General features: G+C 51.8%; 56 protein-coding genes, 1 pseudogene and 1 riboswitch (2 of these 58 only partly in view). Of the genes and pseudogenes, 24 read left to right on the plus strand and 33 right to left on the minus strand.

What is annotated here, in order from left to right; all coding sequences use genetic code 11:
• Positions 1-244, minus strand: the 5' portion of a protein-coding gene (locus JMF85_RS03920; RefSeq protein WP_201317785.1) for a MarR family winged helix-turn-helix transcriptional regulator. Its footprint begins 236 nt before the window's first position; only the first 244 of its 480 coding nucleotides appear in the window; the start codon lies at positions 242-244; the stop codon falls past the left edge of the window.
• 386 nt (positions 245-630) lie between these two features.
• Here JMF85_RS03920 and JMF85_RS03925 point away from each other — a divergent pair, with 386 nt between their 5' ends.
• The gene (locus JMF85_RS03925; protein ID WP_054797217.1) at positions 631-933 is read left to right on the plus strand and encodes a hypothetical protein; all 303 of its coding nucleotides are present in this window, start codon (positions 631-633) and stop codon (positions 931-933) included.
• A 50-nt stretch (positions 934-983) separates the two neighbouring features.
• Positions 984-1,646: an NAD(P)H-dependent oxidoreductase gene (locus JMF85_RS03930; protein ID WP_054797218.1), complete on the plus strand. Its 663-nt coding sequence runs from the start codon at positions 984-986 to the stop codon at positions 1,644-1,646.
• Positions 1,647-1,751: 105 nt separating this feature from the next.
• On the opposite strand, the gene JMF85_RS03935 is transcribed toward JMF85_RS03930, so the two are convergent.
• The 3 genes from JMF85_RS03935 to JMF85_RS03945 form a co-directional block, all read right to left on the minus strand.
• Positions 1,752-3,617, minus strand: coding sequence for an FMN-binding glutamate synthase family protein (locus JMF85_RS03935; RefSeq protein ID WP_127605187.1), 1,866 nt, complete (start codon positions 3,615-3,617; stop codon positions 1,752-1,754).
• 366 nt (positions 3,618-3,983) lie between these two features.
• On the minus strand, positions 3,984-4,196 hold the full coding sequence (locus tag JMF85_RS03940; RefSeq protein ID WP_201317786.1) for a cold-shock protein: 213 nt from the start codon (positions 4,194-4,196) through the stop codon (positions 3,984-3,986).
• 73 nt (positions 4,197-4,269) lie between these two features.
• Positions 4,270-4,473, minus strand: coding sequence for a cold-shock protein (locus JMF85_RS03945; protein ID WP_054799749.1), 204 nt, complete (start codon positions 4,471-4,473; stop codon positions 4,270-4,272).
• A 346-nt stretch (positions 4,474-4,819) separates the two neighbouring features.
• Between JMF85_RS03945 and JMF85_RS03950 the strand changes: the two genes are divergently transcribed.
• Positions 4,820-5,044, plus strand: coding sequence for a PspC domain-containing protein (locus JMF85_RS03950; RefSeq protein WP_054797222.1), 225 nt, complete (start codon positions 4,820-4,822; stop codon positions 5,042-5,044).
• A 208-nt stretch (positions 5,045-5,252) separates the two neighbouring features.
• Here JMF85_RS03950 and thiC read toward each other — a convergent pair whose 3' ends face one another.
• Complete coding sequence (thiC, locus tag JMF85_RS03955; protein ID WP_127605191.1) at positions 5,253-7,031, minus strand: phosphomethylpyrimidine synthase ThiC; 1,779 nt, start codon at positions 7,029-7,031, stop codon at positions 5,253-5,255.
• A gap of 393 nt (positions 7,032-7,424) precedes the next feature.
• Between thiC and JMF85_RS03960 the strand changes: the two genes are divergently transcribed.
• Together JMF85_RS03960 and JMF85_RS03965 are read left to right on the plus strand one after the other, a co-directional pair.
• Positions 7,425-8,126 carry a futalosine hydrolase gene (locus JMF85_RS03960; protein ID WP_141334873.1) on the plus strand — a complete coding sequence of 234 codons (702 nt, stop codon included), beginning with the start codon at positions 7,425-7,427 and terminating at the stop codon, positions 8,124-8,126.
• Complete coding sequence (locus tag JMF85_RS03965; RefSeq protein WP_127605384.1) at positions 8,126-8,977, plus strand: 1,4-dihydroxy-6-naphtoate synthase; 852 nt, start codon at positions 8,126-8,128, stop codon at positions 8,975-8,977. Before JMF85_RS03960 ends, JMF85_RS03965 begins: the two co-directional genes overlap by 1 nt.
• Before the next feature lie 31 nt (positions 8,978-9,008).
• Here the strand turns inward: JMF85_RS03965 and JMF85_RS03970 are convergent, their stop codons facing one another.
• From JMF85_RS03970 to JMF85_RS03985, 4 genes are all read right to left on the minus strand, one after another.
• Entirely contained in the window at positions 9,009-9,419 is a 411-nt protein-coding gene (locus tag JMF85_RS03970; protein WP_201317787.1) for a YitT family protein, read from the minus strand.
• An 82-nt stretch (positions 9,420-9,501) separates the two neighbouring features.
• Positions 9,502-10,716: a cation:proton antiporter gene (locus tag JMF85_RS03975; RefSeq protein WP_127605197.1), complete on the minus strand. Its 1,215-nt coding sequence runs from the start codon at positions 10,714-10,716 to the stop codon at positions 9,502-9,504.
• A gap of 3 nt (positions 10,717-10,719) precedes the next feature.
• On the minus strand, positions 10,720-11,211 hold the full coding sequence (locus JMF85_RS03980; RefSeq protein WP_127605199.1) for a cation:proton antiporter regulatory subunit: 492 nt from the start codon (positions 11,209-11,211) through the stop codon (positions 10,720-10,722).
• Positions 11,212-11,528: 317 nt separating this feature from the next.
• Positions 11,529-11,891: a hypothetical protein gene (locus JMF85_RS03985; protein WP_054799747.1), complete on the minus strand. Its 363-nt coding sequence runs from the start codon at positions 11,889-11,891 to the stop codon at positions 11,529-11,531.
• Positions 11,892-12,137: 246 nt separating this feature from the next.
• Between JMF85_RS03985 and JMF85_RS03990 the strand changes: the two genes are divergently transcribed.
• The 4 genes and pseudogenes from JMF85_RS03990 to JMF85_RS04005 form a co-directional block, all read left to right on the plus strand.
• Positions 12,138-13,565, plus strand: a complete 1,428-nt coding sequence (locus JMF85_RS03990) for a spore germination protein (RefSeq protein WP_236595727.1) — start codon at positions 12,138-12,140, stop codon at positions 13,563-13,565.
• Positions 13,562-14,677 (plus strand): GerAB/ArcD/ProY family transporter, encoded by a 1,116-nt coding sequence (locus tag JMF85_RS03995; RefSeq protein ID WP_201317789.1) that lies wholly within the window; start codon positions 13,562-13,564, stop codon positions 14,675-14,677. Before JMF85_RS03990 ends, JMF85_RS03995 begins: the two co-directional genes overlap by 4 nt.
• A 30-nt stretch (positions 14,678-14,707) precedes the next feature.
• Positions 14,708-15,766, plus strand: coding sequence for a Ger(x)C family spore germination protein (locus JMF85_RS04000; RefSeq protein WP_236595728.1), 1,059 nt, complete (start codon positions 14,708-14,710; stop codon positions 15,764-15,766).
• 64 nt (positions 15,767-15,830) lie between these two features.
• Positions 15,831-17,327, plus strand: a pseudogene (locus JMF85_RS04005) (catalase); the annotation flags it as partial.
• Positions 17,328-17,494: 167 nt separating this feature from the next.
• Here JMF85_RS04005 and JMF85_RS04010 read toward each other — a convergent pair.
• On the minus strand, positions 17,495-17,995 hold the full coding sequence (locus JMF85_RS04010) for a GNAT family N-acetyltransferase (protein WP_155614908.1): 501 nt from the start codon (positions 17,993-17,995) through the stop codon (positions 17,495-17,497).
• A 21-nt stretch (positions 17,996-18,016) separates the two neighbouring features.
• Positions 18,017-18,625 (minus strand): VC0807 family protein, encoded by a 609-nt coding sequence (locus JMF85_RS04015; RefSeq protein ID WP_054797226.1) that lies wholly within the window; start codon positions 18,623-18,625, stop codon positions 18,017-18,019.
• Between the two features lie 212 nt (positions 18,626-18,837).
• Between JMF85_RS04015 and JMF85_RS04020 the strand changes: the two genes are divergently transcribed.
• Entirely contained in the window at positions 18,838-20,355 is a 1,518-nt protein-coding gene (locus JMF85_RS04020) for a LysM peptidoglycan-binding domain-containing protein (protein WP_127605207.1), read from the plus strand.
• Positions 20,356-20,456: 101 nt separating this feature from the next.
• Positions 20,457-21,098, plus strand: a complete 642-nt coding sequence (gene bluB / locus JMF85_RS04025; RefSeq protein ID WP_127605209.1) for a 5,6-dimethylbenzimidazole synthase — start codon at positions 20,457-20,459, stop codon at positions 21,096-21,098.
• Between the two features lie 90 nt (positions 21,099-21,188).
• Here the strand turns inward: bluB and JMF85_RS04030 are convergent, their stop codons facing one another.
• The 3 genes from JMF85_RS04030 to JMF85_RS04040 all read right to left on the minus strand — a co-directional run bounded on the left by JMF85_RS04030 (position 21,189) and on the right by JMF85_RS04040 (position 23,355).
• The gene (locus tag JMF85_RS04030; RefSeq protein ID WP_054797227.1) at positions 21,189-21,722 is read right to left on the minus strand and encodes a YceI family protein; all 534 of its coding nucleotides are present in this window, start codon (positions 21,720-21,722) and stop codon (positions 21,189-21,191) included.
• Between the two features lie 197 nt (positions 21,723-21,919).
• Positions 21,920-22,693 carry a DODA-type extradiol aromatic ring-opening family dioxygenase gene (locus JMF85_RS04035; RefSeq protein WP_201317792.1) on the minus strand — a complete coding sequence of 258 codons (774 nt, stop codon included), beginning with the start codon at positions 22,691-22,693 and terminating at the stop codon, positions 21,920-21,922.
• A gap of 11 nt (positions 22,694-22,704) precedes the next feature.
• Positions 22,705-23,355, minus strand: coding sequence for an alpha/beta hydrolase (locus tag JMF85_RS04040; protein ID WP_201317793.1), 651 nt, complete (start codon positions 23,353-23,355; stop codon positions 22,705-22,707).
• 148 nt (positions 23,356-23,503) lie between these two features.
• Here JMF85_RS04040 and JMF85_RS04045 point away from each other — a divergent pair, with 148 nt between their 5' ends.
• From JMF85_RS04045 to JMF85_RS04065, 5 genes are all read left to right on the plus strand, one after another.
• Positions 23,504-24,046 (plus strand): helix-turn-helix domain-containing protein, encoded by a 543-nt coding sequence (locus JMF85_RS04045; protein WP_201317813.1) that lies wholly within the window; start codon positions 23,504-23,506, stop codon positions 24,044-24,046.
• A gap of 72 nt (positions 24,047-24,118) precedes the next feature.
• Positions 24,119-24,421, plus strand: coding sequence for an ArsR/SmtB family transcription factor (locus JMF85_RS04050; protein ID WP_201317794.1), 303 nt, complete (start codon positions 24,119-24,121; stop codon positions 24,419-24,421).
• Between the two features lie 139 nt (positions 24,422-24,560).
• On the plus strand, positions 24,561-25,538 hold the full coding sequence (locus JMF85_RS04055) for an LLM class oxidoreductase (RefSeq protein WP_201317795.1): 978 nt from the start codon (positions 24,561-24,563) through the stop codon (positions 25,536-25,538).
• Between the two features lie 13 nt (positions 25,539-25,551).
• Entirely contained in the window at positions 25,552-26,541 is a 990-nt protein-coding gene (locus JMF85_RS04060) for an LLM class flavin-dependent oxidoreductase (protein ID WP_054797229.1), read from the plus strand.
• Positions 26,542-26,656: 115 nt separating this feature from the next.
• Positions 26,657-27,813 (plus strand): IS3 family transposase gene (locus JMF85_RS04065; protein ID WP_155614240.1). Its coding sequence is split into 2 segments (ribosomal slippage): positions 26,657-26,924 and positions 26,924-27,813, totalling 1,158 coding nucleotides; the frame shifts between segments, so codons are not numbered across the junction.
• Between the two features lie 113 nt (positions 27,814-27,926).
• Here JMF85_RS04065 and JMF85_RS04070 read toward each other — a convergent pair.
• Positions 27,927-29,258 carry a purine/pyrimidine permease gene (locus tag JMF85_RS04070; RefSeq protein ID WP_201317796.1) on the minus strand — a complete coding sequence of 444 codons (1,332 nt, stop codon included), beginning with the start codon at positions 29,256-29,258 and terminating at the stop codon, positions 27,927-27,929.
• Between the two features lie 247 nt (positions 29,259-29,505).
• On the opposite strand from JMF85_RS04070, the gene JMF85_RS04075 reads away from it, so the two are divergent.
• A complete protein-coding gene (locus tag JMF85_RS04075; protein WP_201317797.1) occupies positions 29,506-29,832 on the plus strand; it encodes a hypothetical protein in 327 nt (108 codons plus the stop codon).
• A gap of 73 nt (positions 29,833-29,905) precedes the next feature.
• On the opposite strand, the gene JMF85_RS04080 is transcribed toward JMF85_RS04075, so the two are convergent.
• From JMF85_RS04080 to JMF85_RS04110, 7 genes are all read right to left on the minus strand, one after another.
• Entirely contained in the window at positions 29,906-31,489 is a 1,584-nt protein-coding gene (locus JMF85_RS04080; RefSeq protein ID WP_201317798.1) for a SagB family peptide dehydrogenase, read from the minus strand.
• Between the two features lie 19 nt (positions 31,490-31,508).
• Complete coding sequence (locus JMF85_RS04085; RefSeq protein ID WP_201317799.1) at positions 31,509-33,452, minus strand: TOMM precursor leader peptide-binding protein; 1,944 nt, start codon at positions 33,450-33,452, stop codon at positions 31,509-31,511.
• Positions 33,449-35,371 carry a putative thiazole-containing bacteriocin maturation protein gene (locus tag JMF85_RS04090; RefSeq protein WP_201317800.1) on the minus strand — a complete coding sequence of 641 codons (1,923 nt, stop codon included), beginning with the start codon at positions 35,369-35,371 and terminating at the stop codon, positions 33,449-33,451. Before JMF85_RS04090 ends, JMF85_RS04085 begins: the two co-directional genes overlap by 4 nt.
• A 54-nt stretch (positions 35,372-35,425) precedes the next feature.
• Positions 35,426-35,809, minus strand: a complete 384-nt coding sequence (locus tag JMF85_RS04095; RefSeq protein WP_201317801.1) for a hypothetical protein — start codon at positions 35,807-35,809, stop codon at positions 35,426-35,428.
• Positions 35,810-36,229: 420 nt separating this feature from the next.
• The gene (locus JMF85_RS04100; protein ID WP_127605228.1) at positions 36,230-36,826 is read right to left on the minus strand and encodes an MSMEG_1061 family FMN-dependent PPOX-type flavoprotein; all 597 of its coding nucleotides are present in this window, start codon (positions 36,824-36,826) and stop codon (positions 36,230-36,232) included.
• Between the two features lie 48 nt (positions 36,827-36,874).
• Positions 36,875-37,885: a FecCD family ABC transporter permease gene (locus tag JMF85_RS04105; RefSeq protein ID WP_127605230.1), complete on the minus strand. Its 1,011-nt coding sequence runs from the start codon at positions 37,883-37,885 to the stop codon at positions 36,875-36,877.
• Positions 37,882-38,919, minus strand: coding sequence for a FecCD family ABC transporter permease (locus JMF85_RS04110; RefSeq protein WP_236595729.1), 1,038 nt, complete (start codon positions 38,917-38,919; stop codon positions 37,882-37,884). The genes JMF85_RS04105 and JMF85_RS04110 overlap by 4 nt, the downstream gene beginning before the upstream one ends.
• A 184-nt stretch (positions 38,920-39,103) precedes the next feature.
• Between JMF85_RS04110 and JMF85_RS04115 the strand changes: the two genes are divergently transcribed.
• A complete protein-coding gene (locus JMF85_RS04115) occupies positions 39,104-40,063 on the plus strand; it encodes an ABC transporter substrate-binding protein (RefSeq protein ID WP_127605232.1) in 960 nt (319 codons plus the stop codon).
• Between the two features lie 104 nt (positions 40,064-40,167).
• Here the strand turns inward: JMF85_RS04115 and JMF85_RS04120 are convergent, their stop codons facing one another.
• On the minus strand, positions 40,168-40,953 hold the full coding sequence (locus JMF85_RS04120; protein WP_127605234.1) for a formate/nitrite transporter family protein: 786 nt from the start codon (positions 40,951-40,953) through the stop codon (positions 40,168-40,170).
• Between the two features lie 247 nt (positions 40,954-41,200).
• Here JMF85_RS04120 and gdhA point away from each other — a divergent pair, with 247 nt between their 5' ends.
• On the plus strand, positions 41,201-42,562 hold the full coding sequence (gene gdhA / locus JMF85_RS04125; protein WP_054799229.1) for an NADP-specific glutamate dehydrogenase: 1,362 nt from the start codon (positions 41,201-41,203) through the stop codon (positions 42,560-42,562).
• A 149-nt stretch (positions 42,563-42,711) separates the two neighbouring features.
• Positions 42,712-43,500, plus strand: a complete 789-nt coding sequence (locus JMF85_RS04130) for an MBL fold metallo-hydrolase (RefSeq protein WP_127605236.1) — start codon at positions 42,712-42,714, stop codon at positions 43,498-43,500.
• Positions 43,501-43,505: 5 nt separating this feature from the next.
• Here JMF85_RS04130 and JMF85_RS04135 read toward each other — a convergent pair whose 3' ends face one another.
• Positions 43,506-44,795, minus strand: a complete 1,290-nt coding sequence (locus tag JMF85_RS04135; protein WP_054799227.1) for a nucleobase:cation symporter-2 family protein — start codon at positions 44,793-44,795, stop codon at positions 43,506-43,508.
• Positions 44,789-45,409, minus strand: a complete 621-nt coding sequence (locus tag JMF85_RS04140; RefSeq protein WP_054796137.1) for a xanthine phosphoribosyltransferase — start codon at positions 45,407-45,409, stop codon at positions 44,789-44,791. Before JMF85_RS04140 ends, JMF85_RS04135 begins: the two co-directional genes overlap by 7 nt.
• A 167-nt stretch (positions 45,410-45,576) precedes the next feature.
• Positions 45,577-45,680, minus strand: a riboswitch (purine riboswitch).
• 182 nt (positions 45,681-45,862) lie between these two features.
• Here JMF85_RS04140 and JMF85_RS04145 point away from each other — a divergent pair.
• Entirely contained in the window at positions 45,863-46,621 is a 759-nt protein-coding gene (locus JMF85_RS04145) for a DeoR/GlpR family DNA-binding transcription regulator (RefSeq protein WP_054796143.1), read from the plus strand.
• Between the two features lie 39 nt (positions 46,622-46,660).
• On the opposite strand, the gene JMF85_RS04150 is transcribed toward JMF85_RS04145, so the two are convergent.
• The 7 genes from JMF85_RS04150 to JMF85_RS04180 form a co-directional block, all read right to left on the minus strand.
• Positions 46,661-47,950, minus strand: coding sequence for an MFS transporter (locus JMF85_RS04150; RefSeq protein ID WP_201317802.1), 1,290 nt, complete (start codon positions 47,948-47,950; stop codon positions 46,661-46,663).
• A gap of 46 nt (positions 47,951-47,996) precedes the next feature.
• On the minus strand, positions 47,997-48,836 hold the full coding sequence (locus JMF85_RS04155; protein WP_141334906.1) for a carbohydrate ABC transporter permease: 840 nt from the start codon (positions 48,834-48,836) through the stop codon (positions 47,997-47,999).
• 14 nt (positions 48,837-48,850) lie between these two features.
• The gene (locus JMF85_RS04160; protein ID WP_201317803.1) at positions 48,851-49,747 is read right to left on the minus strand and encodes a carbohydrate ABC transporter permease; all 897 of its coding nucleotides are present in this window, start codon (positions 49,745-49,747) and stop codon (positions 48,851-48,853) included.
• An 84-nt stretch (positions 49,748-49,831) separates the two neighbouring features.
• The gene (locus JMF85_RS04165; protein ID WP_164751726.1) at positions 49,832-51,151 is read right to left on the minus strand and encodes an ABC transporter substrate-binding protein; all 1,320 of its coding nucleotides are present in this window, start codon (positions 51,149-51,151) and stop codon (positions 49,832-49,834) included.
• 131 nt (positions 51,152-51,282) lie between these two features.
• Positions 51,283-51,741 (minus strand): ribose 5-phosphate isomerase B, encoded by a 459-nt coding sequence (rpiB, locus tag JMF85_RS04170; protein WP_054796132.1) that lies wholly within the window; start codon positions 51,739-51,741, stop codon positions 51,283-51,285.
• A 163-nt stretch (positions 51,742-51,904) separates the two neighbouring features.
• Entirely contained in the window at positions 51,905-52,966 is a 1,062-nt protein-coding gene (locus JMF85_RS04175; RefSeq protein WP_155614897.1) for a LacI family DNA-binding transcriptional regulator, read from the minus strand.
• Positions 52,967-53,107: 141 nt separating this feature from the next.
• A complete protein-coding gene (locus tag JMF85_RS04180; protein ID WP_201317804.1) occupies positions 53,108-54,151 on the minus strand; it encodes an oxidoreductase in 1,044 nt (347 codons plus the stop codon).
• Positions 54,152-54,401: 250 nt separating this feature from the next.
• Between JMF85_RS04180 and JMF85_RS04185 the strand changes: the two genes are divergently transcribed.
• Positions 54,402-54,974, plus strand: a complete 573-nt coding sequence (locus tag JMF85_RS04185) for a DeoR/GlpR family DNA-binding transcription regulator (RefSeq protein ID WP_201317814.1) — start codon at positions 54,402-54,404, stop codon at positions 54,972-54,974.
• An 84-nt stretch (positions 54,975-55,058) separates the two neighbouring features.
• Here JMF85_RS04185 and JMF85_RS04190 read toward each other — a convergent pair whose 3' ends face one another.
• Positions 55,059-55,472 (minus strand): winged helix-turn-helix transcriptional regulator, encoded by a 414-nt coding sequence (locus tag JMF85_RS04190; protein WP_201317805.1) that lies wholly within the window; start codon positions 55,470-55,472, stop codon positions 55,059-55,061.
• A gap of 157 nt (positions 55,473-55,629) precedes the next feature.
• On the opposite strand from JMF85_RS04190, the gene JMF85_RS04195 reads away from it, so the two are divergent.
• The gene (locus JMF85_RS04195; RefSeq protein WP_201317806.1) at positions 55,630-56,835 is read left to right on the plus strand and encodes an MFS transporter; all 1,206 of its coding nucleotides are present in this window, start codon (positions 55,630-55,632) and stop codon (positions 56,833-56,835) included.
• 112 nt (positions 56,836-56,947) lie between these two features.
• Positions 56,948-57,671 carry the 5' portion of an aldo/keto reductase gene (locus JMF85_RS04200; protein ID WP_397375661.1) on the plus strand. It continues 116 nt past the right edge of the window, so only the first 724 of its 840 coding nucleotides appear in the window; it begins with the start codon at positions 56,948-56,950; its stop codon lies off the right edge, out of view.

Consider the following 57,671-nt stretch of genomic DNA (forward strand, 5'->3'; position numbering starts at 1 on the left):
GCCCTCTGGCTACGAGCAAGTTAACCGTCTGTGTGACGGTCGGCAAAGAAACGCGCAGAATGCCGCTGATCTCCGACATCTTCAAGCCGGGCGAGCCGGCCGACATCCCCCGGCGAATGGCAAACAGCAGCATCGTTTCGCTTCGCGTACAGCCTTCGGCCGGTCGCCGGCCGCTCCAGTTCATATGCCGCAGCTGACGGAAGGCGCGGATGAGCTCATGGGAAGTGGTGTATTCAGTAGTCAATCGCAACAGCCTCTTTTCGCCTCTTAATAACCGAAATATTTAGTTAGATAACCTAATTATATAGATATTAATTATTTACTGTCAACGCAATTCCGCGATGGGCATCGGAAGCGGCAGGAAGCACGCCGGGCAGCATCCGATGCCGCTCCAAACCGCCGTACGGCCCCGGCGTCCGATACCGCGATCAGCAAGCAGTATGCGGCATGTCCGCATCCCTTGCCCGTTCCGCTCATTCTTCTGAATAGCCGTATTCCTGCTCTTCCCGCCATAAGGCACATCTTATTCCAGCTAACTTTATGTAAGCGAACCGCCGTGTTATACTCGAGAAAAGAATGAGTTCTCTCACCACACGCTTCAGGCGTATCCGAGAATGGAGGGCTGTTGATATGAACCAGATGTATATTCGACACACGGTAGGTAGCCGGCTGCTGTTGGATTCGGTGAAGCATAACGCCGATTTCGACATCCAGCCCGTTGACGGACAGTGGCAATTCGTCATCCGGCTTGCGGACGACAAGGTCGCTGAAGAAGTGCTTAAGTTCCGGGACGAGCTTAACCTGTTTGTCGTCGATGACGAGAAGCCGGACGTGAAGACCTGGTACTATTCCTCGGACGGACGGGTCGATTACGATAAGGCCGGACGCACCTTGACCATCATCGCCGACGCCAGACTCGATTATAACGTGTAGTCCGGTACGCAGCCGGACAAACGAAAAACAAAAAGGGAAGGTGATCCCGGATGAGCAAGGAGCGCATTATTGAAGCTTACCGTTTCAGACACGCCTGCAAGGAGTTTGACGCTTCCCGCCGGATCCGTGAGGAGGACTTTCACTTCATTCTGGAGACCGGACGCCTTTCGCCAAGCTCCTTCGGCTTCGAGCCTTGGTCGTTGGTCGTGCTGCAAAATCCGCAAATCCGCGCAAAGCTTCTCCCCGTCACATGGGGCGGGCAGAAGCAAATTCCGACAGCCAGTCACCTCGTCCTTCTGTTGGCGAGAAACGCCTCTAGCCTGAGGCCAGACGCTCCCTATATTACTTCCATGCTGGAAGACGTGCGTAAAATCCCGCCAGAGCTCGTAACCGGCGCCCGCGATCGCTACCGGAAGTTTCTGGACAGCGATTTCAAGCTGAGCGGCAACGATCGGGCGATGTTTGAATGGGCGTGCCGGCAGTCGTATATCGCATTAGGCAACATGATGACGGCTGCAGCCCAGATCGGCATCGATTCATGCCCGATCGAAGGCTTCGACAAGGAGGCGGTAGAGACGCTGCTTCGGGCGGAAGGCGTTGTGACGGGCGACGATTTCGGTCTCGCCTGCATGGCGGCCTTCGGCTATCGTATCCGCGAACCGCGCGACAAGACCAGACGCCCTTTGGACCAAGTGGTGCGCTGGGTTTTGTAACCCGCGCAGCTTAAAGAGGGGCCGGCCTTTGTTTGAGGGCGGCCCCTCTTGGGCATGCATATTTGGTGCGCTTTCCACAGGCGGCTCCCCGCCAGCATCCGGCCGCTACGAGGACTTCACGATCCGAACCGCCGGTTCGTTCGGCCCGGCCGTGTCCCCTTCCGGATCGGGAAACAGCCGATCCATCCGGATCGCCGCGGCGTTCCGGTCTTTGAACGTCACATGGCTCCGCTTAAACCCGGTCGGCGACTCCAGGCCGCAAGAAGCGGCAAGCATAAAGACGCCTTCGCGCACCGTCGCCAAATAGTTAGCCGTCCGAAACCGCTTCTCCTGCACAACAAGTCCCTGCTTGAGCTCCGGCTTATGGCTCGTCACCCCGGTCGGGCATTCGTTCGTATTGCACTTGAGCGCATTAATACAGCCGATCGTATTCATCGCCGCCCGCGCGACGTTGATCAAATCCGCGCCGAACGCGAGCGCGATAGCCATCTTGTCGGCGGAGGCCAGCATGCCGCTGGCGAAAATTTTCACCCGGCCGCGAACGCCGTATTTGCGCAGCGTACTGTCGACGATCAGCAGTGCCGAATACAGCGGGAGCCCCAAAGAATCGGCCATCTCCATATACGTAGCGCCCGTTCCGCCCTCACCGCCGTCCACGGTCAAGAAGTCGGGCGAGCGGCCCGTGCTCCGCATATAGTCGGCCAGCTCCTCCACCGCCAGCTCGCTGCCCGCCACCAGCTTCACGCCGACCGGCTTGCCGGACAACGCGCGCAGCTTCTCGATGAAATCGAACAATGTCGGGATATCATGGAAGTCGGTAAAACGGTTCGGCGACTCCACATCTTGATCCCAATCCATCGGGATCCCGCGGATTCGGCGGATCATCGGCGTCAGCTTGCTCTTCGGCAGCTTGCCGCCGCGCACCTTCGCCCCCTGCGCCAGCTTCACTTCGATCAGCTTGACTTCCGGCCGCCCGGCCGTCTGCAGGAAAGCTTGTTCGTCGAACGTTCCATCCGCATCGACCCGGGAGCCGTTCTTGGCCGAACCGATCTGATAGATCAGATCCGTCTCCTTACGCTGCAAATAGCCGCGATCCACAAGCCGCTCAGCCGCGAGCACGTACGGATTGCGTTCCATGTCGAACACATCCATGGCGTCGTGCTCGATACCGCTCAAGTCCTTCATAATCTCAAAGGTCGACACGAGCAGCTTCCTGCCTACCAAGTCGTACACCTGAAGCTCCTCCGGTTGCTCCGGCCGGGGCAGCTTTCGGTCCCGCATCTCGTACACTTTGGACAAGTGATACGGCGACAGCCCGCCCTCTCCCGTATTCATCCAGGTGCCGGTTGCAATGGCAGCGCCTTGCGCCAGCGCCATCACCGCATGGTCGGACAACGAGCCGAAGCTCATCGCCGAGATGCCGATAAACCCTTGCGTCCGGTAAGGCTGCCGAACGTCGTTGCAGCCGCCGATGACAACGGCATCGCGCGCGTCAAGCAGCCAAGGCTTCGCCGACGTGAGATACCTTGTCTCCTTCCGGGAGACAAGCCCTTCCTTCACGATTTGATACTTATACGTGATCGAGATCGGGGACGACTGATCGACCGCGAGCTCATCCCCATTTTTAGGGAACATCGCGTTGTTCAAATAAAAGCCTTCCTGCGAGAAATCTTTACGCGAACCGAACCCGATGACGGTGGATCCGTATTTGCCCGCTTTGGCAATATACCCCTGCGTGTCCCGGTCGATCGGTCTGCCCTCTTTATCGCCCCAGATGAAATATTGGCGAAGCTCCGGGCCCAGCATTTCGAACACATACCGGAATCGGCCGATCACCGGATGCGTCCTCAGAATCGAATGCTGCTTCTGAATATATTTGTCCCATACATAGACCCCCGCTACCGTCAGCGGGAGCGCCAGAACGACGACCTTCGTCACGATATCGAGAATCGCCCACCATACATCGAACATTGTACCGCCTCATTTCCGTCTAAGATGCAACCTCATCTTTGAATGAAAACGTATACAACTTCTTCTGTTTCTTTCATTGCCGACTCCTGACCAGGAGGTAGAGCATGATGGGGCGTTCGCCGACATGGGCTGCAGCGCCGCGCATTTCCACCCCTACCATCTTATTCCGGCATTCGAAAATTCGACTGGCGTTTCGCCCATTTCCCGGTATGAATCGCCCCGCGTCGGGAAGGAGAAGTCTGCGGCTGCCGTTCTTTGCGGCTCCACGGATCCGGCCTATCCCCCGGCCTCATCGCCAACAAAAAAACCGCGATCCCAAAGTTCGGACTGCGGTTATTATTCCAATATGAACTTTTCCTTCGCGTCTTATCGGAACGACTTGCGGTCCGCGTTCGAGTTGATAAGTGATGGGAGCATCCTGGTGTCGCTGACCATTGGAGATGCGCATAACGGGCAGCTCGGCTCGTGTTCGAACGCAAAGTTGTCCCGCATCCACCCCTTGCAGCCATCCAATGTACAAGACCAGATCGCGGTTTGCTCCGTAGGGATTTCCTCTAACGTCTTCTTACGAAAATTCATGAATACTCCCCCTTCTTATCCTTATCCGAAAAGAAAAACTGCTCTTAACAACCGTTAAGAGCAGCTAGGTTTCTTAGTAAACTTTAACGACGTTCTCAGCTTGCGGTCCGCGGTTGCCTTGAACCACATTGAATTGAACGCGTTGGCCTTCGTCCAAAGACTTGAAGCCTTCGCCTTGGATTGCGCTGAAGTGAACGAATACGTCGCTGCCGCCTTCAACTTCGATAAAGCCAAAACCTTTTTCTGCGTTAAACCATTTAACTGTACCTGTTTGCATTGTTTGTTGCCTCCAAAATTGTTTTTAACATGTTCATTTTTCCTATACGAAAAAAATTCACACATTGAAAAAAGTACCCTTCTAAACATGACACCTTTTTCAATATGCGAATTCCGGTTTCAAATTTTTCAATTACATACATCTTATCACAGCTGGAAGCAGAAAGCAAATACTATGATACTCCGTCCAAAGCAGAGGGATTCCCCGCCTGAAGGCTAGCTTCGAATACCGCCTTCGGTCCGTTTTCTCCTCGTCTTGCTTCCCCTAGAATAAAGACATGAACAACACCCGCGAAACCGGCCGCCGGCCGAATGAATCTTACCTGATCCCGAAAGGAGAACGAACCATGAATAGATTATACCGTTCCAGAACGGACAACAAAATGACGGGTCTTTGCGGAGGGATTGCCGATTGGCTCGGGCTTAACGCAACGCTCGTCCGGTTATTGGTCGTGATCGCCGCCTTCTGCAGCTTCGGAACGACGATGCTCCTATACTTTATCGTCAGCCTGGTAATCCCGAAAGCGCCATACGGCCCTAATCCTTACAACCAATCTTACACCACTTATTAAATTAAAGCGCGTCTGGACGAATATAACCGGCTGGCGGAGCAGTGCGAGAGGCAGGCGGTCGAGGCGTTGGCAGAAGAACGTACGGCGGAAGCCCGGCTGGCGCTGGAAACGCAGCTGCGCAGCGTACCGCCGACTCCCTAATAAAGACCGGACTGCCGGCCGGAACCTTGGCAAGCCCCCCTGCTTTGGCAGGGGGGCTTGCCTTGTTCTAGGAGTAGATGGCGCTGCCGCCTTCTTTAAACGCTTTGGCCTTCTCCTTCATCCCTTCTGCAACGGCCTGCTCATCCGTGAGCTTTTCTTGCTTGGCAAACTCGCGAATATCATGGGTGATCCTCATGCTGCAAAACTTCGGACCGCACATCGAGCAGAAATGGGCCGTCTTGGCCCCTTCGGCCGGTAACGTTTCATCGTGATATTCCATCGCTCTTTCCGGATCCAGCGACAGATGAAATTGATCTCTCCACCGGAACTCGAACCGGGCTTTGGATAAGGCGTTGTCCCTCTCCTGCGCGCCGGGATGGCCCTTGGCCAAATCCGCCGCATGCGCAGCGATTTTATAGGCGATGACCCCTTCGCGAACATCGTCCTTATTCGGAAGACCCAGATGCTCCTTCGGGGTCACGTAGCACAGCATCGCCGTACCGAACCAACCGATCATGGCCGCGCCGATAGCCGAAGTAATATGATCATAGCCGGGGGCGATGTCCGTCGTTAAAGGGCCTAAGGTGTAGAACGGGGCCTCCTTGCACACCTCCATCTGACGATCCACATTCTCCTTGATCTGATGCATCGGCACATGACCGGGCCCTTCCACCATCACCTGTACATCGTGCTTCCAGGCCAGCTGCGTTAACTCGCCTAGCGTCTCCAGCTCCGCAAACTGGGCCTCATCGTTCGCATCGGCAATGGACCCGGGACGCAGGCCGTCCCCGAGAGAAAAGGCTACATCATAAGCTTTCATAATTTCGCAAATCTCTTCAAAATGCGTATACAGGAAGTTTTCCTGGTGATGCGCCAGACACCACGCCGCCATGATGGAACCGCCGCGGGATACGATCCCGGTCACACGATTCGCGGTCATCGGTATATAACGCAGCAGCACGCCGGCATGAATCGTGAAATAGTCGACGCCCTGTTCCGCTTGCTCGATAAGCGTATCCCGGTAAATGTCCCAGCTTAAATCTTCCGCTTTGCCATGGACCTTCTCCAGCGCTTGATACAAGGGTACCGTTCCGACAGGCACGGGGGAGTTGCGGATAATCCATTCGCGGGTCGTATGTATTTGCTTGCCCGTCGACAAATCCATGATCGTGTCCGCCCCCCAACGGGTAGCCCACCGCATCTTCTCCACTTCCTCCTCGATCGAAGAAGCAACCGCCGAGTTCCCGATGTTCGCATTGATTTTCACCAAGAAGTTGCGGCCGATAATCATCGGCTCGCTTTCCGGATGGTTAATATTCGACGGAATAATCGCCCGGCCGCAAGCGACCTCGCTGCGGACGAATTCCGGCGATACGTTCTCCCGAATCGCGATGTATTCCATTTCCGGCGTAACGATCCCTTGTCTGGCATAATGCATTTGGGTTACGTTGGCGCCCGGCTTCGCTCTTAACGGTTGGCGTTCCAGGCCTGGGAACCGCTCCGGACTGTCCGGCTGTCCCTGCTTGTAGCCGTTGTCTTCGGGCTTGACGGCGCGGCCTGCATAAGCTTCCGCATCGCCGCGCTGCAAGATCCAGTTCAACCGGTTCCGGGGCAAGCCCTTGCGGACGTCCGCGCTGTACGAGCTGTCCGTGTAGGGGCCGCTGCTATCATACACACGAACGGGGGGATTCTCCTGCTCGGTACCGCCGACGGCCGTCGGCGTTAACGTAATTTCCCGCATCGGAACTTGAATATCCTCGCGGGAGCCTTGCACATACACTTTCCTGCTTCCCGGTATAGACGATAAATTCGGGACGACTTCCACTTTCTTGTTTTCGCTTGCCATTTCATTTCCTCCTCGGATGAATGTGGAGCAAGCGGAGAATTCCTTGTATACGCCAAAAAAGACCGCAACGAAGAAGCGGTCTTTGTGTGTACAAAGGCTAAGTCTTTTCCTCCGCTGGCATTACCCAGATCAGGTATTACGGTCGATAGCATTAGGGCTACCCTCTCAGCCTGGCTCACCAAGCTCCCGTGTTTATTCGGTTGTCGTAACTATCATATTACAGATCGCCCGTAAAAATCAATCCATAGCTTTTCGGGAGTCTGCCTGTCGGGAACGTTGCTTTTATCGCCCTTGATGTAGTATTTTGGGTATGAAGGGCTTGTTCGCATGATCGATAGACCAGGACGATTCCCCTTCCATCCGGACAGGGTAGATATAAAGGAGATTATCGCCATGAAGCTCGATCCAAACACGGAAACACCTGCCGGTTCAGGCTCCGGCGAACCGGACAAGCATTTGCGCGTTCTCGTGATGACCGCAGTCGCTGCCGAGCGAGACGCGGTGCTGCGCGGGCTCCGCGGATCCGGCAGATTCGATGTCCTGCTGGCCGGTGTCGGCCCGGCTATGGCCGCCGCCCGTACGGCAAGGGCATTAGCCTCGGCCGAGTACGGCTTGGTCGTAAGCGCCGGGATCGGCGGCGGATTTATCGGCAGGGCTGAAGTGGGGTCCCTGGTGGTGGCGAATGAGATCGTAGCCGCCGACCTGGGCGCGCAAACCCCGGAAGGCTTCTGCAGCCTGGACGAGTTGGGCTTCGGCTCTTCCCGCATCCAGGTCGACCCCAGCCTGACGATCCGGGTAACGGAGGCGCTGCAGGCGGCCGGACAGCCGGTTTATGCAGGCCCCGTACTTACCGTATCGACGGTGACCGGAACGGCGGCGCGAGCCTTGGAGCTGGACGTCCGGGTGCCGGGGGCTGCCGCCGAGGGGATGGAGGGGTTTGGTGTAGCTGCCGCCGCCCTCGACAGCGGCGTGCCGATCCTCGAAATCCGTGCCATCTCGAATGCGGTCGGTCCGCGTGACCGGACTGCCTGGCGTATCCAGGAAGCGCTGGACGCACTGGAAGCTGCAAGCACAGTATTACTGGAGGTGTTATGATGAACATTGCCTTTTCTCCTTGCCCCAACGACACGTTTGTTTTCCACGCCTGGGCGCACGGGCTGCTGCCCGGAGCTCCGAAGCTTGACGTCATGTACGCAGACATCGATATTACGAACACGCTGGCCGCCGGCCCGGACGGGCCGGAAGTGCTCAAGATCTCGTATGCGGCGCTGCCTTGGGTACTGTCCGATTACGCGCTGCTGCCGTGCGGGGGCGCACTTGGCAGAGGCTGCGGGCCCCTGGTGCTGACGGCCAATCCTGCAGTCAGCGCCAAAGGCCCGGCGGCCCTGAGCGGCCGGCGCGTAGCGGTACCGAGCGAGCGGTCAACCGCCTACCTGCTCTTCCGGCTATGGGCTGCTCAGCAAGTGCCGGGAGGCGTCGGCGAGATTGTGATTATGCCGTTTCACGAGATCATGCCGGCCGTACGCGATGGCGTGATCGATGCCGGTCTGGTGATCCACGAGGCGCGTTTCACCTATCCGTCGTACGGGCTCACTCTCCTGACCGACTTAGGCAGCTGGTGGGAGAGCGACACCAACCTGCCGATTCCGCTCGGGGCGATCGTCGCCAAGCGGTCGCTGGACCTGCAAGCGATCGCCGGCTGGATCCGCGCATCCGTCGAATACGCCTGGGCGCACCCGGAAGCGTCGCGCGATTACGTGCTAACCCACTCCCAGGAACTGGCCCCCGAAGTCGCCCAAGCGCACATCGACTTGTACGTGAACGAATTTACCGCGAATTTGGGAGACAGCGGATATGCCGCGGTGAATGCGCTGCTCAGCCGCGCCGCACAAGAAGGGCTGGTGCCGAAGATCGATCCGGCTGCCCTGCGGCTGCCGCAGGCATAACGATCAGGTGGCGCCGGGTCTCACCTGCCGCTTATTTATAAAACACATTTCCATACTTGGAAACACGCGGCGGCTTTCCTAGCGAATGCCGCGTATTTCCGTCGTTTTCTCCGTTCTCGCGATCCATCGGGACAACGTCAACAATGGCGTCGGGATCGATGGAATGAATGAGGTCTCGCAGTGTCAGCTCTTCCAGCCTGTAGATGACCAATTGCAGCCTGTGCACGACCGCGCGATCCCCGCTTTGTATGCTTGCAAACCGTACCAGGTTACGCCCTGTCTCCCGTTTGACCGCTTCCTCCATGATATCCCCATGGCGGGTGTTAATCCGCATCATCCGATTCAACGACCGCACGTTCAGCAACCGATATCCCGCGATAAACGAAGTTGCCAGCACAATCGCATAAAAGACTGCATCGTATATCATCAGTTCATGTCTCACTTGGGTTCCTCCTCACCACATGGGTTAGAAGCTCCTTGACTCGACGCTTTTGTAACAGACTCGCATTCCTGCTGCTCCAGCTTTATCCCTTTTGTTTCTCACGGTTTAATCGGGATAGTTTAAATACGCGATCCAGGCCTTTGTATATCACTTTGGTTTCCTTCGTTAGCAGCGGCCCCAGCACCGCCAGAATCAATACGTACAGCGCCGCAAACGGCTGCACGATCGGCAGCAAGCCTCCCGCTTTGGCCAGGTTGGCCATAATAATTGAAAATTCGCCGCGCGCCACAATCGTGAGTCCGATATTCACAGACGCTTTCGGAGACAAGCCGGCGCTATGCCCGGCCCACATGCCTGCGGCGAAATTGCCGAGCAGCGTCAGCGCGACCGCGCCTAAAGACAGCCAGACGGCGCCGCCGAGCGAGAAGGGATCGATCGTCAGACCGAAGCTGAAGAAGAAGATCGCCCCGAAAAAATCGCGAAACGGTAAAATCAGATGCTCGATCCGCTTCATATGCTCGGTTTCGGCGAGCACCAGCCCGACGAGCAGCGCTCCGATCGCCTCCGCCACATGGATCGTTTCCGAGAACCCGGCGATAATGAACAGCCCGGCGAAAATGACGAGCAAGAACAGCTCATTCGAGCGAATATTCAACAGCCGGTTGAGCAGCGGAACCGCTTTGCGTCCGATGATCAGCACGAGCAGCATAAACCCGAGCGCGATGGACGCGGACAAGAGGACGCCTCCCAACGAGGAGGAGCCGCTGAGAACAAGACCGGAGACGACCGAGATGTAGATAGCGAGAAATACGTCCTCGAACATAATGATGCCGAGTATCATCTCCGTCTCCGGATTGGCCGTACGTTTCAGATCAACCAGCACCTTGGCCACGATCGCACTGGAGGAAATCGTCGTAATCCCCGCTACGATAAGCATCTCCAGAAAGGGAAGCCCCGCCACGAAGCCGAACAGGAGACCCAGCGTGAAATTGATCGCGATATAAATGGTACCGCCTACAGCGATGGACCGGCCCGATTTAATCAACCGCCCCACCGAAAACTCAAGCCCCAAATAAAAGAGCAGGAACAGAACGCCTATCCGGCCCAAAAAATCGATCAATGGCGCACTTTCTATAAACCTCAGATCAAAGTGCCACCACTCGAAGGAATGCGGGCCGACCGCCATGCCAACCAATATATAGAAGGGAATAACGGAGAAGCGCAGCTTGGCGGACAGCAGTCCGGCAAGCGCAATGAGCGCAATCGCCAACCCGATTTCAAATACGATGTAGTTCATAGGTCACTCACTTCCATTCATTAGAATATTTTTGAAATGTTTCTGCTGCCTCCTTTCTCCCGCTACAACAAGCGTCGATTCCGCCTTTAGGACAACTTCGGGCCCCGGATTGATATGCTTGGATTGCTTCTCGACAACGGCGATAATGGTTGCGCCTGAAGTTTGACGCACGTTCAGCTCGCCTATGGTTTTGCCGACGCATTTGTACTCGGGCTCCACCCGATACCATTCAATAATAAGATCATCCAGCGCCATTTCCATCGTCTCCAGCGCCTTTGGCTTGTACGTCATCCCGCCAATAATGCCCGCGACTAACCGCGCTTCATCATCATCCAGCGTAACTAAAGAAATACTCTCGTCGGAGTCCTCGTAATCAAAATGGTAGCATTCCCGCCTGCCGTCATCATGGACGACGATCACCAGCTTGTCTCCCCCCCGTGTCGTGATTTGAAATTTTTTCCCGATTCCAGGGAGATCGCTTTCTCGAATTGTCATATCGATAACCCTCCTATATTTAATTTTCCCTATCCTTAATCCGACACGTACAGAACGTTTCGGCGCAAGGTCCATGGTATCATTATCGTCTTATAGGGACAGTTTTCAGACAACAGCAAACAGACCCTACGCTGTCGTTTTTTTTAAACGAAGCAAGTGCGCATTTGATTATCGCATTCCTTGAAAAATTGGGAAGATTCAGTTTACAGATGAGCCCAGCACAAATAAACGTTCGGACATAACCGAAAAAAGGCTGTTCGTTCATGGAATGATCGCATGTCAGATTGTCAATAACCGACAGGGGCAGGAAGAAACAACTACACGAAGAGGGAGGTAAACTTAATGGGGGATAATAACAGCCGGGTTAAACGGCGCGCGATTTGCGGACGAAAGGAAACGCGGGCTTTTGGAAGCGCTCTCGAGGCGGCATTCTTCATAGCAAGCAGCAGAAAAGAGAAGGCAGAGATATGCCCTGCAAGCCGCAAGCCTTCGGTAGCCGAGGAGTGCTTCCGAACAGTCGCTTGGTTGGAGGTAAAAAATTCCATGCCATGAGACATTGAGGTGCGAGCCGATTCGCCGGCGCTTACCTCGAGACCGGGAGTCGGAGTAGCGAAAAGCATAAACACCATCATTAAAACTAAAGGAATCCAACGATTGGACGAGATATCACGCGAGAACATGCAAATACACCTCCTTTTCCGATGATTATAATGAAATTATACCATGTTTCAGCCTTAACATCCAGATTACTTGCGATTTAGGGCTGGCAAGTTTTCCCCATGCTGTATTAGGTATATATATTCACCAAACCATTTCCTCGTTCTGGATAAAGGCACACCTGCCTGAACATAATAAAGCCGATGATCCTCATATGCCATATTCTTGAACATGCGTGGTCAAATATGAACTCCAGGTGATGAATGATCATGTCCGTAACACTCGATGCCCTAAAACAACTCGTAGTGAACATGAATGATGCCGAAATCATAGAACGCCAAACCGGACAGGGTCATCCGGTGACACTTCTGTTCATTCGAACGTTAATCGATCAGGAGCGTTTGAATGAAGCCGTTATCGGACCGCTGAACGGCCGCTCTCACGACACGATCATCGGCAGTCTGGCGGCCCCCCATGATGCGAAAATCACGGCTTTGAATGAGGCGAGGAAGCACCTTCTGCAAGGGTCCGTGCTCATCCATGACGGAATCCGGGACGAGTGGTGGGCCGTGCCGTTACCCAATCCGTTGGCCCGTTCCATCGAAACCTCCGAAACGGAAACCATTATATTCGGACCTAAAGACAGCTTCAGCGAACAATTGGAACAAAATATTACTTTAATTCGCAGGAGGCTTCCCTTAGCGGCGCTAAAAACGGAGACATTTACGCTTGGTTCCCTAAGTCAAACAACGGTTGTCCTCATGTACATCGATGGATTGACCAACCCGGAGTTCATATCCATAGCAAGAAATAAAATAACGGCGATCGACTTCGATCTTTTTCTGGATTCCTCCCATGTTGCCGCGTTCATGGAGGACCAGAATCACAGTTTGTTTCCGCAGTTTATGCAAACGGACCGGCCCGATTCCTGCGCGTATTCGCTTGGGCTGGGTAAACTTGTATTGCTGGTGAACAATACACCGTTTGCCTTAATCGCTCCGATTACCTTGTTCCATCTGTTTCAGTCCCCTGAGGACTACATTAACCGTTGGCTGGTGGCCAGTGTTTTGCGTTGTCTTCGATACTTTAGCTTCTTCCTGTCGATCACGCTGATTCCGATGTACGTTGCCTTAACGACGCACCACTATCAGATGCTTCCGCTGCAAATTCTTTTTGTTATCCTGGAATCGAGAAGCAAATTGCCGTTTACGCCGTTCTGGGAAGCGTTTCTGATGTTGGTTACGCTGGAAATTCTGAAAGAAGCCAGCTTGCGGATGCCGACCAAAACAAGTCAAACCCTTGGGGTGATCGGCGGTATCGTCATCGGACAAGCGGCGGTGCAAGCCGGCTTCGCCAGTCAGGTATTGATTGTTCTGATGGGTATTTCGGCCGTTGCCTCGTTCCTGGTTCCCAACTATCTGGTGACCAAATCAAGTTTGATCATTCAGTTCCTTTTTCTGGCGCTCGCGTCTTTATTGGGTATCCCCGGGATGGTGCTCGGTTCGACCGCAGTGCTTGCTCATCTGAATGGACTTACTTCCCTGAAACAACCTTATTTGGCGCCTGTATCCCCCTTTTACTGGAAAGAATGGATGGATCTTTTCATACGCGGTCCTTTGCGTTTCATGAATGTCCGTCCTGAATCTTTAAAGCCTTTATATAAATGGCGAAAACGGCCAAAGGAGAAAATAACTTGACGTCTTCTTCACTATTCAATAAAACGTCTCCCTATGGCGGCGTATACGCCATGTTTCTGGTAAACCGGCTTCAAATGCTTTACTTCGTCCTGGTTATGCCTGCGTTTTTAGTTCATCCCTATATGATCTGGGCCATTATCGCCATGGGGTTATTATCGCAGGTTAATCTGATCATGCTCTCCAGATGGTTTGCTTCCGATCTTTCTGAACAGGGCTATGAAGGATTTGTGCTGCTTTTTGGCGAGCGGACGGTGCGTTTGCTTGCGATGGCAGGCCTATTGTTCATCTTGATCAAGATCACCGTTGTCACGCAGGGCTACACCGATATTATTCATCAGTATATTTTTCCGTCGATGAACCGGAATTGGCTGATTCTTTTTCCCATCCTGATGAGTTTTTACTTGGCGGCTCAAGGCATGGAGAACATGATCCGCTTTATCATGATCGCTTATTTAAGTACGTGCTGGATGGTTATCGTCTTTGTTCCCTTTTATTTTTCGCCGACTGCATCGCTGACCGATTTATATCCGCTGATCCCTGCAAGCGGGTCGGCGTTTACATGGAAATCGCTGTTATTCATTTTGTCCGCCTTGTCAGGTCCGGAATATTTGATCCTGTTAACCCCTTGGCTTAATCCGCGGCAGAAGACGCTGAAATATTTTACTGCTGCAAATGCATACACAATTTGGGAATATTTGTTTCTGTTTATCGGCGCGTTATTATTTTATGGTTCCCACTACTTGAACACGATCAAGTTTCCGATTGTGAGTATGGTACGATACTTGCAATCCCCGGTTTTTGAGCGCGTGGACATCTTTCTGGTGTCGGTACATATGATTTACTTCATGTATGCGATGGCTCTCTTCTTGTTATTATGCTATGGGGCTGTGCGGATCATTGCAGGCAGAGTACACGCCAAGACCAGCCAGATCGGGCTTCTGTTAAGCGGTACGGCTGTACTTCTCTGTATGTTAGCGGTAAGCAATTGGTTTTGGGATGCAGGAACCGATCAGAACATGTGGCTCAGCCTGCAGAGCTGGTCAGGCGCATGTACGTATGTGCTCGCTCCCGCAGTCCTTCTGATAACCCTTAAACGAAAGAGGCGTGTCTAAGCTATGCGGCATATCCAAAGGTGTGCGTTAATGGTCGTATTGAGCGGTTTGTTGCTGCTGACAGGATGCGCCCCGTTCGTGGAGAACAATTTGATCGAGGAGCTTTCCCCTGTCATTTTCTGGTCGCTTGAGGATGCGGGTGAAGGGAAGCTGACGATCAGCACGCTGGTCCCGCCGCTGATCAGGGAAAGAAAGCGTATTCTCAGGCTGCAGGTCGATCTCATTAAACAAGGGGGAAAGGGATTTAATTTGCTTTATTACCGCGAATTGAAAGCCGGACAGCTTCGAATCCTGTTAATCCATGAAGACCTTGCCAAAAAAGGGATCAATTCGCTGCTTAACAACTTATTGACGGACCCCGATATTTCGCATCGCCTTTATCTGGTGATCGTAAAAGGAAGCTTTGACGATTACATCAACAGTCAACTGCTAAAGCAAGAAAAACTTGATTATTTTCTTTACCGCATGCTCAAACATTACGAGAAAAAAAATCAAGGAGAGCTGACGATCGTCAATCTCCATCATTTCATGAAAAAGCTGTACTCTCCGTATTCGTACCCGACGCTGCCTGTCTTCAAGGTTAACAACGAAAATTTCACTTACGAAGGAACTGCTTTCTTCAAGCATGACAAGCTTATAGCAAACGTTAAACAAGCCGATGACCAAATTATCCAGCTCATTGGCAACAATCGTTACCTGAAATTCCTCCCCATACCGGAATTATCGGTCGCTGTAGGTCATATTCGCTCCAAGGTCAATACGCGAATCAATGAAGATCATTCGTCCATGTATATGCACGTCGATCTGAACGGCCGGATTGAGGAATACCGGGGGAATGAAAATATATTGGAACCCGGCCAATTAGCCGAGCTCAACCAGGAAATAAAGTCCTACCTGGAGAAACAGACTACAGCCCTGCTGCAAAAAATGCAGCGCTGGAAAGTCGATCCCTTGCAGCTCGGGAATGTCACGCGAACCCCATTCTCGAAGGGCGTCCCCGAACAAGAATGGATAGATCAGTGGGAGAAAATGAAAATTTCCGTCACTTATGATCTTCACTTTCAGCCTTTGACCAATGTAAATCCATGAATGATACGGGTGCCGACTGGCAAATAATAGTATTCGGAAACTTTAATCCGAAAGGGGTATACCATTGAATCACGATAAGAAAAGCGAAACGAGTCCCAATCTCTCCGCAGCGAGCCAAACGCTGACGACCCGTCAGGGGCATCCGGTCACGGACAACCAGAACATCCGAACGGTTGGCAGCCGGGGGCCCAGTACGCTGGAAAATTACCATTACCTGGAGAAGATTACCCACTTTGACCGTGAACGCATTCCGGAGCGGGTCGTTCATGCGCGGGGAGCCGGAGCCCACGGTATTTTTGAGGCCTACGGGAAAGCCGGGGACGAGCCCATTGCGAAATACACCCGCGCCAAGCTGCTCCAGCAGCCGGGAAAACAAACCCCTGTCTTCGTCCGATTTTCTACGGTCATACATGGCACGCATTCGCCGGAGACGCTCCGCGATCCCCGCGGGTTTGCGGTTAAATTTTATACCGAAGACGGCAATTGGGATATGGTGGGCAATAACCTGAAGATCTTTTTTATCCGCGATCCGTTGAAATTTCCCGACATGATTCACGCCTTCAAGCCGGACCCCATTACGAATGTGCAGGATATGCAGCGCTTCTTCGATTTTGTATCGTTAAGTCCGGAAGCTACCCATATGATCACGTTTCTCTTTTCTCCATGGGGGATTCCCGCCAACTACCGGCAAATGCAGGGCTCCGGCGTCAATACCTACAAGTGGGTAAATGAGGCTGGGGAAGCTGTGCTCGTGAAGTACCATTGGGAGCCGTTGAAGCAGGGAATTAAAAACCTGCTGCAGCCGGAGGCCAACGAGATTCAGGCGGTGAATTTCAACCATGCGACACTGGATCTGTACCAGGCCATCGAGCGGGGCGACTATCCGGAGTGGGAGCTTTGCGTTCAAATCATGAGCGACGACGAGCATCCCGAACTCGATTTTGATCCGCTGGATCCTACCAAGCTGTGGCCTACCGATCAATTTCCTTTCCTGCCGGTAGGCAAGATGACGTTGAACCGCAACCCCGAGGACTATTTCACCGAAGTCGAACAGGCCGCATTCGGTACCGGCGTTCTGGTGGACGGGCTGGACTTCTCGGACGACAAGCTGCTGCAGGGGCGCACGTTCTCCTATTCCGATACCCAGCGGCACCGCGTAGGGACCAACTATTTGCAGCTTCCGATTAATGCGCCGAAGACACATGTCGCAACGAACCAGAGCGGCGGACAAATGCAGTATCGCCCGGACCGCGCCCCCGGACAAAACCCTCATGTGAACTACGAGCCCTCGTCCATGGGCGGTTTGCAGGAGGCGCCCAAGCGGGGCAAAGATCACGAGCCCTACTACGAAGCGAAGCTGGTCCGCCAGAAGATCGATCGGACGTGCGACTTCAAGCAGGCCGGCGAGACGTACCGGTCATTCGAGGATTGGGAACGGGATGAGCTCATTAACAATCTGGTCGATGCGCTCAGCATGTGCAAGAGCGATATCCGCGAGCGCATGATCCGTCATTTTACGGAAGCGGACGCCGACTACGGCCGGCGTGTGACAGAAGGGTTAACCCGGGCCGATCAGATCAAAATCGAAAGCGGACAAACCGATCCTGAACAAGCTGTCAAGAAAGCGCAGCAAAAGGGACACGAAGCAGAGCCTTATTGAGAAGAACGCCGCAGGCATACGCCTGCGGCTGCTTGCTGTAACGGCAGATAATTGTAATGCGCGTGCATTTACAATATTTTCTCAAAACAATAGTAAGGCGTACTCCGGAAAGGAAATTGGACGGCTCCGGTATGCATATACCCGGCTCGTGTATACATCGCTAATGCCGTCTCATTCGCGGAGTACACATCCAGCCGGATGCTGGAGCATCCTTGCGTTAACGTATATTGCTCTGCAAATTGAAGCAGCTTCTTCCCGAGTCCCATTCCCTGATAATCCGGATGAACCGCAAGACGATGAATACAGGCTGCTTTTCCCTGACGATCTTGCCAGTTTACTTGTAAATATTTGGAGCTTTGCTTTTCATCCACGACGACCGCCGCAATGACGGCCCCATCCTGCTTCACCCCGAACAGGCAGCCGTTCTTGAGATCGTTATGAATGACGAACCGATTCGGATAGAAGCGGTCCCATTGATAAATACCGTTCTCTTTGAGGTGACTCGTAACCGCTTTGTACAAATGCATCACGCTCTTATGATCCTGACGCTGCAAGGCTGCAATATGCATAGCTACCCCCCGATTCTCTTCTTATTCCGACTGAAGCTTGATTTGTTCAAGACGCCGGGCAGATTTCTTCCGATAAACGACGGTCCATACAATAGCCGCGCCGACAAAACCATACAGCACGAAGTTGGACAAAGCCAGAAATTGCGAGGTGGTCAGTTGAAACACCAGGATCACACGGACAACCGACTCCAGAAGCAGCATGCCCCCCCAAACCAAGGTCATTAATCGCATGACAAACCGGAAATAATCATATTTCCAATTGTCGGAAATGTCCTTATTGAGAAATCGGACAACCAGGTAAAACATGAGCGGACGCTTGAACAAAAGAGAGCCCAGAAAGACGAGTCCAACCGCTCCCGTAATAAGCGACTCCCGAACCAGCAATATTTTCTCGCTTCCCCCGAAGGATACGAGTACAAGCGTCAGCACCAAAGTGAAAAGCATTAACGTCCCGAACGCATCCAGCTTCTTGTGCTTGATCAAATGAACGACGTTATCCGCGAGCGGCACTAGCGTTGCAATGGATAAGGCCGCTATACTGCTCATGTAATGGGATAACCATTCATAAATGGCCCAAGGTGCGAGACCGTTGATCAACAAGGCAAAAATGACGTATTTACGGGTGGACATTTCGTATCCCTTCCTTTTCCGAGCACTTATTTTTGTTGTATACCGACCGTCGGTATGTTATATGTTTCATAATACAGACCGTCGGTCGGTATGTCAAGCGTTTTTGGAAGAAGTTTCTTCCGGGGCATCCCGATCATCTTCTGCATGTCCGTCCTATTGGATAGGCTTTGTGAATAGCATAGTATGGATAAACGTGTAAAGGGAGATTGTCCATGCTGACTTATGTGGTTCAACAAGGCGATTCGCTTTATCTCATCGCCAGACGGTTCGGAATTACCGTAGAGGCTTTAATGAAAGCGAATCGTCTGACTTCGTCCGTCCTTTACGTCGGCCAAACGTTGACTGTTCCTGTAGCTTTGCCGTTCATGTACCAAGTACAGCCGGGCGATTCGCTCTACTCGATTGCCCGGAGATTCAACACGACCGTAGATGCGATCATGGTCCTGAACAGCCTGACATCGGCATCGCTCTATGTGGGCCAAAGACTGCGAATTCCCGTCTATACCGAGGTGGTGGTCACGGTCGAAACGGCCAATGTGCGCAGCTATGCGGGGACGGGGTTCTCGGTCATCGCCCAAATGGACCGCGGCGCCCGTCTTCCTGTGACCGGGATTGCCGGCGATTGGGTTCGGGTTCGGCTATATAACAACAGGCCGGGCTGGATATTCCGCGACGTCGTCAACCTGGTTGCGCATGACGGCGAACGCCCGATCAAGGAAATATTGGGCTATTATACGGAAGAAGAAGGACCGACCTTGCCCAGCTCCCATCAGGTCTTCGTGCAGCAAAGCGCCCAGCTGTCCAATGTCGGGATGTTCCATTTCCGTATAAACAGGGAAAGCCCGACGCAAGTCGAGAAGTTTCCCGTGTTCGATGATTCTTATATGCGGCAAGAGGTCGAGTTCGGTCACCGCCACAATGTTAAAATGCTTGCCACCATTCATAACCTTCTATATGAACGGGGCAATCAGGAGGTCAATAAGGAAGTGGTCCGGCGGATGCTGGCCAGCTCCGATACCCGCAAAGGGTTTATCCAACATGTGATACGTCTTCTTCAAACCTATAACTTCGACGGCGTGAATATCGACTTTGAAGATGTTCATTACGAGGACAGAGAATTGCTTAACTCGTTCTATCGGGAATTGGGCCGGGAATTAAAGCGTTTAGGGTATTATTATTCCGTCGCTGCCCCGTCACGCACTTCTGACGAACCGACCAATCCTTTCTCCGCTCCATTCAATTATGCGCTTCTTGGGGAAGTTGTCGATGAGCTGGTGGTCATGCTTTATAACGAGCACGGCTGGCCGGGAAGCGGCCCCGGTCCGGTCGTTTCCATCGGATGGATGGAAAGCGTCATCAAATATGCCTTAACGAAAATGCCGGGCCGAAAAATTACGGCTGCCGTTTCCGTATTCGGTTTTGATTTCAATTTGACGACCGGCCGGAATACGTATGCGACTTACGATATGGCGATGGACCTTGCGAAAAAATACAATAAAACCATCACTTTCGATCAAAAAACACAAACGCCTATGTTCGCTTATACGGATGAGTCCGGCAACGAGCATGAAGTATGGTTTGAGAATGCGGCGAGCATTCGCGCCAAGCTTCTGGCGGCCCAGCGCCTTGGCATCCGGGGAATTGCCCTTTGGCGGTTAGGGATGGAGGATCCCGATATATGGAGGATGATTGCAGACGAATTTGTCGTAGAGAAAAGTATTGCGCCTTGAGCAAACCCATTCACTCCCGCATCCAATACGGCAGCCAAACGTTTCCTTTTTCGGTATAATGAAAGGCGTATAGACGTGTTTTGTCATGGGGGGATGCCTGCGTGTTTAACGAACAAGAAAAAGAAGCCTTTTACAAAATCATTCACACGAGAAGAGACGTAAGAACCTTTTTAACCGATCCGATTCCTCCTGAAACGATCATGAATTTGCTTGATGCGGCACATCATGGCCCTTCGGTAGGCTTCATGCAGCCATGGAATTTTATTTTAATAACGAAGGAAGAGATTAAGGCAAGGCTGGCTTGGGCAGCCGATAAAGAAAGACGGGCGTTGGCCATCCATTACGAAGACGGCCGGCAGGACCAGTTTTTAAGCTTAAAGGTGGAAGGCATCAAGCAGGCGCCGCTGACCATCTGTGTCACGTGCGACCCCACTCGCGGAGGTTCCCATGTCTTAGGACGAAATTCGATCCCGGAAACCGACATCTTATCTACGGCTTGCGCCATACAGAACATGTGGCTGTCAGCCTGCGCCGAGGGTCTTGCTATGGGCTGGGTCAGCTTTTATAAAAAAGCCGACGTCCGTGATATTTTAAGTATCCCTCCCCACATCGAGCCTGTTGCTCTGCTATCCGTTGGATATACCGAGCATTATCCCTCCAAACCGATCCTGGAAGCAGCGAATTGGGAAAAAAGAAGAAGTCTTACCCATCTTATCTTTCACGAATCGTGGGGAACCGCCTGACTCGGCCGGCTAGGATCCCCTTCTCCCGGTGCGGACGGATAAAGCCGAAAAAAGGCAGGCGGGCTGTGCCCCCCTGCCTTTCCCTTATCGTTACGCTTGCTTGGAAGCTTCAATTTCAATCGTAAATTTAACCTCATCGCCGATGAGCACTCCGCCTGTTTCCAGGACAGCGTTATACGTTAAACCATAGTCGCTGCGTTTGAGTTTTCCTTGCCCGCTGAATCCGACTTTCTCATTCCCCCACGGATCTTTGCCCGCACCCTCGAATGTGACGGAGAACGTTTCGGAACGAGTTACGCCATGAAGCGTCAGATTGCCGGTCACATCGTATTCTCCATCGCCGGTTTTGGTGATTTGAGTAGATTGGAACGTCAATTTCGGGTGTTGCTCAATATCGAAGAAATCGGCCGAGCGCAAATGATTATCGCGGTCGTTATTGCGTGTATCAATGCTGCTTAAGTCGACCTGCAATTGAATATCGGCCGATGTGAGGTCTTCCGGATCGGCTTCAATCTGGGCCTCGAAGGAATGAAAGGCTCCTTTAACTTTAGCAATCATCATGTGTTTAATCGTGAAATCGATACTGCTGTGCGTGGGATCGACGTTCCATTTCGATTTAGCCATAGATATGATGCCTCCTAATGAAATTTACTTACTTTTAATTATCGGCTTATAATTTATTATCTTATAATCATTCTATTTGTTTATCCTGATTTTGTCAATCCTGTCTTGGAAAATTTTGTTTTGATCTCCTTCGGTTTCCTGACACTTGGCTTCTTGGCCGTGATCAGCGTCGCTTACCGCTCCATGCTGCGCTCGCCTTACTCGAACTTCCAGCAGCTTAAACTCAAGCTGCCGTATTGATAGCTTCGGTGCGATAAGCTCGCCCTTCGGTTCGGGTCGCCGGTTCCCATAGCCAGCAGTAAGGGGATAAAATGCTCCGGGGTCGGCACGGCTTCCCGGGCAAACGGCGCCAAGCGATCGTATTGAAATAGCGCCTCCAGATCCCATGCTGTCAGCTTGTCCTCCAGCCAGCTATCAAATTGCAAGGCCCAATCGTTGACACGGGACGATCCTCCCCACTCCAAGCGCCGCAAATTATGCACCGTTCCCCCGCTTCCGATCATCAATATATGTTTCTCCCGAAGAGAGGATAACGCTTTGCCGATCCGGTATTGCTCGGCATTCGACAAATGACGGTTGACGGAGAGCGCGATGACCGGGATATCGGCCGCCGGATAGAGCAGACGCAGGACGACCCAAGCGCCGTGATCCAATCCCCGGACGGTATCGATTCCGGCGGCAATGTTCTCTTGCCGGAATAAATCTTGAATCTCGCTTGCAATCGCCGAATCGCCGGAAGCAGGATATTGAACTTCGTACAGCTCCTTTTGAAACCCGGAAAAGTCATAGATCGTATCATACGATTCGGCGCCGGAGATTTGTTGTTCTCTGCTCTCCCAGTGGGCGGAAAACAGGACGATGGCTCTCGGCTTCGGCAGCTCTGAAGCCAATTGCTTCAGAAAGGCCGTGTATTCATTCTGTTCCAACGCCAGCGACGGGGCGCCATGCGCAATAAAATAGGAAGGGATCACAGGGAAGCTCCTTATCGGTTATTGTTGGCATCTTGCAGCAGCCATAGCGTGAAATCTCTTCGATTATCGGAGGTCACCTCATGGGCGGCCGCATACGTTTTGTACGTGACATGGTTGGACAATCCGCGGAAATAGGCATGGTTCGCGTCGCCCAGCTGCTGCGGAAATACGGGATCATACTCGCCGTGGGAGATGAAGACGGACATATTCTTCACCGGTTGATGCGGGTATTCGTGCTGCACGAAAGCCGGAATATATCCGTTTAAGGCAACGATCCCTTTCAACTGCTCTCCCATGACCAGCGCCAGCGACATGGAAAGAATCGCACCCTGGCTGAAACCGAGAAGGTAGCGGCGGCCAGGGTCAATGGCATATTTATCGGTAGCGCAGCGGATAAAACGTTCCAGCTCCCGGATCGATTGATCAAAGTGTTCGCGAATCGGATTGCCGATGCTTTTAATATGGAAATAAGCATACCCGCTCCCTTGGGACAGATTTCCGCGGACGCCGATCACAATAAAATCATCCTTCAACCCGTCCAATAAGCCCATCATGTTCTTCTCGTTAGAACCAAGTCCATGCAGGGCGAAAATGGCCGGATACTTCTTCTCGGGGTCATAGGAAGAAGGCAGCTGCACGTCATATCTATAGTCGATAGTCACGGAATCAATCTCCCTTCGTTTGTATTCTTATAGAATACTTAGGTTCATATTTGTTAACTTTAAACTATCATGCGACGCTTGGAGTGTCAACCGTTTGTTTGGTATTATGAATATTATATATTTACGACTAAACCAAGGGGCATTCATGATGAATATCGGAGCTACCATTCGCGCTATACGCAAACGTAAAAAACTAACCATTCCCCAGCTGTGCGAGGGAACCGGTCTATCCAAAGGGTTTATCAGCAATGTCGAAAATAATAAAACCTCTCCTTCCATCGCTACATTAGAGAGCATAGCCGCCTTTCTCAAAGTGCCTCTCCCTTATTTGCTGCTCCACGAAGAACAACGGATGCAGGTGACTCGAAAGGAAGAAAGAAAGCTTACCACAACCGGCAAACAAAAATTGAAGGTCGAGCATCTCTCGGCACAGGGAGGACTGCGCATGATGATCGTCGAATTCCCCCCGGGGGCAACGACCGGCGATCACATCCATGAGGGAGAAGAATGCCATTTCGTCTTGAAAGGAACCCTGCTGGCAGAGCAGGGCGAAGATTCAGCCGTACTGGAAGAAGGGGATTCGTTCAGCTGGAATGCCAGTGTCCCCCATAAAGTAACGAACACCGGCGAGGGTCCTGCGCTGGTGCTTATCTCCGTTTACAAGGAAGTGCATTCATATGAGGAGATGTAGCAGGTCGAATCGACAAAATTTACACTTTTCTGGAATATTGACATATCGGTATTCGACGATATAATGAAGCACATGGATCCTATTTTAATTTTTAAAGCTCTATCGAACGAAACGCGCCTGCAAATTCTTCATTGGTTGAAAGAACCGGACAAATACTTTCCCTCCCAAGAAGGCGGTGACAGTAAGAAAATCGGGGTTTGTGTCAGCCACATTCAAGAGAAAGCGGGCTTATCCCAATCGACCGTTTCTCAGTATCTGTTAATGCTGCAGAGGGCCGGTTTGTTAGAAGTGAACCGCTACGGCCAGTGGACCTACTACAAGAGAAACGAAGCCGCTCTGCAACAGTTGTCTGCTTATATCCGGAATCAACTTTAATAAAGCATGCCCAAGATACATGGCTGAATTTCTTCCGACTGGAAATTCAGCCATGTATATATTGCGTTTAATATATCTAAAAATTTAGATATGTAGATATGTGAGTTTGTAAATTCGTGGATGGGAGCGGGCGAATACAATGAATTCAATTGAACAAAATAGAGCTTATAAGCAAATGTATGCCAAAGATAAGCTCACCCTCGGTTTCTTTATCCCGATTGAAGCTCATAAAGGCCGTGACATTCCGACCATGGAAAATCAGGCTCAACTGGCTCGCCGCGCAGACGAGTTAGGCTTCTCCGCGCTCTGGTTTCGCGATGTTCTTCTGCATGATCCCTCTTTCGGCGATGCGGGCCATCTGTATGATATGTGGATTTATTTGACCTATATCGCTGCGGGCACCAACCAGATAGCGCTTGCCACCGGCAGCGTTGTATTGCCGCTTCATCCTCCGGCACGGGTTGCAAAAATGGCGGCTTCTTTAGATCAATTGTTTCAGCAGCGTTTGATCCTTGGCGTTTCGTCCGGAGACCGCATGTACGATTTTCCGGCTCTAGGCGTTTCTCATGCCGATCGATCCGAGCTCTTCCGGGAATCCTTTGCTTATTTGCAAAGGGTTATTTCGGAATCGTTCCCGATCATTTCCTTACCTCTCGGCGTCATGCAAGGAAATGTAAACCTGATTCCCAAACCGGCCGGAAGGGTGCCTACCTTCATTACGGGCTACAGCCAACAAACCATAGAATGGATTGCCGAGCATGGAGACGGATGGGTGTACTATCCCCGGAACGTGGCTAATCAGGCCCGGTCCATTGCGGAATGGCGCAGATGCATCGAAGAGAAAACACCCGGCGTGTTTAAACCGTTCTCCCAGTCGTTATTCATCGATCTGAGCGAGGATCCGGACGAAATGCCTACCCCGATTCATCTGGGGTACCGGCTAGGCAGGAACTTGCTGATTGAACTCTTGGAAAGCTTCCGGGAAATCGGGGTCAATCACGTCGCGCTCATTCTTTCCCTGGGGATCCGGCCGGCTGACGATGTGCTTGAAGAGCTTGGACAATTCGTCCTTCCCCACTTTCCCACCCATACGCATGAACACATGCATAGACCTTAGGAGGTAACGAAAGATGCTTATATCCATTTTGGATCTTGCCCCCATCGTTGTGAACGGTACAGCGGCAGATTCGTTCCGCAATACGCTTGATCTCGCGCAGCATGCCGAAAAGTGGGGCTATAACCGTTACTGGCTTGCCGAGCATCACAATATGCCGGGGATTGCCAGCTCGGCCACATCGCTGGTTATCGGCCATGTCGCAGCGGGCACCAAGAAGATCCGCGTAGGCTCCGGCGGCATCATGCTGCCCAATCATGCTCCTCTGGTCATTGCCGAGCAGTTCGGGACGCTGGAATCGCTCTACCCGGGCCGCATTGACCTGGGGCTCGGAAGAGCCCCGGGGTCCGATCAGCTTACAGCCCGGGCTCTGCGGCGCGGTCTGGGAAGCGACGGCCATGATTTCCCCGAGCTGCTAAGCGAGCTCCGGGCCTACTTGAACCCGGCAGCCGCCGACGCCCGTCCGATGGGCGTGCGCGCCATTCCCGGCGAAGGTCTGAATATCCCGATCTGGCTGCTCGGCTCCAGCGGCTTCAGCGCCCAGCTGGCCGGCCAGCTGGGCCTTCCCTTCGCCTTCGCCAGCCACTTCGCTCCGGATTATATCAAGCAGGCTTTAGAACTGTACCGCAGCAATTTCCGTCCATCGGAAGCGCTGGATAAGCCTTACGTCATGATTGGCATTAACATCATTGCCGCGGACACGGACGAAGAGGCCCGTAAGCTGGCTACGTCACAGGAGCAGCAATTCCTGAACCTCATCCGCGGCGGCACCGGCCCCTTGAAGCCTCCGGTAGAAAGCATGGATGCTCTGTGGTCTGTCCATGAAGAAGCTATGGTTCGCAGACAATTGAGTTATACCATTGCCGGGAATAAAGAGACGATTCGGAAGGAATTGCCTGCTTACCTTCAAGCAACGCAGGCCGACGAATTGATCGTCGCCGGGCAAATTTATGATCATCAAGCCCGTTTGCGATCCTATGAAATTTTAGCCGAGGTCGTGCAATAACATAAACGTGACCTAAATGAAGGACCTGGCCGAGTTGAACTGAACCCATAATTTGAGACTAGAAAAAGCACCTCCCTGAATCGTATTCTAATGATTCTAGGGAGGTTGTTTTGTTATGGGGAATAAAGTGCATTATCCTGCTGAATTGAAATGGAAGGCAATTGAAATGAAGAATCAAGGGTATACAAGACGTGAAATTATGGATGTACTAGGTATTAAGAATGTAACTCAACTAAAACGGTGGATGAGATGGTATCGTGACGGAGAGGACTACCGATTTAATCAACCTATTGGGAAGCAGTATACCTACGGAAAGGGTCCTGAGGAACTCAATGAAACGGATCGAAAGGATCTGGAAATTAGGCATCTGAAAGCAAAGGTCGCTGTGCTGGAAAAGTTCGTGGAAATATCAAGGGGGTGGGATCAAAAATCATAGTTGAGGTCATTGAACAGCTCAAAAATAAGTATAGGGTTAAGGAATTGTGCTTTATTTTAGGAGTAACGAAATCAACGTATTACCGTTGGAAGAAGCGAAATACCACATTGGATGAAGTTGAACAGGCTGTGATTAACCTATGCAAAGCACATAAATATAGGCTCGGTTATCGCAAAGTAAGAAATAGGGTAAGTAAAATTTTAAAAAGACAAATTAATCATAAACGCATTTTACGATTAATGAGGCTGCATCAGCTATTGTGCAGACCCAAAAGAAAGAAGAAGGTATTTCTAACCGGACAAGATCCCATTGTGGCACCTAACCGTATTGAACGAGATTTTAAAGCCACCAGGCCCAATGAGAAGTGGTTTACCGATATTACATATTTAAACTTTGGAGAAGAAACCTTATACTTCTCTTCCATTCTCGATATGTACAATGGGGAAATTATTAGCTATAAAATGAGTACTCGTCAAGATATTACCTTAGTTTTAGATACACTTGAGGAAGCTTGTAGGGAAAGAAGGGTTAACAACACAGTTCTTCACTCGGATCAAGGGGGTGTCTACACGTCAAAGCGATTCCAACAATATGTAAAAGAAAAAGGCATTATCATGAGCATGTCCAGAAGAGGAAATTGCCACGATAATGCCGCAATAGAATCATTCCACTCTGTGCTAAAGTCGGAAGCATTCTATGCAGAAAATATAAAAAACATACCGAACTCTATTGTACAACAAATTGTCGAGGAGTACATTTGTTATTACAATAATGATCGTTTTCAAATAAAATTAAACTACCTGTCACCAGTAGAATATTGGCAACAGGCAGGGTAGGTGCTTTTTCAGCGTCCCATAAATGGGGTTCAGTTCAAGTGGCCAGGTCCTTTGTTGTGCACATCCATAAATCAGACTTTCCCCGTGCCGGTTCTGCTCTCCAGAAGCGCCCGTTAAGGACGAATGCCCTCGCTGACCGGCGCCTGCTTGGGAAGCCACGTCTGCTCGAGCAGCAAGGCGGTCAAAATCCCCACCAGCACGCCGTTACTCATGGTATACTGCAAGACCGTCGGCAATCCGGAGAAAACGGCTTGCGGCAAAAACATAACTCCTGTTCCAAGCGTAAGCGAAAGGCCAAGGATGGTCAGACGCCGTTGATCCAACGTTTCTTTCAGGACCGAGCTGATCCCAATCCCGACCATCTGTGAAAACAACGCCAGCATGGCTGCATTCGCAACGGGCTCGGGCAGCGTGGAGAGGAACGCGTATACGAACGGAAAAAAAGAAGCCGCGGCAAACGCCAGACAGGCGATAAAGAACGGAAGCATCCGGGTCTGACCGGTCGTGCGCACAAAGCCTGAAGAGACGGAAAAGGGAACGGTTGCTATCGTTGAAAATACGGACGCCAGGATTGTCGATACACCGCTGATCAATCCGCCCTTCTCTAAACGACCTTCACGGCCGACAGGTTGGCCTGTCATCTGCTCTCTTTCACTAAGAACCTGCCGCATAGAGGATACCGAAACGATGACACTGGAAACGAGTACAAGCGAGACCATGACCGAGGAAACGAACGTGCCTGCGTCCAGCCGCGGCAATCCCCATGCGAATAGATCCGGTAAGGATACAAGTGCCGTCGCCCGGGGCATACTTTCTCCCCCGTTCACCAGCACAAAGACCACCCACCCGGCAATCATCCCTGTGAGGACCGCATAGCTTTTCATCCAGCTTTTCCCCCAGATGGAGAGAGCCAGCACCAGGAGGAAGACGGAGAATGAAACGGCGACATCGCCCGGTTCAATCGGGGTCGACGTCCCGCTGAACCCTATCATTCCCTTTAACATGGCGCCGCTTAATTGAAAAGTGAGGATGATCAAGTAAACCCCGTTGACCAGAGGTGTAAATAACTTGAGCATCTTTTCCATCCAGCCCGCCGCCCCAAGGACCGCCAAAATCGTGCCCGCCAGCAGCATGGAGCCTTCCAGCAGCCGCAAGTTCTCCATGGGATCCTGTTGATTTAAGAAAGCCATCTGCCCCATTAAAACAAAAACCCCAACCCAGATGCCGGCCGGACCGTCAACGATAGGCAAGCGGTGACCTAACCATCCCCCCAATAAAGTCGATACCCCCACGACAAGGAACGTGCGCTGCATGAACCCGGAAATTTCATCGGCGGGCAGTTGATAGGCATGGCCGATGATGATCGGAAACGCTATAGATCCGGCAAGCAAAAACATAAACCATTGAATGGAGGCCATAGCCGTTCCCCATGATCCGTTTTTCATTCTTGATCTCCTCTTCTTCCTCTTCGTAATGGTAGCCGAATATTGACATTTATTCTCTAAGATTACTCTTACTCCCCCTGCAGCTCAAGATTTTTTTGGCATCCGCGTATAGGGATAAGTGCCCTTTTCCCGCATGCCGGCATATGATGCAGTATGTTAAGCGAAGGATCAGATCCATGGCTGTACGAAGCAGGGAGAGGCATAGATCCGGCGCGACAAAGCTCAACTTCACCGCGGGAGGAAAAACATGAATCAACAACAACTATCCGGACAGAACCCCCTGGCAGTCCCCCCATCCTACCAGCCGATGCAGCCGGGTCCGGCTCAACCGTCAATTTATCCTTGGCCTCGTCAAGACTACATCCTGTACGAGGACTACTTTCAAGACGTACGCGATCATGACTACTATTTTCATGATGATTATGTTCATGACTATTGGGATCAGCCGGAGCCTGCCTGGCACCATCCGTGGGATCATCACGAACACCGCTACTCTTGGTGGCATGACGGGCTGTGGCACGACAACCCCTACCCTCCATCCCTCTTGCCGGCTTATCCTGGCTTTATCGATTAAAGAAAGCCGACCCCCCTACTACGGGTGTCGGCTTGAGTCCTATCCAATATAGCGGCTAGTTTCCCTTGGATAACTAGCCGTGCAAACCTCCTTGCAGCCTTGGGCGATGCCGATACGGGCCGACTGCGATTTGGATCAGACTCGTTTTGCCTTGCGGCGTTAACCGGTAGATCTCATCGCACACAGCCGCATCAAAGGCGAGCAGCGGATGTCCTCCCATCCCGAGAGCGGATGCCGCAAGCAGTAACCGCTGCACGAGCATTCCCGCTTCCATCTGTTGGATGCGGTATCCTCTGTAGCCCAGTTCAGACTTGTAGTGCTCCTTGTCCCCCGATACGTGCAGGCAGAGCGGCACCTGGAACAGATTGACAATGTCTGGAGGCGTCCCCTGCAGCAGCCGGAACCGGTGGTCACCGGGACGTATGGGCCGCAGCGCATGAGCTGAGCGGTCATAGCGGTAAGCGCCATCCGGGACGCCTTCTACATGATGTAAACAGCCATGCAGCGATACCCGGGACTCCGGCGGCCGTCCATGCGCTCCATCCAAGTCGTTCCAATACGGGAAGGATGCCGTCGCCTCGTGAAGCAGCGCGGCTACTTGCAGCCGGCTTACCTTGGCCAACGCGAAATCCATCGCCGGCGAATACCGCTTTCGGCAAGCCGAAGCCAGATCATAGGACAATCGCTTCACAAGAGGCAAGGCCACCGCCCGATCCCCGCCCTCAGCGGTTCGTCCTTCCCCGACCTGCCGGAACGATTCCCTCGAATCCAGCCGGGACGCTTCATTCATGCGGATCAGCATCGGGTACTCCACCATTCTCCGCGACCGCACATAGTGGTCGTGCCGAACCACAGGCAGCTCCTGGCCTAGTTGTGCGGCCGACCCCATCGTGCCTCCGTCGCTCCCGACCCCGAACCATGTGACCGCAGGCTCCACGGACAAAGGAATGACGGCGTACACGCTCTCCTCATTGTCGTTGAGCCCTATAAGATGGTTGACAGCCCGGTCGAGAAACTGGAAGTAAACCCCCGAAGCAAACTTGTAGCGTTTGGCCACCTCCAGCAGCTGCCCGATCAGCACGCCGGCATCCAGCCCTTGAAGGCGGTATGAGAAATTATGGTATTTAAAAAAGTTTTTCCAATACATCGCCGACACAAAAACGGCGGCGAAACAAGCCGACACCTCGCAGCGGCCGCCAAGAGCCCGGGCCAGATACGAATCGAAATGTCCTTCGCGCAGCAAGACCAGGCGATGGTGCGCGGCATCGTAGTGGTATACCCCGGCAGGCAAATCGTCCAGTTTCAGATACACGTACAATTCATTGGCATACAGCCCCCCGCCTGACGGGGCAAACCGCCGGCAGGTTGAGCTCAGATCCGCGGTTTGTTCCGCAGGATCCGACCAAAAGACGGATTGACTGAACTGCGTGAGTCCATAGGTGTACCAGAGGAAATGACCGATTTCGCGAAGAGCGGGCATCGAGGGCGATACCCGTCCCTCAAGCGTCAGCGGGATTTCAGCAGACAACGGGACCGTAGGCAGCCCCCGGTAGAGCTTATAGGCAAGCGGTGCGTCTTCCCAATCCACCTCCCAGTCCGCGGGTTTGTTCTGGTCGATGTCAACATGCAGATGGCGCAGAAAGGCATCCAGACTCATCTTTCCCTCCTACTCGCGTTTATGGAAACGGATGCGGATGCGGATTAAGCTGTTCAGGTGTGAGCGGCTGCTTCACATAGCCGAGTTCGGCCGGAACCCGCAGCACCCTTTCCAATCCTGTCAAGCGCGTCAAGTGATGTCCGAATGTCATCGGCAGCATGCCCGGTATCAGTACTTTCACACAGTGCAGTCCGTTTCGCCTCATCTCCGCTGTCGTCTGATTCACGACGATGACTTCGAGGTTCAAGCGGTTGAACACTTGAATCAAACTCATCAGATCATCAGTCAGATCGGCCCGTCTCTCCCTTGGCTTGAATTCTTCGTTAAAGGTTCGCAGCGGGCGCTTCTCATCGAGCAAAAAGTGCAGGCGTTCTTCCGCCTGCGGCAAACCGTACAGCATGGAGTGGTGTTCCATCTGCTGCACCAGGGACGAATCTTGGAGCATTCGCGCATATTCCTCCCGGTTTGCCTCAAATTTCTCGTCCATCGTCCGCATCATACCGGCCAACTCGTAAATCGCGCCTTTCACCGCCCGGATCGGGTCCAGATGGGAGCCTGCTGCACAGATGAGGTTCAGCCCGGTCGGCTTCCTGTTTTTCGCCACGGCCCAGACGCTGGGGATCCCGTTCTCCATCGTCGCGTTAAATACATGCAGATCGAATCCCGCCACGGCCTGCACACGCTCGACCATCAACTGCAGCTCCTCGTCGTCCGCTGAACGAAGCTCGAGGCGCGGGAGCGGCAATTGCGCGTACCAGGTCAGCAAGAAGGAATCGCGCTCCACGATCTCCAAAATACCGTAAAATATAGCTTCCTCCAGGCTTCCGCCCAAGGCGCAGCCGTTGGAGGTTTCATAAACGAAGCCGTGTCCGCAGCCCAAGCTGTAATAGGAGAGCAGCTCCGGAACGAGAATCGGCCGTTCCTGCAGGAACGAATAGCCCCATACCCAGTCGATTTTACGATCGGGATGAAACGGCTTGAACGGAAACCTGGGACGCTCATACTGCGCCTTGTCGTGCACGCCAACCTGGAAAGGGTTGAGCGCTTGGTCCCGCAGACGGCTGAAGCTGTCGCGGATGACGGTCCGCTTGCCCCGGGGAGTAACGCCGCCGTAGCGCTCCAAAGCCTCCAGAACGGCGGTCAGCTCGCTTTCCGCATAGGAGTGCGTCCGGCCCGCCGAAACTTCATCGCCCGTGAACAGCGGCTGGTTCACCGTTACATCGGCAAACGGCGACACGAGATCTACCATTTTTCCGTTCAACAGGCCGGTCCGGTAATCCAAGTAGTCTTTGAGCAAAACTTGCTTCAGTTCGTCCAGCGGACGGCAGCGGAAGCTGTCCGGGCTGCTCTTCGGATTAGGCTGCAGCGAAATGTGCGCAGCTTCCGGCGAATCGTCGGGCACTTGCCCGCAAACGGAACAAAGCGGGTTGGGCAGGAAGAAGTGAAGCGAGCTGCGCAGCGTTTTCAGGTTGATGGCATATACCTTGTCTCCCAGTAAGGCCGGTTCTCCCTGAAGCGCTCGCCGGGCTTCCGCCGCGAGCAGGTGAGCCGCCTGCAGCAGTCCTGTGCGAGACGCCCACGCATCGCGGCGGAAGCCCTCGTGCGCAGCCAAGCTTTGCCGCAGCTCCCACATTTCCTTGCGGTCTCGCCCCGCCATCAGATGCCGCATGTCGGCGCACTGCGAGCACCCGGGGATACCCGGGCGAACCAGCGGTCCGATGAGGCCCTCGCCGAAGTGGACAAAGCCCCGTAACCAGGCAATGCCGGCCGACTGGAACACCTCTTCGGCCTCATGATACGCGGAGGGATGCCACGCATCATGCAGCAGCAACGCCAACTCCGCTGCTTGCGGGATGCCATCTCTCAAACCTGTTTGACGAACGACCTGATATTGGGCGGACAACTCGCTGCATACATAGTCGGCCAACAGTCCATCTCCGACAACCGCGACGACAGCGCTCATTGATGCTCCTCCTCTCGCCATACCACGCCGAACGCACCCGCCAGCTCCTCTTCCCACAACGGTTCCGCCGTCAGCTCGAAGACTTCGAGCCGCTTCTGATTCCGCTTCAAGACCTGCAGGGCCGATTGCAATACCTTCGACTGCTCCCCGTCTTCACACGGGGAAATCACGAGGCTTTGCCGTGCGTTTCTTTCAGGCTGCAGGGATAACACCTCGACGGCTTGCGTCAGACGCGCCGCCGGATGTTGTACCTTCAGCAGCGCCTGCTGCAAGGCTTGCCGCAAGGCCAGCGTCGCATTCAACCCTGCACTGCCGTACCAGCGACCGCCCGTTCCGATCCACGCTACGGGGAATCCGCACAGTTCCTCCCCCAGCCCGATCATCGGTTCTCCTTGCAAGGTAGTCAACGCCTGTAAATAATACCGGCAGCGGTCATCCTCTACCGCTCGAAGCCGCAGCGGAATGACCGTTGTCTGCCGCTCCTCTTGCCGCTTGCGCAGTTCCTCGTCCAAACGATGACGCAGCCCGCGGCTAACGCCTTCCGCGACGGTTGCCCCTGCTCCCACACCGACGAATTCATGCGGTTGCACAAGCTTACCCTCTGCCAGCGGCCGGACCATACGCGACAGATACGCTTCGATCCCGGCCAGTCCCGCTTCCCTTCGCGCTTCCTCATGCGTCAGTCCCGCAGCAATGATGTCCGGCAGCGGCATAACCGGCCCCTCCGAGAGCGGATCGGCCGGCCGGACGCGGCATAGCGCCAACGGCAGCTGCTTCAAGTCGCCCTCCTCCCAACTGTGGAAAATGCCCGATTGCGGCGATGTCAGCTGGTTAAAGAAAGGAAGCAAACCCCCGGATTCATCCCCGTCCTTGCTGTGTTCGAGCCGCACATCGAGATCTTGAACCCATTGGACGGCGGCACGTCCGGTCACCAGCGGATGGGGGACGAACGTATGCCAGCCGCCTTCCAGCGTCTCCAGATCAAGGAGGAAGAATTGATTGTACAATTCCGCTTCGGTCATGCCCGTAATCGTTTTAAACAGCTCAAACACAATGACATTCGCGAGCATCGCTCCCGCTACGGAAGAAAACGGGTGCAGCTGCGGGTCTTTGTCGATGGCGGACCGGTGTATCCGGCGCCAAGCCGACTCCCAGCACCCCTCGGAGTCCGGGTGCACCACAGGGCCGGCGAAACCGACCTGCTGCATACACATGGCGGGGAGAAACACCTTCTTCTCAGCTCGGCAAACCGCATGAAGAGCCCTCAGTTCCTCGGTATTGCCCTCCTCCGACACATACAGAATCGAATGAAACGGCTGCACGGCTTCGCGCCAGCCCTCTTGCAGGCCAACCTCTACAAGCGCCGCCTCGGGATCGGCTCTGCGGGCATGCGCCTCCAGTTCCGCCAACCGCCACCGGTGGGCCGGCTCCGACTTCGTGATCAGCACGTGGACCTTAGGCATGCCGGATTCGAACAACGCCGCAACGAGCGAGGCCAGGAAGGAACCTGAGCCGACCGCCAATATCGGGGCTTCCCGATAGGATTGGAAACGGTACGCGCCCGAATCGCCGAAATTGTCCAATAATTCAATTTGCGGGGCAAAGTTTTGGAGAACTTCGTCCGGCAATTGATGCGGGCGGTCTTGACTCACATCCCGGACAAAACCGTTTTCGTACATTTTTCCTGCGATTTCATACACCCGATTCCGATACGGTTCCGGTAATCCGTTCGTCAAATCGTCCAACGTGTACTTGCCGTTGAACACCGGGATCAGCTTCTCGATCCATTGATCGATCGTACTGCCTTCCAACTTGAACGAGCCTGAGTTATTTCGAAAATAGACATGGCCATCTGGATCAGGAAGAAAAAACGTATCCCCTTTCACTTTCAGACGCATAGAAGGATTCAAACCCGTCATTCCGCTCCTCCTTACCGCGAGCAGCTTTATAAGCTGTGCCCTCACGTTTTATCTTTATCTTATGTACGGCTTGTTGTCCCACTTGCCTAATCTTTTTCTTGTTGAGAAAAAACCCCTGCGAAACAAATGCATGGTCTGCGCAGGGGTTACCTTTTCTTCAATACCAGCCGCGGTTTCCTTCAGAAAACTAGCCTGCGAAACAACGGTGGGCACAACCGCCGCAACCGCCGCAGCCGCCGCAGCCACCGCAGCCGCACCGGAAGCCGCCACAGCCGCACCGGAAGCCGCCGCAGCCGCACCGGAAGCCGCCACAGCCACAACGGAAACCGCCGCAGCCGCATCGGAAGCCGCCGCAGCCGCACTGGAAGCCGCATAGTCGAGCCGGATCGTACTGGCCTTGGTACTCCATAGGTACCATCTCGCCTGCTTGGAATTCACTAATTTTCAATTGTTGAAGCTCTTTTTTGAAATCATCCATGATTTAACCTCCGAAAATTTAGTTTAGTTGGAGTTTGCCGCGTAACAGGAATGTGCAGGAAGCACGAGCTTTAGGCAAACGCACCATCCAACATATACTGCAACTTATGAACGAGGCTCCGCTCTTGTTACTGATTTTCTCCTTTTTCTTTGCAGCCCTTGGCCACATGCAGGCCCCATCCCGCTTCCATCGGCGAAGATTCCAAAGCTGCCTATACCTTCTTGCCCCGGAAGCTTCCCCGCATCATGGAAAAAACAAATAAGGCACCCTCAACAGGTGCCCTTACCGCTTACCGCACAATGAGAAATATATTTCCGCAGATTGCGCATCGGACCTGATATCCGAACGCCTTCATCCTTGTTCCCTTTCAAGGACGAAGGCTATTCCTTCAGTGTGTAGCCATTGATCTTCAAGTGAGCTTGAAACATCTCCGCTGCTGAAGGCAAGTTCTCTTTCGAAGGCCACGTGTCAACATCCCAAATTTGAGATTTGTTTAAAGCTCTGGAGCAATGGATAAAACATTCCTCCACCTCAACCACAACGCTAAGTAAAGGAGGCTCTTGGTTCGCGGGCCACTTCGGCATAACGTCAGCGGTTTTGACTACACAGGCACGTCCATTAATCCGCAGCACTTCATGGAGTCCGGGGATGAGAAAGAGAAGTCCGGCATGAGGGTTGGATAAAATGTTAAACATTGAATCCCCCCGTCTGTTGCCCGGTTTTTCGGGGATCATCAATCGACGCTCATCCAGAATGTGCACAAATCCCGGCTGATCCCCCCGGGGGGAAACGTCGCATTTCCCTTCTGCGCTGCTGGTCGAAATGAATACAAGTGGCGACATGGAGATGAAATCCTGGGTACGTTCATCTAACTGAGCAACACTTTTCTTTACAACCGCTTGGTGAGGCGTCCCTACCAGCTCTCTTAACTCGTTCTGCGAACGAATGGAAAGTTCAAAAATATCGCTACCGTCCATGGTTGAATTCCTCCGTCTTCTGGTCAAAAATGGTCATCGTCATCCGCCTTACTTCACTCTCATCAGCAAATACACAAAATACGGTGCGCTAACCATGGAAATGACCAGTCCGGCGGGAATCTCGGTGGGCGGCAAGGCGTTTTTTCCAATCGTATCCGCCAGCAGCAGGATGAGCGAGCCCAACAGCGCCGCTGTCGGCAGCAGCATCTGATGTCTGGGCCCGACAAGGCGGCGGGCGATATGGGGAGCGATGAGGCCCAGGAAGGAGATTCCTCCCCCGGCAGCCACACCGAGACCCGCCAGCGCCACCGCCAGCACGAGAAGGATGAGGCGCTCCCGGTCTGCACGAACACCGAGTCCCATCGCCACCGGACTGCCCAAATTTAATACATTAAGCGTATGAGCTTTATACAGCGTGTACGGAAGCAGCACCGTATACCAAGGCAGCAGCGCCCATACAAACGACCACTGCGTCGTCCACAAATCGCCCGACAGCCAGACCGCCGCTTTCATGAAGTCAAGCGGATTCAGCCTCAGCTGCAGGGCAATCAGGATAGCGCTCAGACCGGCGTTAATGCCTATCCCGACCAGAATGAGACGAGTGGCTTGAAGTCCGCGCTTCCAGGCAAATACGAAAATGAAAACTGCGGTCAATAAGGCCCCGGCAAAAGCAAAGAGCGGCAGCATGAACGTGCTTAGCGTGCTCAGCCCTCCGGTTGCAGTTTGAAACAAGGTGATATAAACGACGACCGCTAACCCCGCTCCCGCATTAATCCCCAGGACGCCGGGATCCGCCAGTTCGTTGCGCGCCGCGCTTTGCAAAATAGCCCCGGAAACCGCCATGCCGGCGCCAACGAGGAGCGCCAGCACGATGGAAGGCAGCCGAATGTGCAGCAGGATCAGCTGCTGTTTCTCGCTTCCGCTGCCGATGAGCGTCCGGAATACTTCGCCGGGTGACAGCGAAACGGCGCCGAGGTTCAGGCTGACTAAAGCGACAAGAAAGAGGAGCACCGCCAGCGCCAGCATCGTCCAACCAAATTTACCCGGCATGCTGTTCATGAGAACCGTCCCCCTTCTCTTCGGACTAAATACAGGAAGAACGGCACGCCCATGGCGGCTGTCACTACGCCAACCGGCGTTTCGTACGGCGGACTGATCATCCTTGCCCCTACATCGGCCAGCACCAGCAGAAAGCTGCCCAGCACGGCGGAAACCGGAAGCAGGAAGCGGTAGTCCGGCCCGACCAGCATGCGGCTGATATGAGGGACAACCAGTCCTACAAAGCCGACCGCCCCCGCTACGGCAACCGAGCTGCCCGTTAACAGCAGCACCGCGAAGACCCCGAGTATTTTAACCAGCATCACATGGATGCCCAGTCCCTTCGTCACTTCCACTCCCAGATTGAACAGCGTTAACGAGCGGGCGAGCAGGAGGGCCAGCGGAATGCCGATCGCACCGGCTGCCGCAAGCATCCGAACCGCCTTCCAATCGGTATTGGCCAATCCGCCGGCATACCAGAAGCTCATCTCTTTCGACACGTCAAAATGCAGCGCCACCACGGAAGTGAGCGAGCTCAGAAACATGCCGATCGCCACACCGGCAAGAGCCAGCTTGACCGGCGTAATCCCCCCTTTGGAGACGGAGGTAATCGTAAAAACAAAGAAGGCCGCGAGCCCCGCGCCGATCATCGAAGCGGCTGTCGCCCCAAGCGCCGAAACGCTCGGGAACAGCGTCATCGTGATCACGAGAGCGAACGCCGCCCCGTAAGAAACCCCTAGGAGCGAGGGCTCCGCGAGCGGGTTTCTTGTCATCGCCTGCATAATAGCGCCCGATATCGCGAAATAAGCGCCAATCAATATGGCCGCCAGAGCCCGCGGCAAACGGATTTCCCCGACGATTTGGTGAGTCGTATTACCGGCTTCATAATGAAACAAAGCCTCCCATACGGTTGCCAGCGTCAAGTTTTTCGTCCCGTAAACAAGAGAAAGGGCCAGCGCCAACAAGACACAAATGATGCCGACGGAAAACATCAAGCCGGTTCGCGCCCCCCGCCCCGCAGGTGCCTTGATTTGTCCGAACTGGTTCGTTGCCAATTACATTCAACCTTCCTAAACCGTTAATAGGGTACTGATGAGAATTATTATCATTATAAAAGTATGTAACGCTTGTTTCAATCACTTTCGCATAAAAGAGCCCGATTATGAAATTAATGGATGTTGACGATTATTTTGAGAATGGTTATCATTATCGTCGGAAACACATTCGAAGGAGGCCACTATGCTATTTCGCAAACAAACGATAGGATCGACCATTCTTATGATCTGCGCTTTATTCCTGCTGGCCGCATGCGGCAGCAATGACGGCAAGAGTACAAGCGTGAACGAAAGTCATAAACAGGCTGGAGCGGAATTGAAAGTAACGGACGCGATGGGCGAGGTGACCGTTCCCGCAGACGCCAAACGCATCCTCGCGCCGCACCTGGAAGATTCGCTGATAGCACTGGGGGTAAAGCCTGCGGCCCAATGGTCGATCGGCGCTACGGTGCTCGATTACCTGCAGACCGATTTGAAAGGCGTGCCTACAATCGGTTGGGATTTGCCGATCGAACAAACGATCGGAGCTGACCCGGACCTGATTATTTTCAGCTCGGCATCGGCTGTCCAAAACGGGCAGTACGAAAGCTATAAAAAAATTGCCCCGACTTATATTTATAAAGATGCGGATAGCGCTGACTGGCGGAAGCAGCTGCAGATCATGGGCCAGCTGCTCGGCAAAGATAAGGAAGCCGCCGATAAGTTGGCCAGTTACGATGCGAAAGCCAAGCAGGCCAAGGAGAAGATCAAGGCGGCAATCGGCGACCAGACAGCCGCGATTCTTTGGGTGATCGGCGACCAGTACTATCTGTTTGAGAATAACCGGTTTGCGGCGAACGTCCTGTTCGGTGACCTCGCGGTCGCTCAGCCGAAAATGATCCAACAACTGCCTGCGGCGGAGAACACCTGGAAACCGATTGCTCTTGAAGCATTGGCCGATCTCGATGCCGACCATCTGTTCCTTGCCAGCAAGCCGGAAGAAGCCGGTCTGGACAAACTGAAGCAGAGCGCGATTTACAAAGGACTCAAGGCGGTCAAAGGCGGTCACGTGTATGAGATGGCCGATCCGAGTCCCTGGACGATCAGCGGCCTCATAGCTAACGAAATCACGATGGATCATATCGTTAAAGCCTTAGTGAAATAACGAGGATCGTTACAAAGAAACTCCCGGCTGAGCATACCGTCGCTTGGCCGGGAGTTTTTCGATTATTTTTTGCAAAACCTCCCGCACGTTCTACCGGCAGGCTGCTACCTGCTTCTCTCCTGCGTACCTCTGATATAGGAGATCCAATACACGAGCGCAACGAATAGCGAACCTCCAACCGCATTGCCCAGAAAGACAGGAATGAAATTACTGCCCCAATCGGCCCAGCTGGCATGACCTGCAAAAATTGCAGCCGGAATGATAAACATATTCGCGACCACATGCTGAAAGCCTATAGCTACAAAACCCATGATTGGAAACCATATGGCCACAATCTTCCCTGTGACATCGTCGGCCGAATAGGAAAGCCAGACGGCCAGTCCGACCAGCCAATTGCACCCGATGCCGGATACAAACGCCTGAAGAAAAGTTTCACCCAGCTTCGCATCGACAATCGACAGCGTTTTCGCCAAGAATGGACCTTCGGCCGTTAGCCCGACCACATGACCGAAAAGGAACGCTACACAAACAGCGCCCAGAAAGTTACTCACGGTGATCCAAAACCAATTCCGCAGAAGTTGACGAAATGAAGCTTGCCCGGCAAGCATCGCCATCGTTACCAGCATCATATTCCCGGTCAGGAGCTCCCCGCCGCCGACGATGGTAAGAACGAGACCTAACGGGAACACAGCCGCCCCTAGAAACCCGGACAAACTCCCCCACTCCTTGGGCATGCTCCCGCTGACACGAATATCCAATAAAAAGCCTAAAGCGATAAATGCGCCGGCCAAAAAACCGAGGGACAACAGCGTTGGAAGGGGCAAACTTATTTTGCGCTTGCCTGCCTCGATGCTTAATTCCGCGACCCGTTGAGGAGTATTGTAAGCCATTGATTACCTCCAACCCTTATTCCCTGTTAGGTTTTCCCTATTTGGACTTGTTATTCCTGATTTCTTTTCACAAATTTAGAGTTGTTTTTTTGTAACAAAACTGTATACTTAACAAGCGGTGTAAATAATTGTTGCCGCATTCTTCATCCTGTGTAAAAATAATAAATAGTAGTTTCTTACTTGCCATAGGCTTGATATGAATTAATTTTATGAAGGTGGTTGAACAACAGTGAGTATTCTTCAAACGATGAGTCAAGAAGAAGTGAACGCAAGAGATTACGTTCAGGACGTATACGAAACCGTCGTCAAACGCAATCCTCATGAAAGCGAGTTTCATCAGGCAATCAAAGAAATCCTCGAATCCCTAATCCCCGTTATCGCCAAGCATCCGAAGTATAAGGAACATGGCATTCTGGAGAGAATCGTTGAACCGGAGCGATTGATCAGCTTCCGGGTACCTTGGGTAGACGACCAAGGGATTGTAAGAGTGAACCGCGGATTCCGCGTACAATTTAATAGCGCGATAGGGCCTTTCAAAGGCGGATTGAGATTCCACCCTTCCGTCAACGCCAGCATTATTAAATTCCTCGGATTCGAACAAATCTTTAAAAATTCCCTTACCGGCCAACCGATCGGCGGGGGCAAAGGCGGATCGGATTTCGATCCGAAGGGGAAATCCGATGGAGAAATTATGCGGTTTACCCAAAGCTTCATGACCGAATTGTTTAAATATATCGGCCCCGATACGGACGTGCCTGCCGGCGACATCGGCGTAGGCGCCAGAGAAATCGGGTACATGTTCGGCCAGTATAAACGAATCCGCGGTGGCAATGAAGCGGGCGTGCTGACAGGTAAAGGCATTGTATACGGCGGCAGCTTGGCACGTACGGAAGCTACCGGATACGGTACCGTTTATTTTGTTAATGAGATGTTGAAATCGAAGGGATTAAGCTTTGAGGGAAGCACGGTTGTCGTTTCCGGATCAGGCAACGTAGCGATTTACGCGATCCAAAAGGCCACCCAGTTAGGCGCAAAAGTCGTTGCATGCAGCGATTCTAACGGGTACGTCTATGACAAAAACGGAATCAATCTCGAGACGGTACAGAGATTGAAGGAAGTCGAAAGAAAACGCCTCAGCGAGTATGTGAAGGAGCATCCGGACGCGATCTACTCGGAAGGCTGCCAAAACATCTGGACGATTCCATGCGATATCGCGCTGCCTTGCGCTACGCAAAACGAAATCGATGAGACCTCCGCCAAAATATTGGTCTCGAACGGTGTTCAAGCCATCGGCGAAGGCGCCAACATGCCTTCCACGCTCGATGCCATCGACGTATTCTTAAAAGCCGGTGTGTTATTCGGACCCGCCAAAGCCGCCAATGCGGGTGGCGTAGCGGTTTCTGCGCTCGAAATGTCGCAAAACAGCATGAGATATTCGTGGTCCTTCCATGAAGTCGATGACAAGCTCCATCAAATTATGAAAAATATTTATAGAAACTCCGTCAACGCCGCTGAGGAATACGGGCATCCCGGTAATCTCGTGGTAGGCGCCAACATTGCCGGATTCCTTAAAGTCGCGGATTCTATGATCGCGCAAGGTGTCATCTAATCATGAACCAAGCACCTCTTCTGACGAAACGTTGGAAGAGGTGCTTTTTTTTCCTATCCATGGGGCAGTCGGGGCTTCCTGAACGAAAGAGGGGAATAATTCGGATGAAGCCGCACATCCTAACCACATGAATGGAGGGAATGTAAAAAATGGATGCAGGGCCTGAAGATATGCTGTACATGAGAACATTAATAGCGAATGTCGTTTTTGTCGGAGAACCGGGGAGCGATGACTGGGTGTTGGTGGATGCGGGTGTCTATACGTTTGCCGATAATATTGCAGATACCGCGAAAAAACGGTTTCGTTCCGTTCAGCCGCGAGCCATTGTACTGACCCACGGACACTTTGATCATGTCGGGTCACTTGCAGATTTATTGGAGCTCTGGGACGTTCCGGTATATGCTCACGAAAAAGAACTCCCCTATCTTACGGGGAAGGCGGATTACCCCGAGCCTGATCCAACCGTCGGAGGCGGCTTGATGTCGCAAATATCGCCTCTTTATCCTCGTAAAGGCATCGATATCGGTGAGCGGGCTCAAGCGCTGCCGGATGATGGCAGCATCCCCGTGATGCCCGGCTGGCAATGGATTCACACACCCGGACATACGGAGGGGCATGTTTCCTTATTCCGCGAATCGGACCGGACGCTCATAGCCGGGGATGCTTTTATTACAGTCAAGCAAGAATCAGCGCTCGCCGTCATCACGCAACGTGCAGAAATTCATGGACCTCCCGCTTATTTTACCGTGGAGTGGGACAAGGCCTGGGCATCCGTCAAACGCTTGGAAGCTCTCAAACCGCTCTTCGCCGTTACAGGACACGGCATCCCTATGTTCGGGGAAGAGCTTGAGCAGGGACTGGCCAGGCTGGCCCGCGATTTCGATAAGCTGGCGATTCCGGAGCATGGCCGATACGTCCATCATCCTGCTGAAGTATAACCTGGTTAGGCGTCCTTCAGGACAGCAGACGAGGCGTCCTTCTGCTTGGATAAGAACAGATTCAACAAAATAGCGGTCAAGGAACCGGATACGATGCCGTTTTGCATGAGCATTTTCGCAAAAGCCGGCAGTTGGTCGAACATTTGCGGCAGCGTCGCCGAGCCCAGGCCGACAGCGATGCTGCATGCGGCAATCAGCAGGTTGCCATCCTTGCGCAGATCAACTTCTGACAAAATCGAGATGCCCGAGGCCGCAACCGATCCGAACATGACGATCATCGCGCCGCCAAGCACGGCGCTGGGGATGACTGTCGTTAAAGCCGCCAGCTTAGGCAGCAGGCCCAAAATAACCATGATGCCTCCCGCAGCAAAAATAACATCCCGGGATTTAACGCGGGTCAGCGAGATCAGCCCGACATTTTGGGAGAAAGCCGTGTATGGAAATGCGTTGAAAATTCCGCCGAGCATAATAGCAAGACCTTCGGAACGCAGGCCGTTCACAATCTGCTTCTTCTCGACCTTCTGTTCAGTCGCTTTCCCTACTGCAAAATAAACGCCGGTGGACTCCACCATACTGACAATATTGACGATAATCATCGTGAAAATAGCCGTGATGCTGATTTGGGGAACGCCGAAGTAGAACGGCTGCGCAATGCTAACCCACGACGCTTCCGCAACGGATGAGAAGTGAACGATACCCATGGCATACCCGGCAGCCGTTCCGGCCACCAAGCCTACGAGCACGGAAATGGAACGCAAAAATCCGGTAGCCAGACGGTTAACGATTAAAATAACGAGAAGCGTGCCTAGCGCAAGCAGCAAATGATGCAGCTGGCCGAAATCGGCGCTTCCCTGGCCGCCTGCCGCATTGTTCATCGCCACCGGAATTAAGGAAAGCCCGATAATCGTTACCACGGAGCCGGTCACAATCGTAGGGAAAAACCTTAGCATTTTGCCATATAGCGGTGCGGCCAAAACAACGAACAAGCCAGACAGAATAATGGCTCCGTACGCGGTAGCCAGATTCGAAGCGGAGGCAATCGCAATGATCGGGCCAACCGCAGTGAAGGTGCATCCCAAAATAACAGGCAGTCTGCTGCCAAAATACTTCGTTCCCATGACTTGTAATATCGTCGCGATCCCGCATGTAAATAAATCGGCTGCGATCAGATAAGCCATCTGGGTGCCGTTCAGCTTAAGCGCTCCACCCACAATCAGCGGCACGATGACAGCGCCCGCATACATCGCCAGCACGTGCTGAAAGCCCAGGGTAACCACTTTCTGTTTGCTTAACATCCTGCATTCTCCTTCATCTGATGGATTGACGTATCGTCTTCGTCTTCTACAAAGCGAACCTCACCTGGCGACATCGAGGCGATCCGGGCCAGGGCGTGAACGCGCACACCCTTTTGCTCCAGCAGGGCGCGACCTTCTTGAAAGCTTTTCTCAATCACACAGCCGACACCCAGCAGCTCCGCTCCCGCTTCTCTCACGATATCGACGAGCCCCACAAGAGCTGCGCCCGTAGCGAGAAAATCGTCCACAATCAGCACTTTATCGTTCGGGCCCAAGTATTTCTGAGAGACGCTGACCTGGTACGTCTCCTGCCGGGTGAATGAATGCACGGATGCCGCATACACATTCTCGGAGAGCGTGACGGCTTTCTTTTTCTTGGCATAAATAAAAGGAACGCCAAGCGCGATCCCCGCCGCCATCGCAAATTGAATACCGCTGGCTTCAATGGTCAGCACTTTGGTAATCGGCTCATTGGCAAATATCCGCCCGAATTCCCGCCCGATCTCCAGCGCCAGCTGCGTATCGACCTGATGATTCAAAAATGAATCGACTTTCAGCACCGTATCAGACAATATGAGTCCCTCTTGACGTATGCGCTCTTCAAGTAATTTCATGCTACATGTCCCGCTCCTTCTCCAAAATAACAAAAAGGACAGACTCCCTGAGCTATTTCTCTCAAGTGAAGCCTATCCTTCCGGGCTTTTATCCCTTATGGTGTAACACGTAAAGTGTCTGCATCACTCGGACCAGTCCTTCTTCCGCAAAGCAAAAGAAACGGAACCCTAGATGCGCTCTCACTCATAGTCGGACGATTACAATGGTCATCCGGTAGAAACTTATGGGCCATATCCCCAAAATTATACGAGTCGTTTGAAGTTATACCATGTTATAGTACACACTCTTCCCTGCGTTTTCAAGAGGGAATTTGACACAACACGACAATTTTCGCAATTCTCCTGGTTCAGCAAGCTCGCTTCTACAAAGAACTGTGCTATATGCTGAGATTGAAGAAACAAGCAGCTGATTATACAATGAAGGGAGACATTCGGTTAAAGGGTGGGCCGCGCATGAATCAAGAGGAACGAATAAAAGCGATCGTGGATTATTTGAAACTGAATGCGAAGATCAGCATGGAAAAGCTTTGCTCCATGTATGGGGTTTCTTACGATACGGCTAGACGCGATTTGGTGAAAATGGAGCAGGATGGCTTAATCGTTCGTATCCGCGGAGGAGCTATGCTGCCTTCTCTAACTAAACATATTAGCAGCTACAAGGAGCGGTTGGGCGACACGGAAAACAAACGCTCCATCGCTTTTGCGGCAGCTTCGCTTATCCAGGACGGCGATTATCTGCTTATGGATACAGGCACCACAACGCAATATACGGCTGAATTTTTGACGACCCAAAATAACGTAATTGTGACCAATTCCATCGATATCGCAGCCATCCTGTGTGAGAAGCCTCAAACCACCACCCATCTGTTGGGCGGGCAATTGAATACTTGGCACCGCTACGCTTTCGGCCCTCGCGCCATCGAAATGCTAGCCGACATCAGAGTGGATAAACTTTTCCTCGGCACGTGCGGCATTTCGACCGAAGGCTTGTTCGCCCCTACGGTGGAGGAAGCCTACATGAAAAGAGAGATGATCAAAAGAGCAAACCAAATCATTGTGCTGGCCGATTCAGCCAAATTTGATAAGCATCTTTTCCACCGCGTATGCTCGTTCGACCCTATCGATATCCTGATCACGGACGCCGAACCGAAGCCGCCTTTCGATAAAATATTAACCGATTTCAACATTAAGCTTATGATCTCGCCCAGTTAGATCGGCAATGCGGCCTCACGCTCACAAACTGTGCGCGGTCTACGGAATTCTTGCAGGCGGCGGAGCTGAGAAAGCAAGCAGCGCCCCGATGGCCCAGAAGATGACCATCATCCATAGAATGGGGTTGTAATTCCCGATATGGTCGTAGGCCCACCCCAGCTGAATGGGGCCTAGTGCAGAACCGAAAACCATTGCGGTCGTTGTCACGCTGTTAATCTTCGCCAAATGCTTGCGGCCAAAGTAATTCGCCCATATGACGCTAAGAGGCGCATTCACCAACCCTTGACCGGCTCCCCATATCATGGCAAAGAGGTATATCATCGTTTCCGACTGCGCGGTAATCAGCAGAGCCGGGGTCAGCATGTTTAATCCAAAGGTTAAGCCGAGCATCGTGTGAACCCGGACGCGTTCCACAATAAAGCCCGCAAACAACGAGCATATGAAGCTGATCAAAGGAACGAAGCTTAAGATAAAGGCGGTTGTCATCCGATCGATCTTGTGTTCGTTCAAGATCGAGAAAATTTGGATGGTAATTCCGCCGTAGACCATAGCCGGTATCGCGGTGCAAACCAGTATAAACCAGAAGGCTCTCGTTCTCATGGCCTCCGATAACGTCCAAGAATCTTCGCCGGCAGAGCTGTGCGAAGATTCTTGATCCGAATCCGACGATGCATGATCCGGCAGCAACCCGACATCCTCCGGTTTATTTCGCACCCAATAAAAGGCTGCGGGAGCGAAACAGCATAATATGGCGGCTCCCAGCACCCTCCATGCCGTCTGCCAGCTATAGGCTTCAATCAACCAGTTATTCACTGGCGGAAAGACAGCCGCGCCCAGCAATCCTCCCAGACCGGCAAAACTTAAAGCCCGGCCTCTGCGCTTTACAAACCATTGGGAAACCAACGTATTTGGAATTAAAAACATCGATCCCTGTCCAAATAATCGTATCATCAAAAATCCGATAAAGAGAGTAACCGTACCTGCCGCAAAGCTGTTCCACAAACAAGCCAGTCCCAGCAAAACAGCAGTCCATGTCATCATCACTCTATGGCCGTAGCGATCGGTCAATTTGCCCACACCAAACAAAAGAATCCCGGCGATCATCGTAGCTAGCGAGTAAATGCTCGAAACCGTTGTTCGGTCCATATGGAATTGTGCCATATAAGACTCGATAAAGACAGCATTGGAATAGGCTTGGCCTGGTCCGGAGAAGAAGATGGCCCATCCGCTGATCAGCACGATGTACCACCCATAATAAATCGTTGTTTGTATAGGAACCAAGGGCATGCAGGTTCGTTTCGATACCATGTCGTCGTTAGTAAGCGGCACAAAACTCCTCCTGCCTGTGACAAGCGTCAAACCGGATATACCGGATTTATTTAATACCGGACGTTGCAATTCCCTCGACGATATATCGCTGGAAAAATAAGAAGATGAAGAATACCGGTATAATGGACAGCACCGACATGGCAAACAACGAACCGAGCGCAGCCTCTCCGCCCGCATCAGTGAACATCCGAAGCGCAAGCGTCACCGTATATTTCTTCACGCTGCTAAGATAAAGAAGCTGGCTGAAAAAGTCGTTCCAAGTCCAAATAAATGTAAAAATCGTCGTGGTCACGATGGCCGGAGTGGTTAACGGCAAAATAATCCGCGTATAAATACTAATCGGTCCGCATCCGTCTACGGTTGCCGCTTTATCCAGCTCTCGCGGCAGGGAGCGAATAAATTGCACGGTAAGATACACGAAAAATCCTTCAACGGCAAAAAATTTCGGTACGACGATAGGAAGTATCGTATTGACCCATTCCAATTTATTGAAAATAATATATTGCGGAACAACCAGCACATGCATGGGAATCATCATCGTCATCAACATCAGGGCAAACATCGCTTTCTTCCCTTTGAACTCCAGCCGTGCAAAGGCATACGCCGCAAGCGAGCAGGATATGATATTGCCAACGACGGCCAGCCCGACCATAAGCAGAGAATTCATATAAAAGGTCGTGAACGTAGTGCCCGATGTACCTTTCCACCCTTTGATATAATTCGAAAGTGTCAGGTTTCTCGGCCAAAGGCTGTTATCTGTCAGAATGGTTTCCGTCGGTTTAAATGAACTGATGATCATCCATAGGATCGGGTACAGCATGATGATGAACCCTGCGATGATGAGTGCGTGAAGCAGCAGCTTTTGAACCTGAACCCTCATTGCCATTATATCTGTCACTCCTAATCGCCGTAATGAACCCATTTTTTCGAGGTAATAAAGATCAACCCTGTAAAGAAAGCAATGATGACGAGAAGCGCCCAGGCCATCGCGGAGGCGTAGCCCATCTGAAAGTTACCGAAGCCGTTCTGGTATAAATACAGCGTATAGAACAGTGTCGAATTCACAGGCCCACCCGTACCGTTACTGATAATATACGCCGGCGTGAAGGCTTGAAACGAACTGATGATCTGCATGATGGCATTAAACAATACGATAGGGGACAAGATCGGCAGTGTGACATGATAGAATTGACTCCACTTGCCTGCACCATCCAGGGAAGAAGCTTCATAATAGTCTGGCGGAATTTGCTTGAGCCCAGCCAGAAAGATAACCATCGGGGAACCAAACTGCCACACCTTGAGAAAAATAATCGACCAGATGGCATAATCGGGCGTGCCTACCCAGCTTGGCATATCGATTCCGATCAAACTCAACACTTGGTTGACGATACCATGCTCCCCGAACACCTGCTGCCACAGAATGGCAATCGCTACACTTCCCCCGATCAACGAAGGCACATAATAAACCGCCCGGTAAAAACCGAGTGCCCGTATTCCCTTATTCAGCACCAGCGCCAAGAAAAGAGCGAAGGCCAGCTCTAGCGGCACGGCAACGAGCACATAAGTTACCGTAACCTTCAATGCTTGCAAATACTGCGGATCCTTGCCAAACATGGTCACATAGTTTTTCAATCCGATCCAATTCGGCGAGGACACGAAATTGTAGTTCGTAAATGAGAGATATAAGGAACTGAGAATCGGGATGGCGTTGAACACCAGCAGTCCGATCAACCAAGGTGCAAGAAAGAGGTATGGTAGGATCCATAACCATCGTTTGCTTTTCGAAATTATCGGCATGGCATGAAATCTCCTCTGTATGCGGCTGGAGCTCAGGGCGTTAGCTCCCCGAGCTCCAGCCCTATTAATGACTTATCAATGGACTTATCGGCCCAGAACCTGATTCGCCTGTGCGAAGAATTCGTCAACCGCTTGCGGAATGGTCTTCTTGCCGAACGCTATCGCTTCATTGTTAGATAGCAGCAGCTTCTGAACCGATGTGCTTCCGCCCGGCATGGTTGGATATGGCTTCGTGGTCGGCATCATTTCATTAACGAACGCGTATTCCTTCTCCTCCGGCTTGCCAAGCAGCGGCTTGATCACTTCCTGCATTTTCTTGGAGGCCTGCGGACCATGCTCTCCCTTAAAGATATTAGCCGCATCCGGATCGTTAACGACAAAGTTGATCAGTTTAGCCGCTTCCTTCGGATGCTTCGTTTTTGCGGAAATGCCCAGCGAAGCCACGATCAGTGGAATTTTCTTTTGTCCGTTCGGATCCATCGGATAACTGACGATGCCGAGCTCGTCTTTGGCGCTGCCTTGATAAATTTTCAGCTGATTGGAGCTTTTGGTGATCATCGCTACTTTGCCGCGCGCAAGCATCGACTGTTCCTGCGTTTTATCCCCTTGTTCCGATTGAATCGCCGGAGGCGGGGTTAAGCCGTCTTTTCGCATTTGATCCCAGAACGTAAACCAGTCCGTCAAATCCTGTTTATCTATACCAAGCCCGTTCTCGGTAAACACTGACTTGCCTCTTTGCTGAACGAAGAGCTCCAGAACCCTGTACACGCCGCCCTCATCCTCACTCGCCCAAGCATCCTTGCCCAGCGATTTTTGAAGCGCTTTCGCCGTAGCGACATAATCATCCCAGGTCCAGTTGTTTTTAGGCATGTCCAGACCGGCTTTTTTGAACATCTCCGTGTTATAGATGATCCCATTAATATTGTGCCCGAGGCTGATCGCATACAGCTTGCCATTTACTTTACCGCCGTCTACATCGACAGGGTCAAAATCGGAAACGTTGATATCCCCGGATGCGACTAGCGGATCCAATTCGAGCATCATATTGCGCTTTACAAAGTCGAATTGGAAGAAGCTGCTTGTCTGCAGCACATCCGGCGCATTACCTCCGGCCGCCTGTGTCGTGAATTTCTCCGCGTATTGGTTCTCCGTCGTGAATTCACGGGAAACTTTGATATTTGGATTTTTTTGTTCAAACAAGTCGAAAAGTTTATTCATTTTATCATGGCGCGCTTGACCTCCCCACCAGGCTACGCGCAGCTCCACTTTCTCGCCGCTATCGGATTTGTCCGTGCTCTTGTTGCTCGCTGCAGGATCGTCCTTCGCGTCTTGCGCTCCGCAGGCGGTTAACCCCAAAACCAACATAGCAGAAATGATGGGCATTACGACTTTTTTAGACTTCATTGACTTCCCCTCCATTTATATAATTGATGAGATGCCAGCCCCGCATTCAAACAATCGCCGGACCCTATCGGATTCACAAGCTTAGCTGTATGCGCTTTCAACATCTGGATAACGCCGCGTCACGATGCCTTCTACTTTGGCGCTGTAAACTGCCGCTCCATTTCATGCAGCTTTTCAACTCTCCGCCGGAACTCCTCTGCGGTGCTGAATTCAGCCTTCAAGAAACTTTCGAGCAGTTCCACGACGATGACAGGACCGATAATTTGTGCGCCTACGCACATCACATTGACATCATCGTGTTCCACACACTGATGCGCAGAATAAATATCGTGGCATACGGAAGCACGGATGCCCGGGATTTTGTTAGCCGCGATGCATGCCCCTACACCTGTACCGCATACCATAATGGCCCGTTCCGCCTCTCCCGAGAGGACTGCTGCACATACGGTGCGGGTAATATCCGGGAAATCGACGGGATTGCTGTCATACGATCCGAAATCCGTAACCTCATGACCCATTCTTTTTAAAGCTGTTACAACCGTTTCCTTTAATGGGAAACCAGCATGATCTCCTCCAACTGCAATTCTCATGTTCTCTTCCTCCAGTTATCTGCATCTGTCTTCATTCTCTAGTAAATTTTTTTACTGAACCAACGGTTTTATGTACAAAATGCGGTTAATCGTTTAAATGTAAGTGTGCAGAAAACCAACGAGAGTCCTTCGCGCCCGGCTTGCTTTGTGCCAGTCTTCAATATCATAAGCTCGATAGGACGTCTCTCAATTGGTCCGATGCGTCGGGGAATTGTTGATCGACCTTGCATCCGCAGGAACGCCGGATGATCAACGTCGTATCCATATACATGATTTCCCGCTTCACTTGCCTGTCTTTAATTCTTGCCAGCATCAAGCTTGCCGCCTGTACGCCAAGCTGATAAGCGGGCTGCCTTACCGTTGTAATCGGCGGGTCTACGATATCCGCCCAGTCGGGATCGTCATATCCGAGAACCGCGATTTGATCGGGAATGCTGATACCGGATTCCTTCAAATATTTGTATGCCCCGAGTGTCATGGAGTTGTTGCAAATAAATACGGCATCCGGCTTCGTTTCCTGTTCCATCAGTTCTTTCATCTTGTCGTAGCCGCTCTGGATGGTGAACATTCCTTCCTTCACCAGCTCATCGGATAGTGTGACGCTGTAATCCTCAAGCGCTCTCTTATAGCCAATTAAGCGATCTTTGCCCGTGCTAATGGAAGAAGGGCCTGTAATAACGGCGATTCTACCGTAACCATGCCGAATCAGATGCTCCGTGGCGGAATAAGCTCCCTGTATATTGTTCGTCATGATAACATCGGAATTCATAAATTCCGGACATCGGTTCAGAAATACAATCGGCACGCCCGACTTGTCCAGCGAACGGAAGTAATCGCCTGTGTTCCCGGCGGATGAAACGATCAGACCGTCCACCCTTTTGCCAATCAGCACTTCAAGATACTTACGCTCCTTCTCAACGGAAGAATCCGTGTTGCACAGCAGGATGTTATAGTTGCTCTTGGCAAGCTCTTCTTCGATCCCCCGCACGACAAGAGTCAGGAACGGGTTGGCGATATCTGAGATCAACAGCCCGATGATTCGGGATTCCTGCACGCGCAGACTCTTGGCTACAATGTTAGGCTGATAATTCAGTTCCTGTATCGCCGCCTGAATTTTGTCCATGACTTCTTCGCTTACATATTTTGTTCCGTTCAGCGCATTGGATACAGTAGCCGTGGAAACTCCAGCTAACTTTGCTACCTCTTTGAGCGTCGCCCTCTTCAATTCAGAGGTTTCACCTCCTTTTTAATCGTTTAACCGGATTATAAACCCGACTGGTTACATATGTCAATAGTGTTGTCCCAGCTAAGCACCATTCATTCACTTTTTATTTTTTTGTCGGCCGTGTTTTAACGGGCGCCTCGGTTATTGAAAGAAAACTACTCGTTTTTCCTGACTGCTTTTTTTAACCAGCTCAATCACCTTGATGGTATGCATGGCGTCGGTTGCGCTTACGGGCACCGGTTTGTTATCAACAATCGCGTCAACGATCCCTTCATAATAGGCTTCGTAGGCACCTGTCGCTGTTTCCACCTTTCCTTTCAACACTAGATCGCCTACGCCTACCGTTAATTCACCGTAGTATTCGGCTTGATCCTTGCCCCAGAGAGCATCTCCCGGCGCTTTTCCTTGCCTTAATAAACCTTCTTGCGAATCCAGACCATATTTAATAAAGCTGCCCTTACTGCCATGGATTTGAAATTTGGGGCCGCCGTTCTTCACGATCGAACTGGAATGCAAGATCACTCTCAATCTTTCATACCCTAGAACAATGTGAAAATAGTCGTCTACGACCGAATTTTCCCTTTGCGCGAATACATCCCCATAAATGGTTTCAGGCAGCCCAAAGAGGTGGAGCGCTTGATCGATCAAGTGCGAACCGAGATCATAGAGCATACCCGAGCCTTCGATATTTTGCTCTCTCCATCGATGGGTGACTTCAGGACGAAACCGGTCGTAATGTGCTTCGTAGGAATAAATTTCGCCCATAACCCCCGACTCCACACATTCCTTGACGGTAAGGAAATCATTGTCCCATCTTCTGTTTTGGAATACGCTTACTATTTTATTTTGCTCGGCCGCAATGCGAATTAGATCCTCTGCTTCCTGCGAATGGTTCACAAATGGTTTTTCTACCACTACATGTTTGCCCGATAATAAGGCTTGTTTGGCATAGGGATAATGCGTTGTGTTGGGCGTTGTGATGACAACAAGGTCAATGTCGGGGTCTGAAAATAGTTGTTCCACTTCTGCGACAACCTCAACATGAGGATAAATTTCATGTACCTTCTGGGCATTCGACGAAACAATTTTGGAAATTTCCAAACCTTTAATCGTTTTTATAATAGGCGCATGAAACGTTTGTCCGGATAGCCCGAACCCAATAATACCCACTTTTATTTTTTTCACGAAGCCCACCCTCTCCTCATAATTAAAATATGCAATAATCATACGTTAAATACTTAAATATCGCAAGATAATTTCAAGTTAATGAATTAATAATTTGAATCATTTAAGTATTAAACTTATAATCAAACTATATCATTATTTTTTTGGAAGAGGTCTCAGCATGAATCAGGATGAAAGAACCCGCTCCATTCTTCAATATCTACAGGAACATCATAAAATTCAACTTGAAGATATTTGCGGGCTGTAAAATATAAAGAGTTACCGGGAACGGTTACATGATGCCGACAACAAACGCGCGATTGGCCGCATTGCGGCCACCCTTATTCAAGATGGGGACTATGTCCTCATGGATACGGCTACAACCATACAATATACCGCCGAATACATGTCTACGAAAAACAACGTGGTGGTAACCAACTCCATAGATATTGCTGGAATTTTATGCGACAAGCCTGACATAACCACGCATTTGCTAGGCGGCGAATTAAATGCCTGGCATCGGAATGTCTTCGGACCCCGCACGTTAGACATGTTATCTGATATTAAAGTAAATAAACTGATTGTCGGTGCGTGCGGCATTTCTTCCGACGGATTATCGGCGCCTTCTGTTGACGAGGCCTATGTAAAGTTGGAAATGATAAAAAGAGCTGATCAAGTTATCGGATTAGCGGATGCATCCAAATTCGGTAAAAGCCTTTTTCATCGAATTTGCGACCTTGGGCAAATTCATGTTCTGATCACGGATCAGGAACCTGATCGTAAGATGAAAGATATTTTAATAACCCATCAAGTTGAAATTATGGTTATCCCTCCGGGAAGCTGACCGCACAAAGGGTCGGGGATTCCTGGTCCCCGACCCTTATCCAGTCCTTTGCTCCCGGTATGGCCACCTTGTCATGCTTGAACCTTAAAGCACATCTTGATCGCGTTGATCGCGGTTATCTGTCCCTTCTTTTACATGGTTATTTAATATGTTATCTTCCAGTACAGCAAATTTATCACCGTATTCTTTAATAATATGGTTTTCTCCCCAAGCGCATAGAGAGTCCAATATCGTTTTCAAACTCCAGCCGTACTCACTAAGCTCGTACTCCACTTTGGGCGGAATCTGATTGTAGATAATCCGATTTACAATCCCGTCCTGTTCCAACTCTCTCAATTGTTGAGTCAGCATTTTTTGCGTGATGCCCGGCATCAAACGCTTGAGATCGCTTGTTCGTTTTTTGCCGCGTGTTAAATGACAAAGGATTACACACTTCCATTTTCCCCCGATGACCTCCAGGGTCGCTTCCACTGATATGTTATATTTCTTCTTGACCACAAGGTATCCCCCCGGACCTATTTATAGGAACTTTTTAGTACCTATAGTACTGTTGAGTACCTATAATACTAAAAAGTACGTACTATTCATTTATGTGTACTTAACTCATAATAGCATTTACCGGCCGGTCGTTACCATACTATTAGGAGTGGAACAAATGACATTAGATAAAAAACGGAGTATATTGGCGCTCCTTGCGTTAGCGGCGAGTGCCTTTGCGATTGGAACAACCGAGTTTATCAGTGTGGGACTGCTCCCTCTCATCGCTGAAGACTTTCAAATATCCGCCTCGACTTCGGGATTAACCGTTACCTTATATGCTTTAGGGGTAACTTTGGGAGCCCCCATTCTAACGTCTCTGACGTCTAGTGTCTCGCGGAAATCATTACTGCTATGGATCATGATTGTATTTATTGCAGGCAACAGCCTGGCGGCCGCTGCGGATGGCATCGTCGTGCTGCTGATCGCGCGCGTGATCTCCGCGTTATCCCATGGTATATTTATGTCGATTGGTTCCACGATCGCAGCCGATCTCGTCCCTGAGAACCGCCGGGCCAGCGCAATATCGATCATGTTCTCCGGTCTTACCGTAGCCACTGTTACAGGGGTGCCCCTGGGAACCTTCATCGGACAACAATTCGGTTGGCGAGCTGCCTTTATCGCCATCGTTGCCGTCGGCATCCTGGCTCTCATCGCCAATCTGTTGTTGATCCCTTCCGATTTGCGCGCAGGAACCAAAGCGCTGCTTCGCGATCAGCTTAAACTGGTTACGAACGGACGATTGCTGCTCGCATTTGCCATTACTGCCTTGGGGTACGGCGGCACGTTTGTCGTCTTTACTTATTTATCCCCGCTGCTTCACGACATAACCGGATTTAAGGAAAAGACGGTAGTCGCCATTCTTCTCGGATACGGAATCGCCATCGCCATCGGCAACATGATCGGAGGGAAAGCCGCTAACCGCAAACCTGTCGCTGCCTTGTTCTATATGTTTGCTTTTCAATCCCTGGTGCTCTTCCTGTTAACGTTCACCGCTCCCTTTAAAGCCGCCGGTCTGGTCACGATTTTCTTCATGGGGCTGTTAGCTTTTATGAACGTTCCCGGATTGCAGGTGTATGTGGTTATGTTAGCCGAACGTTTTGCACCGAATGCGAAAGATGTAGCTTCTGCTGTCAATATTGCCGCGTTTAACGCAGGCATTGCGATCGGGGCGTATTTGGGCGGTATAGTTACGGATACGATCGGCCTTATTCATACAGCGTGGGTGGGAGCCGTGATGGTTCTGGGCGCTGTTATTTTGACGGGCTGGAGTCGTGCCTTGGAGAAAAAGGATGAAGCCGCAACCGGGCACTGCCCCGCTTAGGCGCTGCACTCGTGTTCACCGAAGCATGAGGTTCCCTGCGCTTGCTCAGGAGCTGCTGGAACCTTGAATCGCGAATATAACTGTAATCTAAAATTTAGGAGGCTATTTGATTATGAAAAACCTGCAAGATACAACAACTCTGCACAACGGTATCCGCATGCCTTGGCTCGGGATCGGGGTATTTAAAGTCGAAGAGGGGGCTGAACTGGTACATGCTGTGAAATCAGCCATTCAACATGGTTATCGCAGCATCGATACAGCGGCTATTTATAAGAATGAACGAAGTGTCGGACAGGGAATTCATGAAGGCCTTCAGGAAGCTAATTTGTCCAGAGAAGACCTCTTCGTGACTTCTAAAGTTTGGAATGCCGATCTTGGATACGAATCAACACTTGCCGCCTACGAAGCAAGTCTAAATAAACTTGGATTGGCGTACCTCGATTTATACCTCATCCATTGGCCGGTGCAAGGTAAATATAAAGAGGCATGGAGAGCTTTGGAGACCCTATATAAAGAAGGGCGAGTCAAGGCAATCGGGGTAAGTAATTTCCAAATCCATCATCTTGAAGACTTAATGAAGGAAGCTGAAATTAAACCCATGGTGAACCAGGTGGAATTCCATCCGCTGTTAACTCAAAAGGAACTGCTGGAATTCTGCAAGAAGCAGAACATTCAGTTGGAAGCGTGGTCTCCGTTAAGGCAAGGTCAACTGTTAGATCATCCTGTGTTAAAAGAAATTGCGGAAAAACACGGCAAATCGGTTGCCCAAGTCATTCTGCGCTGGGATTTACAGCATGGCGTTGTCACGATTCCAAAGTCAACGAAAGAACATCGGA

The sequence above is a fragment of the Paenibacillus sp. EPM92 genome (assembly GCF_016586185.1).
Classification (GTDB): domain Bacteria; phylum Bacillota; class Bacilli; order Paenibacillales; family NBRC-103111; genus Paenibacillus_G; species Paenibacillus_G validus.

Coding starts and splice junctions, on each gene's coding strand:
- JMF85_RS04030 (WP_054797227.1), bottom strand. CDS start 21,722: ATGGCTAAATCGAAATGGAACGTCGATCCCACGCACAGCAGTATCGAT.
- JMF85_RS03925 (WP_054797217.1), top strand. CDS start 631: ATGAACCAGATGTATATTCGACACACGGTAGGTAGCCGGCTGCTGTTG.
- JMF85_RS04000 (WP_236595728.1), top strand. CDS start 14,708: ATGGTCGTATTGAGCGGTTTGTTGCTGCTGACAGGATGCGCCCCGTTC.
- JMF85_RS04120 (WP_127605234.1), bottom strand. CDS start 40,953: ATGGCTTACAATACTCCTCAACGGGTCGCGGAATTAAGCATCGAGGCA.
- JMF85_RS03935 (WP_127605187.1), bottom strand. CDS start 3,617: ATGTTCGATGTATGGTGGGCGATTCTCGATATCGTGACGAAGGTCGTC.
- JMF85_RS03965 (WP_127605384.1), top strand. CDS start 8,126: ATGAACATTGCCTTTTCTCCTTGCCCCAACGACACGTTTGTTTTCCAC.
- JMF85_RS04115 (WP_127605232.1), top strand. CDS start 39,104: ATGCTATTTCGCAAACAAACGATAGGATCGACCATTCTTATGATCTGC.
- JMF85_RS04165 (WP_164751726.1), bottom strand. CDS start 51,151: ATGAAGTCTAAAAAAGTCGTAATGCCCATCATTTCTGCTATGTTGGTT.
- JMF85_RS04010 (WP_155614908.1), bottom strand. CDS start 17,995: ATGCATATTGCAGCCTTGCAGCGTCAGGATCATAAGAGCGTGATGCAT.
- JMF85_RS03975 (WP_127605197.1), bottom strand. CDS start 10,716: ATGAACTACATCGTATTTGAAATCGGGTTGGCGATTGCGCTCATTGCG.
- JMF85_RS04045 (WP_201317813.1), top strand. CDS start 23,504: ATGAATATCGGAGCTACCATTCGCGCTATACGCAAACGTAAAAAACTA.
- JMF85_RS04015 (WP_054797226.1), bottom strand. CDS start 18,625: ATGTCCACCCGTAAATACGTCATTTTTGCCTTGTTGATCAACGGTCTC.
- JMF85_RS04080 (WP_201317798.1), bottom strand. CDS start 31,489: ATGAGTCTGGATGCCTTTCTGCGCCATCTGCATGTTGACATCGACCAG.
- JMF85_RS03990 (WP_236595727.1), top strand. CDS start 12,138: ATGTCCGTAACACTCGATGCCCTAAAACAACTCGTAGTGAACATGAAT.
- gdhA (WP_054799229.1), top strand. CDS start 41,201: ATGAGTCAAGAAGAAGTGAACGCAAGAGATTACGTTCAGGACGTATAC.
- JMF85_RS03980 (WP_127605199.1), bottom strand. CDS start 11,211: ATGACAATTCGAGAAAGCGATCTCCCTGGAATCGGGAAAAAATTTCAA.
- JMF85_RS03985 (WP_054799747.1), bottom strand. CDS start 11,891: ATGTTCTCGCGTGATATCTCGTCCAATCGTTGGATTCCTTTAGTTTTA.
- JMF85_RS04085 (WP_201317799.1), bottom strand. CDS start 33,452: ATGAGCGCTGTCGTCGCGGTTGTCGGAGATGGACTGTTGGCCGACTAT.
- JMF85_RS04070 (WP_201317796.1), bottom strand. CDS start 29,258: ATGAAAAACGGATCATGGGGAACGGCTATGGCCTCCATTCAATGGTTT.
- JMF85_RS04105 (WP_127605230.1), bottom strand. CDS start 37,885: ATGAACAGCATGCCGGGTAAATTTGGTTGGACGATGCTGGCGCTGGCG.
- JMF85_RS04020 (WP_127605207.1), top strand. CDS start 18,838: ATGCTGACTTATGTGGTTCAACAAGGCGATTCGCTTTATCTCATCGCC.
- JMF85_RS04145 (WP_054796143.1), top strand. CDS start 45,863: ATGAATCAAGAGGAACGAATAAAAGCGATCGTGGATTATTTGAAACTG.
- JMF85_RS04060 (WP_054797229.1), top strand. CDS start 25,552: ATGCTTATATCCATTTTGGATCTTGCCCCCATCGTTGTGAACGGTACA.
- JMF85_RS03930 (WP_054797218.1), top strand. CDS start 984: ATGAGCAAGGAGCGCATTATTGAAGCTTACCGTTTCAGACACGCCTGC.
- JMF85_RS04130 (WP_127605236.1), top strand. CDS start 42,712: ATGGATGCAGGGCCTGAAGATATGCTGTACATGAGAACATTAATAGCG.
- JMF85_RS03940 (WP_201317786.1), bottom strand. CDS start 4,196: ATGAATTTTCGTAAGAAGACGTTAGAGGAAATCCCTACGGAGCAAACC.
- rpiB (WP_054796132.1), bottom strand. CDS start 51,741: ATGAGAATTGCAGTTGGAGGAGATCATGCTGGTTTCCCATTAAAGGAA.
- JMF85_RS04050 (WP_201317794.1), top strand. CDS start 24,119: ATGGATCCTATTTTAATTTTTAAAGCTCTATCGAACGAAACGCGCCTG.
- JMF85_RS03960 (WP_141334873.1), top strand. CDS start 7,425: ATGAAGCTCGATCCAAACACGGAAACACCTGCCGGTTCAGGCTCCGGC.
- JMF85_RS04140 (WP_054796137.1), bottom strand. CDS start 45,409: ATGAAATTACTTGAAGAGCGCATACGTCAAGAGGGACTCATATTGTCT.
- JMF85_RS03945 (WP_054799749.1), bottom strand. CDS start 4,473: ATGCAAACAGGTACAGTTAAATGGTTTAACGCAGAAAAAGGTTTTGGC.
- JMF85_RS04100 (WP_127605228.1), bottom strand. CDS start 36,826: ATGGACGGTAGCGATATTTTTGAACTTTCCATTCGTTCGCAGAACGAG.
- JMF85_RS04055 (WP_201317795.1), top strand. CDS start 24,561: ATGAATTCAATTGAACAAAATAGAGCTTATAAGCAAATGTATGCCAAA.
- JMF85_RS04135 (WP_054799227.1), bottom strand. CDS start 44,795: ATGTTAAGCAAACAGAAAGTGGTTACCCTGGGCTTTCAGCACGTGCTG.
- JMF85_RS03950 (WP_054797222.1), top strand. CDS start 4,820: ATGAATAGATTATACCGTTCCAGAACGGACAACAAAATGACGGGTCTT.
- JMF85_RS04155 (WP_141334906.1), bottom strand. CDS start 48,836: ATGGCAATGAGGGTTCAGGTTCAAAAGCTGCTGCTTCACGCACTCATC.
- JMF85_RS04195 (WP_201317806.1), top strand. CDS start 55,630: ATGACATTAGATAAAAAACGGAGTATATTGGCGCTCCTTGCGTTAGCG.
- JMF85_RS04075 (WP_201317797.1), top strand. CDS start 29,506: ATGAATCAACAACAACTATCCGGACAGAACCCCCTGGCAGTCCCCCCA.
- thiC (WP_127605191.1), bottom strand. CDS start 7,031: ATGGCAAGCGAAAACAAGAAAGTGGAAGTCGTCCCGAATTTATCGTCT.
- JMF85_RS04090 (WP_201317800.1), bottom strand. CDS start 35,371: ATGACGGGTTTGAATCCTTCTATGCGTCTGAAAGTGAAAGGGGATACG.
- JMF85_RS04160 (WP_201317803.1), bottom strand. CDS start 49,747: ATGCCGATAATTTCGAAAAGCAAACGATGGTTATGGATCCTACCATAC.